This window comes from Acinetobacter sp. ACNIH3 (genome assembly GCF_002918965.1).
GTDB lineage: Bacteria > Pseudomonadota > Gammaproteobacteria > Pseudomonadales > Moraxellaceae > Acinetobacter > Acinetobacter schindleri.
The window spans coordinates 57,672-111,179 of sequence record NZ_PQLP01000007.1 but is presented as its reverse complement, the minus strand read 5'-3'; the positions used below and the strand labels follow the sequence as shown (position 1 = coordinate 111,179).

Sequence of the window (53,508 nt, the reverse complement as noted above, 5' to 3'; positions counted from 1 at the left end):
AATTGCTCAACCATCAAATAGAAAGTTGACCATGAGATGCCTGTGTATCGCTTGAACTGAGGATCAGAAAGCTTGTTTGAATCGATGTATTTCATCCGCAGATTATGCACGAATGCCAAGAAATCCGGAGTGCAAATATTAACCAAAAAGAAGATCGTTTTTTGATTTATGAAAGAGATCTAATGTTTAGATGAAATTTTGTACATGATGGAATAGTGATTTAACATCATCCATCTGCAACTGTTCACGCATTTTTAAAAACTGCTTTTCATCGATATCATAAATTTTAAGAGAAAGCAGTTTGTCTATATCTTCCTGTGCGAAACGGTATTTAATAATTTTAGCAGGTACACCACCGACCACGGCATAAGGTGGCACATCTTCAGTCACGACAGCCCCCGTTGCGACTACAGCACCTTCACCAAGCTTTACACCCGGCATAATCATGGCACGAGAGCCGATCCAGCAGCCATCACCAATGATCGTATCACCCGCAAGCTCAAAACCCCGTGTATCGAACGGAAACGCTGAAATCCAGTCGATACGGTGCAACTGGTTGCTACCCATCATAATCACGCATTCTGCGCCAAAACAGACGAAATTGCCGATATAAAGCTGATCAATCGGCTTCTCAGGCGTTGCAGGCTTATCATGTAAATAACGCACAACACAACGCTCAAAACCCTGATCCCAATAGGCTGAATAGTAGGAATAATTCCCTTTAATATGAATATTCGGGTTCTTCACGGTTTTTGAGATAAACTCGAACTCACACCAATGATTCACAGGCGAATTAATTAACTTTTCGGACATAGGGAGACAAGAACAATAAGGAATGGGTCATTATACCGAATTGCGCTGCAAGCTGAATCAACAATCTCGATCTAGTCCATGAAGAAAATTTTAAGGTAAATGCTGATCTAAGTGCTTTGAGGGATACGTGCAATGACTTTAATTTCAAAATCAAAACCAGCCAGCCAAGTCACGCCCACAGCCGTCCAGTTCGGATAAGGCTTTTGGGTAAAAATCTGGTTTTTAACTTTCATAATGCTTTCAAACTGCTGTTCAGGATCGGTATGAAAAGTGGTGACATCGATAATATCATCAAAAGTACAACCAGCCGCTGCCAATGTCGCAGCTAAATTTTGAAAAGCGCGTTCTACCTGTTTTTCAAAATCTGGTTCGGGAGAACCATCTTCACGGCTACCGACCTGACCTGAAACAAACAGTAAATCTTGCGATTTGATCGCAGCAGAATAACCATGTTGTTCATACAGGGCATGGCGGTCTTGGGGAAATATTGCAGTTCTAGTCATGGCTATTCTCTTTAAAAAAATTACTATGAAAATTTTTTCTTAAAGCGTCTGGCAGTTTCACATACGCTACGTATGTAAACATAATTGACATACGTAGCGTATGTCAATTAAAATTTTTGTAATGCTGAAGTGGGAATAGAAATGTCTGTTCGTGAATTAAAAATGGCCGAGACCCGTAAAAAACTGATTCAAGTGGCACGCCGTGCATTTGGGGAATATGGCTATGCAGAGACTTCAATGGATAAACTCACAGCAGAAGCAGGGCTGACCCGTGGTGCGCTATATCATCATTTTGGTGATAAAAAGGGCTTATTTGCTGCGGTGGTCGATCAGATTGATTCAGAAATGGCTTCATCTGCCCAGCAACATCTGGAGCAGCCTGATAATCTCTGGGAAGGATTGATGCTTGAAGGACGCACTTATATCGAACATGCCCTAAATGCTGAGTTTCAACGGATTGTGCTGCGCGATGGCCCGGCAATACTGGGTGATCCAGCACATTGGCCAAGTCAAAATAAATGCCTGCAATCAACACGTGAATGTGTAGAACAGTTACTGGCTGAAGGTCGATTAAAACCAGTCGATGCGCTTGCTGCTGCGGTCTTGTTAAATGGCGCAGCAATGAATGCAGCACTGTGGGTGGCATCCAGCGATGATCCTGCACAGGTTTTATCTGAGGCTTTACAGGCATTTGAAGCATTGGCTTCTGGCTTCTTAAAATAAAATCGATAGAAATTTTCAGGATCAATAAAAAACCCCTCAAGCGAGGGGTCTTACAGCCTAAAAATATCTAAATAAAAAATTAGATATATTCAACTTTGGAAATTTCGTATTCCACTTCACCTTGTGGTGTCACGATTTTCACTTCGTCGCCTTCGTTTTTACCTAAAAGTCCACGCGCGATCGGAGAGTTCACAGAGATCTTGTTGATCTTAAAGTCTGCTTCGTCATCACCCACAATTTTGTAAGTTTTTTGTTCTTCAGTGTCCAGATTTTCAATGGTCACTGTCACGCCAAATACAACACGACCGTTTTGTTCCAGTGCTTTAACATCAATCACCTGGCAAGCACCAAGTTTACCTTCGATGTCCTGAATACGACCTTCACAGAAGCCCTGTTGTTCACGTGCAGCATGATACTCTGCATTTTCCTTTAGATCTCCATGTTCACGTGCTTCAGCAATTGCGGCTGTAATACGCGGGCGATCAACAGTTTTTAGCTGATGTAATTCTTTTTCCAAGGCAAGTTTGCCTTCAGGAGTCATAGGATAACGTTGCATAGTTGTCCCTCAAAATTAGGTATGTAAGTAAAATACAAAGTGTATAAATGAAAAAAAGCCCGCCACCGAGAAGGTGGCGGGACTTCTCAGTAACGAATTAACCTACTGTTAAATCTTGCAAACGATATACATCCATCGGCAATTTAATCGCTAAAGCTTGGCATACTGCGTCCGCACCATTCAAGGTAGTTGTGTTATACACTTTACCTTGAAGCGCTGAACGACGGATCGAGAATGAATCTTCCTGCGCTTTTTTACCTTCAGTCGTATTGATTACAAGGTGGATTTCGCCGTTTTTGATACGGTCCACAATGTTTGGACGACCTTCAGTTACTTTGTTTACGCGTTCACATTCAAGACCAGCTTCGCTAATCACTTTAAATGTACCATCAGTTGCAAGAATCTTGAAGCCTAGGTCAATCAATTGTTTCGCAATACCTGCTGCACGAGGTTTATCTGAGTCACGTACAGAAATGAATGCGTGTTTCACTTCACCTTCTGTCGGAAGACCAGGTAGACGTTCGTTCGCACCTAGAACAGCTTTATAAAATGCTTCACCGAATGTTTTACCAACACCCATCACTTCGCCTGTAGATTTCATCTCAGGGCCAAGGATCGGGTCAACGCCAGGGAATTTGTTGAATGGGAATACTGCTTCTTTTACAGAGAAGTGTTCAGGGATAATCTCTGAAGTGAATCCTTGAGATTCTAGAGATTGACCCGCCATACAACGTGCAGCCACTTTCGCTAAAGATTCGCCGATACACTTAGAAACGAACGGCACAGTACGTGATGCACGTGGGTTCACTTCCAGGATGTAAACGTCTTCGCCTTTAACCGCAAACTGAACGTTCATTAGACCAATTACGCCAAGTTCTTTTGCCATTGCAATTGTTTGACGACGCATTTCGTCCTGAATCTCTTTAGACAGAGAATAAGGAGGAATCGAGCATGCTGAGTCACCTGAGTGAATACCTGCTTGTTCAATATGCTGCATGATGCCGCCAATCACAACGTCTTTACCGTCAGAGACACAGTCTACGTCAACTTCGATTGCATCATCCAGGAAACGGTCAAGCAGAACAGGCGCTTCGTTTGATGCTTGAACTGCATCACGTAGGTAGCGTTTAAGTTCTTCATCGTTATAAACGATTTCCATCGCACGGCCACCAAGGACGTAAGATGGACGTACCACAAGTGGATAGCCTACTTTAGACGCTTCAGCCATACCTTCTTCAGCAGATTTTACGATGCTGTTGTTTGGTTGACGAAGTTGCAGACGTTGAATCATTTGCTGGAAGCGTTCACGGTCTTCTGCGCGGTCAATCGCATCAGGAGATGTACCAATGATTGGCGCACCCGCTTCTTCTAAAGCACGAGCCAGTTTCAAAGGTGTTTGACCACCATACTGAACGATAATGCCTTTTGGCTTCTCGATACGTACGATTTCAAGCACATCTTCAAGTGTAATTGGTTCGAAGTACAAACGGTCAGATGTGTCGTAATCCGTAGAAACTGTTTCTGGGTTACAGTTCACTATGATGGTTTCATAGCCGTCTTCACGCATTGCAAGCGCCGCGTGTACACAGCAGTAATCGAATTCGATACCTTGACCGATACGGTTAGGACCGCCACCAATCACCATGATCTTGTCACGAGTCGATGGATTTGCTTCACATTCTTCATCGTAAGTTGAATACATGTAAGCTGTATCAGATTCGAATTCTGCAGCACATGTATCGACACGTTTGTAAACTGGCGTTACGCCCAGGTTCCAACGGTGTTTACGGAATTGTTTTTGTGAAATACCCATCAAGTTCGCAATGCGAAGATCTGATAAACCTTTACGTTTGAACCCACGGATATTGTCCGCATTCAAGTCACCAAAACCTAAAGTTTTGATCTGGTTTTCAGTTTTGATGATGTCTTCGATTTGGATCAAGAACCAACGGTCGATGTTCGTCGCAGCAAAGACTTCATCAAGCGTGAAGCCGTGACGGAATGCATCGCCCACGTACCAGATACGCTCAGGACCTGGAACTTTAAGCTCTTGTAAAATTTTCTCACGCGCGCCTTCAGTACCCGCTTCGATTTTTTCATCAAAGCCAGATGCACCGACTTCAAGACCACGAAGTGCTTTTTGCATAGACTCCTGGAAGTTACGACCAATGGCCATCACTTCACCCACAGATTTCATCTGTGTTGTCAAAGTTGCGTCAGCTTGCGGGAATTTCTCGAAGTTGAAACGGGGAATCTTGGTGACAACGTAGTCAATCGCAGGTTCGAAAGATGCTGGAGTCGTACCGCCAGTGATGTCATTTTTCAGTTCATCAAGGGTATAACCCACAGCCAGTTTCGCAGCGATTTTAGCAATCGGGAAACCAGTTGCTTTAGACGCAAGCGCAGATGAACGAGAAACACGCGGGTTCATCTCGATCACAACCATACGGCCGTCTTTCGGGTTAATACCGAACTGAACGTTAGAACCGCCTGTTTCTACACCAATTTCACGAAGTACAGCTAGAGAAGCGTTACGTAGTAACTGGAATTCTTTATCTGTAAGCGTTTGTGCAGGCGCAACAGTGATCGAGTCACCTGTGTGCACGCCCATTGGGTCGAAGTTTTCAATGGTACATACAATGATACAATTGTCGTTTTTGTCACGAACAACTTCCATTTCGTATTCTTTCCAGCCAATTAATGATTCATCGATCAATAACTGTTTGGTTGGAGAAAGATCGAAACCGCGTTCACAGATTTCAATGAATTCTTCTTTGTTGTATGCGATACCGCCGCCTGAACCACCCATGGTGAATGATGGACGGATAATCACAGGGAAGCCGAAGCGTGCTTGAATCTCTAAAGCTTCTTCCATTGATTCGGCAATGTCTGCTTTTGGACATTCAAGACCAATTTTACGCATTGCCTGGTCGAACAGTTTACGGTCTTCAGCTTTTTCAATTGCTTCTTTGGTCGCACCGATCAGTTCAACATTGAATTTTTCTAAAATGCCGTGCTCATCAAGGGCAAGGGCACAGTTCAATGCTGTTTGACCACCCATTGTAGGAAGAACTGCGTCTGGACGTTCTTTCTCAATGATTGCTGCAACAGTCTGCCAGGTAATCGGTTCGATATACGTTGCATCTGCCATTGCAGGGTCAGTCATAATGGTTGCCGGGTTAGAGTTCACCAAAATAACACGGTAGCCTTCTTCACGAAGCGCTTTACACGCTTGCGCGCCTGAATAGTCAAACTCACACGCCTGACCAATCACAATAGGACCAGCACCGATAATTAAGATGCTTTTAATGTCTGTACGTTTAGCCATGATGCTTCCTTAATTACTTCTTAGATGCTTCGATAAGTTCGATGAAATGATCGAACAATGGTGCGCAGTCATGTGGACCAGGGCTTGCTTCAGGGTGACCCTGGAAGCTGAACGCAGGTTTGTCTGTGCGATGAATACCTTGGTTAGTACCATCAAACAGTGAGCGATGAGTCACACGCAATACCGCAGGCAAGGTGCTTTCATCCACTGCGAAGCCGTGGTTTTGAGAAGTAATCATCACTGTACCAGTTTCAATGTTTTGTACAGGATGGTTGGCACCGTGATGGCCGTGAGGCATTTTCACAGTCTTGGCACCGCTTGCAAGCGCAAGAATCTGATGACCTAGGCAAATCCCGAATACAGGAATATTGCGGGCATCTTCTACAATTGTTTTTACAGCTTCAATTGCGTAGTCACATGCAGCTGGATCGCCAGGGCCGTTCGACAGGAACACGCCATCTGGATTCAGTGCAAGTACATCAGCAGCAGGAGTTTGCGCAGGCACAACGGTCAATTTACAACCGCGATCTGCAAGCATACGTAAGATGTTGGTTTTGACACCGTAATCGTATGCAACAACATGGAATTTAAATTCTGGTTGAGCGAAGCCTTTACCTAAAGTCCATGAACCTTCAGTCCATTCAAAACCTTCAGGATCACAGCATTCTTTTGCAAGGTCTAAACCATTCAGACCACCGAATGCGCGTGCTTTTTCAAGTGCTTCTTCTTCAGTGATGTTTTCGCCTGCAAGGATACAACCGTTTTGTGCACCTTTATCACGCAAAATTCGAGTTAATCGTCGCGTGTCGATGTCAGCAATAGCCACTACATTGTGCTGTTCTAGATATTCACCTAGTGATTGTTCAGCACGGAAGTTACTGTGTAATAAAGGAAGGTCACGGATAATTAAACCGTTTGCCCATACTTTATGAATACGACCTGATTCTGCGTCTTCTTCGTTGCAACCCGTATTACCGATATGTGGGTAAGTTAAAGTTACAAGCTGCTGTGCATAACTTGGATCAGTCAAAATTTCTTGATAGCCAGTCATGGCAGTGTTGAAAACGACTTCACCAGTCGTACAACCCGATGCGCCAATCGAAGTACCTTTAAAGATAGTTCCGTCGGCAAGGGCTAAAATTGCTGGGGTGCTCAAACCAAAGCTCCTGAAATTTAGGCTGTAAAAAAGCGAGTAGACGAAAAAAAAGGAAGGTTAATTTTTAAACCTACCCTCCTATGTCTGCTCGCTTGAACTTAACACGGCATTATACGCAGTAACACCTGCTAAGTCCAATAGCTTTGCCGCAAAAGTATGAGATAAATGGCTTGCTTTTTGCTTGAAAGTCTGTTTCATGATCAATGTTGAAAAATGTAACCATTTAATAATTGTCAGACAAATCAAGTCTTAAATTTTATCGAATTTACTAATATGAAAGCGTCAAAACATAACTAAAGGCAAAAGACATGGCTACCACAACTAAAACTACAACATCTAAAAAAAATCTGAATGTCGTTGTCACTGAAACTGCCGAGCAGCTTGAAAAAGCAGCAATAGAGGCGAAAGAGCAGGCAGTGGAAACGCTTGGCGAAAGCAAAGAAAATATTGAAGCTGAAGTAAAAAAACTGAGCAATACTGTGACTGATCAGCTGACCCAGTTTAAACAGGATTTACTACAGCGCATCGATACCCTGAAAGAGCAGTTGTTTGGCTCACAAAAAGAGTTGAATGAACTGACCAGCTTTATCAAAACCGAATTTAATGCGGTCATTGATGATCTATCGAAACTCGGTAAAGAATTAAAAGAAGATGTCACCCAGATTTCAACCAAGCATAAGGATCATCTGGCAGATACCCTAAAACGCTCTAAAGACAGTACGATTGAAGTTTTGAAAAAAGTTAAACCCGTCGTTGTAAAAGGAGAAACCGAAGAAAAAGAAACTGATCTAAAAAGTTAAACAAGCAACAAAACAAAAAAAGCAGCCGAAGGGGAGCATCTATGTTCTCCTTTCGTATTAGACGCAACACTGACTCATAAAACAAAAATAGGGGGTCATGATGCAACATCATCTTATAGCGGCAATATTGCTACTTGCCTTGATCATGGTTTTAAATCTTGAAACCTGGAAAAGCCGTCTAGCCTATCTTGCCATGGTAATACTGAGTTTTAGCTATTTCAGTGTTTTACAGGCCGCAGTTTCCATTATTGCGATTACTATGATTCTGATTTTTTACGCTGCTGTGACAGCAGTACAGAGAAATGCAAGACTACATCACTAATCTACTTACCCTGAACTTCAGGCAAAATAAAAAACGTGAGACCGATGAGCCTCACGTTTTTATATTTTTATCATTTGTGTATTACAGGAGAGTATTTACATCCTAGAACACATGTAACCAGTCACGCTTGTTATGAAAGTCTGCCTGTGGACTGCTGTGCTGCATGGCATAGTATTGATCGCCTTGTGAGGTTTTCAATACAGCAGACAAGCCAAGGAACAGATCAGTCCATTTTAGCTTGTTCAGGGCCATGAAGTCGGTTAGATCCAGGCTGACATTGAGTCCATAATGGGTACGCTTGAGCTGATTCAGGTCGATATCATAAGCCGCTTGTGGCGGCATTTCTTCCGGATAACGGTATTCTTCAAACTGATAGGCTTGCCAGGCCTGAGAAGGAGAGAGATTGATTTCGCGATAAAAATCCTCTTCCTTTACCCCAATAAAAATTTCAAAACACGTCTGTTCCCAGAGGAAGTCCTGACGGGGATGTGCTGCGACCAGTTCTGGCCAAAGCACATACTGGTTCGGATCACGTAGCCAAAAACCCACATTCAATGTGGAGGGACCTTGCTGTTCAATCGCGCCGACCAGCGAGATCGCCTGAAAACGACGATCGAATGCATTCAGTTCGTAACTAGCCATAGATCCTGAACTTAGTTAGACAAGTGCGCAAAGCGAACAAGGTTAGACAGTTTTTGGTTCTGTTTCGGCGCTTTTTTGTAAAGCAACGCGATTTTACCAATGGTTTGTACGATTTCAGCACCTGTTGCTTCAACAATCTCAGTAATGAGAACAGCACGTGCTTCACGATCTTCAGCCACAACTTTCACTTTAATCAGTTCGTGGTCGTTAAGCGCACGCTCAAGTTCTTCGATCACATTTTCAGTCAGGCCTTTGTCACCAAGCATTACCACCGGGTTTAATGCATGTCCGATTTGACGTAAACGTTTACGTTCCTGAATAGATAAAGACGCCATGAGAGATAACCTGATTTTTAAAACGGCTTAGTATAGCAAAAGCAAAAAACAAACGCTTTATATTCTCAGGAAATAATCGGTGCCATCACATAAAAAATCCAACCAACTGTCTTAGATTTAGATACAGATCAATACTGCAAATCATGTGTTTTTCACGTACAATTAATAATTGGAAGTTTTTTTTATTTAGAGAGTTATGGCAACACGCATTACCAACCAGAAGTTATCCAAAAGTAGTCGTGCGTGGATGAGAGAGCATCTCGATGACTTTTATGTGAAGAAAGCGCAAAAAGAAGGTTATCGGGCACGTGCAGCGTATAAACTTCTTGAGATTCAAGAAAAATACGGCATTATCAAACCAGGTATGACGGTTGTCGATCTGGGCGCAGCGCCAGGAAGCTGGTCGCAAATTGCTGGTAAACTGGTCGGTTCTAAAGGTCTGGTGATCGCATCGGATATCCTGGAAATGGATGCACTGCCAGATGTGACCTTCCTGCAAGGTGACTTTCGTGAGCAGGAAGTGTTCGATAAATTGTTAAATATTTTAGATGGACGTACGGTAGACGTTGTAATTTCCGATATGGCCCCCAATACATCAGGTAATAAGGCTGTAGATCAACCGCGTCAGATCTATCTCTGTGAACTGGCCCTTGACTTTGCCAACAAGGTTTTAGGTCCTAAAGGTCAGTTTATTGTTAAAGTCTTCCAGGGCACTGGCTTTGATGAATTCCGTAAGGAAGTTGTTAATAGTTTTGATGTTCTGAAAACGGTAAAACCTGCTGCATCGCGTGCTCGCTCGAAAGAAGTCTTTCTGGTGGGGCAGGGGCGCAAGAAGGCTTCTAAATAAAGTCTACTTGCCAACACGCTAAAAATTGTGCATTTTGTACGTTTTTAATAATTGCAAGTTGAACAAACTTGGAAATTCAGGTCACCCGCGAGGGCATGATCAAATTAGATTGGAAATGGGAATAAAGCTTTGAGCGATCTTTTTAAGAATGCCGTATTGTGGCTCGTGATACTGGGTGTGCTGGTGCTCATCTTCAGCAACGTCAGTGATCGCAATCAGCCGACAACAATGAACTATTCAGAGTTTGTTGCAGCGGTGAATGACGGCCAGATTAAGCAAGTGACAATAGATGGCGAAAGAATTCGTGGTGAGAAATCAAACGGTTCCGAGTTTGAAAGTATTCGTCCGGCAGTTCAGGATCCTGAACTGATGCCAAATCTCATCAAGAACAATGTGGTTGTTGAAGGTACTGCACCACAACGCCAAGGCTTGTTGATGCAGTTGCTGATTGCAAGTTTCCCTGTGCTCTTAATCATTTTGTTATTCATGTTCTTTATGCGCAACATGGGTGGCGGTGCAGGCGGCAAGAACGGCCCGATGAGCTTTGGTAAGTCGAAGGCGAAAATGCTGTCTGAAGACCAGATTAAAGTTACCTTTACTGATGTTGCGGGTTGTGATGAAGCAAAACAGGAAGTCGTGGAAATCGTTGACTTCCTGAAAGATCCTGCGAAATTCAAACGTTTGGGTGCAACTATTCCTAAGGGCGTCCTGATGGTGGGTCCTCCGGGTACGGGTAAAACCCTGCTTGCAAAAGCGATTGCAGGTGAAGCGAAAGTTCCATTTTTCAGTATTTCCGGTTCTGACTTCGTAGAAATGTTCGTGGGTGTCGGTGCATCTCGTGTACGTGACATGTTCGAACAGGCGAAACGCCATGCGCCATGTATCATCTTCATCGATGAGATTGATGCTGTCGGTCGTCACCGTGGTTCAGGTACAGGCGGTGGTCACGATGAACGTGAACAGACCCTCAACCAGATGCTGGTTGAAATGGACGGTTTCGAAGGCAATGAAGGGATTATCGTCATCGCGGCAACTAACCGTGCTGATGTACTGGATAAAGCCTTACTTCGTCCAGGTCGTTTTGACCGTCAAGTGATGGTTGGCTTGCCAGACATTAAAGGCCGTGAGCAAATCCTGAATGTTCACTTGAAGAAACTGCCGTCTACAACGGGTGTGGATGTGAAAGTCCTGGCTCGTGGTACTCCTGGTTTCTCTGGTGCGCAGTTGGCAAACCTTGTAAACGAAGCAGCATTATTCGCGGCACGTCGTAACAAGAATACTGTCGACATGCATGACTTTGAAGATGCTAAAGACAAGCTGTATATGGGTCCTGAACGTAAATCGATGGTACTTCGTGAAGAAGAGCGTCTTGCTACGGCTTACCATGAAGCAGGGCACGCAATTGTTGCAGAAATGCTGCCAGGTACTGATCCTGTGCATAAAGTAACGATCATGCCGCGTGGTTGGGCATTAGGTGTAACCTGGCAGTTGCCTGAGTTTGACCAGACCAGCCATTACAAAGATAAAATGCTGAATGATATTTCGATCTTGTTCGGTGGTCGTATTGCAGAAGAAGTCTTTATTAACCAGATGTCGACTGGTGCCTCAAATGACTTTGAACGTGCAACCAAAGTTGCGCGTGCGATGGTGACCAAATACGGTATGTCTGACAAGTTAGGCGTAATGGTCTATGAAGATGACTCGCAACAGTCATTTATGGGCAGCATTGGCAGTCGTACGATTTCTGAAGCGACTCAACAGCAGGTTGATGCTGAAGTACGCCGTATCATCGATGAGCAATATAAAGTGGCTCGTGATATTCTGGAAAATAACAAAGATATCGCGCATGCCATGGTGAAAGCGTTAATGGAATGGGAAACAATTGATCGCGAGCAAATCCGAGACATTATGGAAGGTCGTGAGCCTAAGCCACCTAAGGTCTATGTTTCAGATAATCCTGTAATTGATGTAACACCGAAGGATGGGCCGTTGACTCCTCCGCCATTACCAGCCAATTAAGCAGAAAATAAAAAAACCACCTTCGGGTGGTTTTTTTATGGCAATGATTTGGATTGTTTTGGCGTGATGCTATATTCAGCTATAAAAAACCAATGAGCAAAAATAAAAATGACAATACCTGTTTTGGAATCCCGTATTTATCAGTTACGTTTAGAAGCGCTGACTTGGAAGCATTTTACAGATTTAGAAGCAGCTTGTGCTGAAGGAGATTTGGGCGAAGTGCTTTATAATTCTGTACCTTACTTAAGCGAATTAAAACAATATGTACAGCAAGCTTTGGTTCAACAAGCTCAGGGTACAAGGATGGCTTTTGCTGTGATTGATTTAACAGCGGGTCGAGCGATTGGAACCACCAGTTATCATGATATCAAGCCTGAAATTCCACGTGTGGATATTGGTTATACCTGGTATGCACAGCGTTATCAGCGTACCTATGTGAATCGGGTCTGTAAATATCTTCTTTTAAGTCATGCCTTTGAAGAGCTTAATGCTCGGGTAGTAGGCTTTCGTACGGATCATCTGAATCTAAAAAGTCAAAAAGCCATTGAAGCTCTAGGAGCTAAACGGGATGGCATCATTCGATGTCATATGTTGCGTAAAGATGGTCAGACAGTGCGGGATAGCTATATCTATAGTATTTTAAGAAGTGAATGGGTAGAGGTAAAATCACAGTTACAATCTAAGCTTATGCAATGCTCAAATAAACCGCAGTTTGAAATTTAATTCTGGCTTGTTTCAGCTTTGCTTTATATCGCTATCCATACGACAATACGCTAGTTATTGGATTTAGGATGAAAACATGCAGCTGATGCCGTTATTACCACGCGTATGGACATTTGAACACTTAACACTGGATCTGTCCCAGCCGCATGTGATGGGAATTCTGAATGTTACACCGGATTCATTTAGTGATGGGGGCAAACATAATTCTCAAGATGCTGCAGTAGCGCGTGCATTAGAAATGATGGCAGAAGGTGCAACAGTTATTGATGTGGGTGGCGAGTCGACCCGTCCGGGTGCATCGGCGGTTGAAGTAAAAGAAGAAATTCGCCGTGTAGTGCCTGTGGTTGAAGAACTGGCCAAGCACAATGTCGTGATTTCAATTGATACTTCCCAGCCAGAAGTGATTAAGGCTGCAGTGAAAGCTGGAGCACATATCTGGAATGATGTTCGTGCACTGACACGACCGAATGCCTTGCTAACTGCTGCTGAGTTGGATATTCCGGTCATTATTATGCATATGCGTGGTGAACCTACTACGATGAATAATCTGGATCAGTATCAAGATGTCACGCTTGATGTCATTGCGGAATTAAAACAGCGCGTGCAGGATGCTTTAGATGCCGGGGTGAAAGCTGAGCACATTATGATTGATCCCGGTTTTGGATTTGCCAAAAATGCTGAACAGAACCTGAAACTACTGAATGAATTGTACAAACTAACTCAACTTGGTTATCCAATATTGTCGGCGTTGTCACGTAAACGCTTTATTGGACAGGTGCTGGATGGAGCAGAAGCCGTAGAACGCGCAGTGGGGTCAGTAGCAGCACACTTGCTAAGTATTCAACAAGGTGCCTGCATGGTACGTGTACATGATGTTAAAGCGACAGCAGATGCGATTAAGGTCTGGAAGGCAATGCAAGCCGCGGTTTAATTATTGGCTAGATTGCATGTTAGGCGGCGTGCTGTTTGGCTTTTAAGCGGCAATATGGTATATAGGGCACGCTTAATTTTTAGTTATAGTTTTAGAGTGCCTGTAATGTTTGCAGATTTACTTCTCCCAATGTTCGATGATGAATATTATCCCGATATTCTGGTTGCTGAAGTAAAGCAGCACATCGAACGTTTTGCCAAAAAGGTGACAAAATCTGGTTTATCTGAATACGAGATTTATCAGTTTGCCAATGCGACTGTGGCAGAAATCAATGAAATGAAACCGCAGTTCGAAGACCTGGATTCCTCTTTAGATGATACCGCAGCAGATTATATTACTGAAGCCATGATGATGGTGGTACAGGAACAGGGATACTTCGAAGTTGAAATGGAAGAGCTGGTCGCGACTCGTGAATGGTGAAAAAAGCCCTGTTTTTTACAGGGCTTTTTTTTAATGATCTAAAAATGCTTCTTTGAAATTTTTATAATGAATTTCATTTAGGAGTTTCTGTTCTTCCTGCATGCAGCGTTGATGTAATTCCAGATAATATTTTTTTAAATCCTTTTGCAGTGGCACAGGTTCTGGCTCTTTACTTTGCGACTGTTGATAAGACCAGTAAGCCAATTGACGGATGTGCTGCAAACGTACCAGCAGGGTGCTGCGGGTAGAACTTCTAAAGCCGGGCTCAATTAACACCGCTACAAAACTGCTGAAGGCAAGTAGACCCAGGCAAGGTAAAGCAATGAACGCTGAATGAAAATACTGGTAATTGATCAGTGACAGAACAACAATCAGGGTTTGAATATATAAACAGGATTGCAAGCGCTTTGCGTAGCGTACAGAACTGTACTTGGCCTGAAACTGGGCACGCCAGATATAAGGATAGAGCATACTAATAAGTACGATCGTACCTGCACTAATGGCCTGATTCTTTGAATCCATAAAGTCTGGATAAAAAGGCAGGGAAAAGCACAGACCACAAAATGCTGTAATCAGCATCAAAATCCCGATACGCAAATATAAATACGGATCAATGGTTTGATTCAAATATTTATAGCGGCTATAGCTAAGTCTGCAAAAGAATGCATCAGGATGGCGTAACTGTAATCTGGCTAGATCGAAAGAGCGGGGTGCGGACATGAGGAGGCACACTCTATTTATAAATTTCAGGCACAAAAAAACCAGCTCATTGCTGGGTTTCTGCATTTGCACCATTTTAAACTGAATCAAAATGGTGCCCGAGGCCAGACTCGAACTGGCACGCTTTGTGGGCGGGGGATTTTAAATCCCCTGTGTCTACCGATTTCACCACTCGGGCATGCGCGCCATCATAGATGAGCAGCGAGAACTTGGCAAGATGATTTCTTATTATTTGTTTTATTTTCAGGCAATTTAGCCATTAAAATTTAAAAGAAAGCAAAGCTGATGTTATTCAAAGCTTTAAATTTCAATAAATTAATCGATTTACAGCATTTCATCCAGATAACTGTCCACATCAATATGTTTAATGCTTTTACAGTACTGGTGTTCAGATTTGAATAACTGGCTATATAGGTCGGCATAGCGGTTTAGCTGACGCTTGAGTACTTCATATTCAGGACTTTGAGCCGAAGTCATATAGAGTTTTAATCGGGTTCTCAGGCTTTGTTTGTATGCCCAGAAACACACACGACGCAGTTGATGCAGCTGATAATATTCACTGTCCTGACTGTTTTGACGAAACAGATTTTCCTTATAAAAACGCACAAAGCCAAAACTGACACCAAAGAACAGGAGCGCCCACATCACAAACTGACTTTGTAAAAATTGAATATTCAGGGCAGACAGAATGACGATTACAGCAAGCTTGACAGGACTATGTCGTAATAGTTGATAAAGTGAATGCGAAGAATGTCGAATCTGTTTAATGACCAAAGGGACAATCACCATCAAGAATAAAAGAATTGCCAGAATGGCATAGGCTTGTGCCTGAAAGTTACTCAGCTCAGTAAAATTACTCAGGAAAATATCTTTCAGTACGAAACTGATTGGCACAAAAATCATGCTCGCCAATAGCCAAGGAATAAATTCACGACGGTCATCCAGTACACCTCTGGTCTTGATCTGACTATAAAACAGGTAATTGTGCTTAAAAGCCGCTGGATAGAGCCGCTGAAGTTGCTGAAGCAGCACATTGACTTGTTGGTTTTGCATGTATGAAGTCGGGCAGGAGATGGATGAGTAAGATTACTATAAAGTAAATTGCTGAATTTTTCCGAAAAATTGCAATGCGCAATTAAATCATCTCACTTGCAGCAGGATTTTGTCTTTTTGTCCGGGAATTATGCGAAAATAGCCTATTGTAAATATTATTTGTAAGGGCAGTTCATGACTGATCAATCTCCTGAGACTTTAAGCGACATCGAAATTCTGGACCTGTTACAGGCAATGAAAAACGATGAATTAGATACCGAAGCGAAAGAAGCTATTCGTCAGGGTGGTAAAGCGGGTCGTCAGGAAGCGCATAAACAGGCGCTGGTTAGATTGCATCAGTCATTTGAAGAAAAATTTGTTGAAGCAGTGTCTATCGCGCTTCATTTGAATGAAGCTCAGATCAAAAAGATTCGTTACAAGAAAGACCGTATCCGTATTTTAAAGGCGCGTGGTATTGATTACCTGGCGATTGATGGTGCGGAAACTGCATTTGTATTGGCACAGATCGCGCAGGCTATTGTGCGTGAAGATGCAATCGTGACGCATGACCTGCATAATATTTTCCCATTCTGGAAAGAAGGCTGGCCAATGGTGCAGTTCGATAATGCCTATAAAATTCTGGAAGATGATATTCGTATTCACTACCAGGCAGTATTAGATGCTTTACTTGAAAATTTCTAAACAGCGCTAAAAAAAGAGCATCCTTGGATGCTCTTTTTTATGGAAAAATCTTTACCCAAGTGTTGAATAGAGTGGGAAAATACCGAAGATGACAGCAGTCACCAACATCACTAAACAGGTAATTACTGCCCATTTAATGGTAAATTCTTGATGTTCACCAAAATTGATTCCCGCCAGTCCACATAATAAGTAAGTAGATGGTACCAAGGGTGAAAGTAAATGCACAGGTTGCCCAACAATTGAGGCACGTGCCATTTCTGCTGGAGTAATACCATAATGTCCGGCAGCTTCCGATAACACAGGTAAGACACCAAAATAGAACGCATCATTCGACATAAAGAAGGTTAATGGCATACTGATCACTGCGGTGATTGGTGCCAGATAAGGTCCCATACTTTCAGGAATAATCTCGACCAATTGCTTGGACATGGCATCAACCATGCCTGTACCTGACAGAATTCCTGTAAAAATACCTGCGGCGAAGATAATACCTACGACTGCCAAAGCACTTGCAGAGTGGTTACCCACCAAGCGCTTTTGCATATCCAAATCTGGATAATTCACAATTAAAGCAATACACAGTGCCACCATGAATAATATTGGAGCGGGTAGAATGCCCATCACCAGCGTAATCATCAAGCCGAGTGTAAGCAAAGCATTGAAGGTACGTAAATGATGGCGGTTGGCTTCAGGGACTTGCGAGATTTGAATATTGTCACCATGGCTAATATCCAGCTCAACAATACCAATGCGTTTACGCTCCATACGACCATACATAAAGCCCAAGAAATATAACCAGATAATGGCTACAAACATCGGGAACAGCATCGGTACAAAAACATCGTTTGGATCGACATGCAGTGCAGTTGCAGCACGTGCTGTTGGTCCACCCCAAGGGGTTAAGTTCATAATGCCACTGGCGAGCATCATTAAACATGCCATGATCAATGGGCTCATACCTATGCGTTTATATAAGGGTAGCATCGCAGCGACACAGATCATATAAGTGGTAGAACCATCGCCATCTAATGACACAATCAACGTTAAGGTAATCGTGCCTAAAGTCACTTTGAGGGGATCCCCTTTGACCTGTTTTAAAATCCATTTTACCGATGGGTCAAACAAGCCTGTATCAATCATGATGGCAAAATACAGAATCGCAAATAACAGCATGACACCCGTCGGGGCAAGTTTTTTGATCCCCTCCATCATCATGGGGCCTAATTCTGAAATATTAAATCCTGCTAGACTGTCGACAAAAAAGCTTAATGCGTAAGTAATGAGAGCAAAAAGAATAGGTATTAAAGTTAAAGCTACGAGCGCGCTCAAACGCTTGGACATGATTAAATACATAAAGCAAATAATCATGCCTAAGCCTAAAATAGTCAGCATGGATCAGTCCTTTGAGTGTGATAGTTTTATTTAATATTCAAGTGAACTTGATACTATTCAATTCAACCCATTTTTTAAATATTATTTAACAAATGGTATTTTTTATTCTATTTTTCTAATAAATAATATATATCCATAAAGTATGGTGAAATGCATGATAAGTATGGATCAGCATTTCTGATATGTAATAAAAAAAGCCTTACGTTCATGTAAGGCTTTAGAAAAAGAAATATTAATCAACTTATTCTTCAGAATCAGATGTTTCAGATTCTTTATGGTCTTGAAGTAAGCGGGTAACCAAAAGCTGATCAATTTTAAAGTGATCCACATCCACAACTTCAAACTTATAGCCGCCAAAAATTACAATATCAGCAGGGCGTGGAATCTTGCGCAGCTTGTACATCATAAAACCAGCCAGCGTTTCATAATTTTCTTCATCTGGCATTTCATCAATGCCTAAGGCATGTTTCATGTCTTCAATTGGCGTACTGCCTTCAATCAGCCATGAATCAGCATCACGTTTAAAGATCTGCTGATCTTCTTCCATTGGTGTTACCCAGTCACCCATTACGGTAATCATGATGTCAGACAGGGTAATCACACCCACGACCAGTGCATATTCGTTAATGACCACTGCAAACTTTTCTTTGCTCGAACGGAAGCGGTCCAGAAGTTCGGATAAGGTCAGAGTGTCCGGAATCATCAACACATTACGAATGGTAGATTCATTCAGCTGATTGATTTTCTGGTTGTTGAGAATACGGACCAGAATGTCTTTGGCATCGACATAGCCAATTACCTGGTCGATATTTTCATTACAGACCAGAAATTTGGAATAAGGATATTGCGCCAGCTTTTGACGAATACTGTCTTCAGCTTCAGTCAGGGTAAAGAACACCACATTTTCACGTGTGGTCATACTGGAAGGAACATTACGTTCTTCAAGTTCAAACACGTTTTCAATAAAGTGGTGTTCCTGCTTTTGTAGTACGCCAGCCTGAGCACCGGCATCCATCACCGCAGAAATATCTGCAAAGGTGATATTGTCATCCCGGATCGTATTGACTTTGAATAACCGGAACAACAGATTGGCAATGGCATTAATTATCCAAGCCAACGGCTTGCAGATTTTAATAAAAATTTGAATCGGGTTGATAACTGCGACTGAAATTTTTTCCGGTGCAATCATTGCCAGGCGTTTTGGCATCAGATCGGCAAACAGAATGAATAATGAAGTCACCAGAGTGAAAGATAAGGCAAAGCTGATGTTCTCGGTCCAAGGACCATCATATATATGCGAGACAAATTCGGCGATATAAGGACGGAAAGCCCCTTCACCCAGAATACCGCCGAGAATGGCGACAGCATTTAAGCCAATTTGGGAGGCAGCAAAGAAGTCTGCTGAGTTTTCCTGCAAATCCAGCACTTTCTGGGCACGGACGTCGCCTGATTCGGCCAAAATTTTAAGTTTGACCTTACGGGCACCTGCGAGTGCGATTTCAGTCAGTGATAAAAAACCAGCCCCCGCGATGAGTATTAAGATAATCACGATGTTTTGAAAGAGGCTCACGTAATCCACCTGTGGATTGATATTATCTTGGAATATTTTTAACACAAAAAAGGACTTGAGGTGTAAAAACAGATCTCAAGTCCTTACAGTATAAGCTTAAAAAATAATAATTTATGTGAAATTCATTTTAATAAGGTGAAAATTGCGAATTATTCTGCATAAATTCACGATTCTCCTCTTCAATCATCTGGCGCGCTACATACAGAATCAGCTGACGCAACCAGCGATGTGCCGGATGATGATGCAGTAATGGACACCATGCCATCTTCAGTTCAAATTCAGGAATATAGAAGGGTGGATCTTTAAGTAGCAAATTATGGTTCTTGGCTTGCAGGCGGGCAATACGGGTTGGTAGCGTTGCTACCAGATCTACATTTGACGCCAAAAGTCCCGGCATCTGATAGTGACGGGTAAATACTGAAATCTTACGTTTTTGCCCAATACGTTCCAGCGCCTGATCAATCCAGCCAAGTCCGGCCTGCTTTTCAGGATTAACCCCGAATCCCACGCCCATGCCGGTTTTAGATACCCAGATATGCTGTGCATCTAAATAGCTTTTCAGGTTCAGGTTACCAGCAGCAGGATGTTTATTATTTAACAGACAAGAAAAACTGTCACGCCACACCAGTACCTGATGGAAACTTTGCGGAATTTCATTAAACCGGTTAATCGCCAGGTCAACCTTACCTTGTTCCATGTCACGATAAGACACATCACTAGGTGTCAGAAAGTCCAGAACAACATTGGGTGCTTCAGAGCGTAAAGCTTTGACCAGGCGCGGTACCAGTGTCGCTTCAGCATAATCTGAAGTCATGATACGGAACACACGATTTGAGGTATAAGGGCGGAACTCGGTACGGGGTTCCAGAATCATGGACAGATCAGACAGGGCATCGCGAATACGTGGCTGCAGTTCGAGTGCACGTTCAGTCGGTGTCATCCCTTCAGAAGAACGGATCAGGAGGGGATCATTAAATAAATTGCGCAGACGACGCAAAATGTTACTCATGGCAGGCTGGGTCACGCCAAGTTGCTCAGCTGCACGTGTGACATTTTTTTCGCGAAGAAGTACATCAAGATAAATTAATAGATTGAGATCGACCCGCTCCAGATTCATAAAAAAAATACCGAAAATAAAATCATGAAATTATAGTGATTATGCCATAAGTACTGCGGCTTGTGTACGTGACCGATGAAAAAAAAGCCACCGAATTTATAACAGTTTTTATTCATTTTCAAACAAGGGGTGTACATAAATCGAGTCTGGATTCTGTCTGTCAAATTGGTCAATTACAGGATCAAACTGGATGCCTATTTTTAGTTAAAACAGGGCAAGTGAAAATGATTTCAAGACAAGAAATGAGTCAATGATTAATAGTAGATAAATTATGTGAAATATATAGTTTTGCATTAATCCAGTTTATCGGAAATATAAAGGAAGACTGGCAAAAAAGACCAAAAAAGTCAGGTCATCAAGCGAGTCAAGACTTAAGTCTAATGAATATTTTATATTCAAGAAGCTGAAATTTTAGACAAAAATAAATTTTAAAAATTTAAAAATAAACTATTAAATACAATAATTTATATAAAAGTAATCAATATATAATTAGACTTTCATCTACATATTTTTTAAATAAATAGTGATAATTCTTGCAGAATATTGGATTAATTTTTTTATTGCATCTAATCTCTATACATCGCAACGAGCTGACTAAAATCTAAACAAAGTTTTGAGGGTCTGATTTTAGAACAACGTTGCAGAAAAATCCTAATATTATTACAGGAATATATCATGACTACATATCAAACAGCGATTGATGCAATCCGCGAATTAAAAGCGAAATTCGGCAACACTTGGGCAGACATCAGTCCTGAAGATGCTGCGCGTATGCAACTTCAGAACCGTTTCAAAACAGGTTTAGACATTGCAAAATACACAGCAGCAATTATGCGTCGTGATATGGCTGCTTATGATGCTGACTCTAGCAAATACACTCAATCTCTGGGTTGCTGGCACGGTTTCATCGCACAACAAAAAATGATTGCGAACAAAAAATACTTCGGTACAACTGAACGTCGCTACATCTACCTTTCTGGTTGGATGGTTGCAGCACTTCGTTCAGAGTTCGGTCCACTTCCTGACCAATCTATGCACGAAAAAACTTCTGTTCCTGCATTGATTGAAGAAATCTACACATTCTTACGTCAAGCTGACGCGAAAGAATTGAACGACCTGTTCCGTTCACTTAAAAAAGCTCAAGAAGCTGGTGACACTGCTAAAGCTGCTGAAATCACTTCTCAAATCGACAACTTCCAAACTCACGTTGTGCCAATCATTGCGGACATCGACGCTGGTTTCGGTAACGAAGAAGCAACTTACTTACTAGCGAAGAAAATGATCGAAGCGGGTGCTTGTGCACTTCAAATCGAAAACCAGGTGTCTGACGCGAAACAATGTGGTCACCAAGCTGGTAAAGTAACTGTTCCACACGAAGACTTCATCGCGAAAATCCACGCGCTTCGCTATGCATTCCTGGAAATGGGTCTAGACGACGGTATCATCGTTGCACGTACTGACTCTGAAGGCGCTGACTTGACTCAAAAAATCCCAGTGGTTAAAGAGCCAGGTGACATCGCTTCTCAATACATCAGCTACTTAGATACAACTGAAATTGACATTTCAGAAGCGCAAGAAGACGAAATCCTGATCAAACGTGATGGCAAACTTCACCGTCCAAAACGTCTTGCTTCTGGTCTGTACCAGTTCCGCGAAGGCACTCAAATCGACCGCGTTGTACTTGACTGTGTAACTAGCCTTCAAAACGGTGCTGACCTTCTTTGGATCGAAACTGCGACTCCAAACGTAGCTGAAATCGCTCACATGGTTAACCGTGTTAAAGAAGTTGTTCCAAATGCGAAACTTGTTTACAACAACTCTCCATCGTTCAACTGGACTTTAAACTTCCGTCAACAAGCGTACGACCGTTGGGTTGCTGAAGGTAAAGACGTATCTGCATACGACCGCGCTAAACTAATGAGTGCTGAGTACGACAACACTGAATTGGCTGCTGAAGCTGACGAGAAAGTTCGTACATTCCAGGCAGATGCTTCTCGTGAAGCAGGTGTATTCCACCACTTGATCACTCTACCGACTTACCACACAGCTGCGCTTTCTACTCACGAGCTTGCTCAAGGTTACTTCGGTTCTGAAGGTATGTTGGCTTATGTTGCTGGCGTACAACGTAAAGAAATCCGTGGCGGTATCGCTTGTGTGAAACACCAAGCAATGGCGGGTTCTGACATCGGTGACGACCACAAAGAAATCTTCGCTGGTGACAACGCGCTTAAAGCGGGTGACGATGCGAAAAACACAATGAACCAATTCTCTGCATAAGCACTGAACTGATTCAAAGAAGACCCTGCGCAAGCAGGGTTTTTTTATACCTAAAATAAAATGAATAACCCTATAAATTGTTGAAACAGCTAGATGAAAGGAAAAATCTTCATATTTTCTTCATGATTTAATTTTATACATGTTTTTCTGTGATCAAGCCTTGTAATTTCAATGCCACTGCTTGAATATCCCTATAGCTGATTCAGTTGTCCAACTCATCCTAAAATTCATCAAATTCAAAGTGATTCAGACCTATGCTGTCTAAGTTTTTTATTCATCGACCTATTTTTGCAGGCGTGCTGGCCATCGTCGTGATGGCGATCGGATTATTTGCGGTCATGAATTTACCTGTGGAACGTTATCCAGATATTGCGCCACCGCGAGTGACCGTATCGGCAACCTATTCCGGCGCATCGGCAGAAACGGTGGAGGAGAGCGTGACCCAGGTACTGGAACAGCAGATTAAAGGCATTGATCACTTGCTGTATTTCAGTTCTAGCAGCGATTCCTCCGGGCGTAGCCGGATCAATATCAGCTTTGAAAACGGGACTGATCCAGACACGGCTCAGGTACAGGTACAAAATGCGATTAATGGGGTGCTGAACCGCTTGCCTGAAGATGTACAACGGCAGGGTGTGAATGTGTTCAAGTCGCTGGGCGATACGCATATGGTGATCAGCCTGTATGACGAATCCGGGCGCAGTGACAATATTGCCTTGTCGGACTACCTGATGACACATCTGGAACAGGACATTTCCCGGATTGAAGGCATTGGTGAGGTGGATGTTTTTGGCTCGCAATATGCCATGCGGATCTGGCTGAATCCACTCAAGCTGAAACAGTATAACCTGATGCCTAGCGATGTGCGTGCTGCGATTGAATCACAGAATACCCAGGTCGCAGCCGGTGCTGTGGGCGATCTGCCTACGGTCGAGGATCAGTATCTGAATGCCAAGGTAACTTCGGGCACGCGACTCAGAACAGTAGAAGAATTTGAAAATATCATTGTAAAGTCTGCCCGGGATGGCAGCTTTATCTATTTAAAAGATGTGGCACGTGTTGAACTCGGTGCAGAAAATTATCAATCCTATAGTACCAATAATGGTTATGCATCCGCAGGTCTGGCGATCTCGCTGGCTTCCGGTGCCAATGCCATCGCGACCTCAGAACGAATCAAGGCGGAAATTGCCCGTCTGTCTAATCAGTTGCCGGAAGGCTATAAGATTGCTTATCCACGGGATAACACGCCATTCGTTCAGGAATCCATTAAGGAAGTCCTTAAAACACTGGTTGAAGCCATCATCCTGGTGATTGTGGTGATGTTTATCTTCCTGCAAAACTGGCGCGCTACCCTGATTCCAGCAGTCACTGTACCAGTGGTTTTACTCGGTACTATGGCAATCCTGTATGCCCTTGGATTCAGCATCAATACCCTGACTTTATTTGCACTGGTTCTGGCAATCGGCCTGCTGGTGGATGATGCTATTGTCGTGGTGGAAAACGTTGAACGTCTAATGCATGAGAAGCAGTTGACCGCCAAGGAAGCAGCACTGGAATCCATGCAGGAAATCAGTGGGGCTCTGGTCGGTATTACTTTGGTATTGACGGCAGTATTTATTCCCATGGCGTTCTTTGGTGGTTCTACCGGGGTTATTTATCGTCAGTTTTCCATTACGCTGGTTGCTGCCATGTCATTGTCACTGATGGTGGCCCTGATTCTGACACCAGCCCTGTGTGCGCTGATTCTCAAACCAAATCCGAATCCGGCACGTTGGGCGCAATGGTTTAACCATAAACTGGAAAGTGTTAAGCAGCGTTATCTGAAACTTTCTAATGTCACCCTACAACATAAGGCCATCTGTTTAATTTTATTTGCCGGTTTGGTTGCTGTATTTGGTCTGTTCTATAAGGCTTTGCCAACCAGCTTCCTGCCAAGTGAAGATCAGGGAACGCTTAGCATTCAGGTGCGCCTGCAAGAAGGTGCGCCGCTAAAGAATACGGTGGCCACCGGAGAAAAGATTCGTGAATATTTCCTGGAACAGGAAAAAGACAATATCAATCTGGTGATGATGCGTTATGGCCGTAACTTCTCGGGTACCGGTCAGAACCTGGCAACCGGTTTTGTGGCACTGAAACACTGGGATGATCGTCCTGGCGAGGAAAATACTGCGCAAGCTATTCGTGAACGTGCCTTAAAACATTTCCGTGGTTTTAAGGATGCACAGGTCAATATTAATATGCCAGCTTCAGTCAGCGGTCTGGGACAAACCGATGGACTGGAATTCTGGATCCGGGATATAGAGGGAAATGTCCGCCAATATCTGGAACAGCAATTTAAAGAATTGGAAGAAAAAACCAAACAATATTCAACGTTTGAAAATCTGGGTAAGAGCTCCAATCCGGAGAAGGCTGAATTAAAGGTTAATATTGACCAGAAACAGGCCATGGCCAATGGTCTGACCCAATCCGCAATCAACAGTACACTTTCTGCTGCCTGGGGGGGTAACTATGTCAATGACTTCATCGACCGAGGCCGGATTAAACGGGTAATGATGCAGGGTGATGCAGAATTCCGTTCCAAACCTGAAGATCTGGCGATGTGGCATGTGCGCAATGACCAGAATCAGATGGTACCGTTCAGTAATTTTGCGACGGTAGACTGGAGCGGTGGTCCGGAAGTGGTAAATCGTTTTATGGGTTATACCGCTTTGCAGATGGAAGCTGATGTCACCAAAGATACCAGTACCGGTGAAGCAATGCGGGATGTAGAAGCATTAGTGGCCGATCAAAAAGGTATTGATGTGACCTGGAGTGGATTGTCCTTCGAAGAAAAACAATCCAGCAATCAGGCCATCTGGCTGTATGCGATTTCGATTGGCTTTATCTTCCTGTGTCTGGCTGCACTCTATGAAAGCTGGAGTATTCCAACTGCGGTAATGTCAGCAATTCCGCTGGGTATTGGTGGGAATATCATTTTCAGTTATTTCGCAGGCTTTCCAAATGATATCTATTTCCAGATAGCCTTACTGACCACGATTGGTTTGTCCTGTAAGAACGCCATTCTGATTGTGGAATTTGCTGCCTTGGCAGAGCAGCATGGCAAATCCGTTGTCGCGGCAGCGCTGGAAGGTGCAAGCTTGCGTCTACGTCCAATTTTAATGACGTCGTTGGCCTTTGGTGCCGGGATTCTGCCACTGGTTTTTGCCTTTGGTGCCGGGGCGGTCAGCCGTCAGGAAATCGGAGTCAGTGTTCTGGGTGGGGTAATCTTTGGAACTGTGTTGGTGCTGATCTTTATTCCATTTATGTATGTGATGATCCGTAGCCTGTTTCAGAAGAAAAAGCAGGCACTGAATTAAGATCATCTACCTTCAGCTATAAAGATCAATGAAGTAACACCATGCTTCACTCAGCTGAGGCATAGTGAATGAAACTAGAATATAAAAATATATGATAACAAGAGGGCAGCAGCGCGCAGATGGATCAGCAAGTTGAACAGGTACGGGAATTATTAAAATTGCATCAGACAGGTGCAGACCAGCAGCTGGCACAATTGAATATCGCCGATCAGGCAAGGCTATTAGCCGAGCTGAAACCAGCTGAACGGCAGCATCACTTTGAGCAGCTGCAACGCCCGGTAGAAGTCTTTGAATACTTGCCTCTGCATCAGCAGCTTCAGCTTACGGCATCATTATCTCTCGAAGAACTGGTGACCTTACTGGATGCAATGCATTCGGATGACTTTATTGACCTGTATAAACAGCTGCCTCTTTCGGTACAGCAGCAATTGCTGGGCAAGCTTTCAGCACAGTCATGTCAGGTACTAAAAGTACTCCATGCCTATCCGGAGGAAACTGCCGGTGCATTGATGAGTTCGGATTATTTGACGCTGCCTCCTGAACTCAGCATGAACGAGGCAATTGAAACGCTACGTGATATTGCTGGAAATCATGACACGCTGTATCTGATCTATATTGTAGATTCACAGCTACATCTGCTGGGGGTAATTTCATTACGTCAGATTATTCAGGCACTGCCTACCGCGACTATTGCCGAGGTTATGACGAAAGAAGTGATTTATGGCACGGTGGATGAAGATCAGGAAAAGATTGCACGCACGCTGGCCTATTACGACTTTATTGCCTTGCCGATTGTTGATACGTCCAAAAAACTGGTCGGGATTGTGACTTATGACGATGCCATGGATATTGCCGAGGCCGAGAGCACGGAGGATTTCCAAAAAGCAGGTGCGGTATCACCGCTAGATCAACACAGTATCAAAACTGTGCCGATTTTATCGCTGTATAAAAAGCGGGTATTCTGGCTGGTACTGCTGGTGTTTGGCAGTTTGCTATCCAGTTTTGGTATTGCCAAATATGAGGACATCATTGCGGAACATATCGTATTGGTATTTTTCCTGCCACTGCTGGTGGGAAGTGGCGGGAATGCAGGTTCTCAGTCTGCTACATTGATGGTCCGGGCATTGGCAACTGGCGATGTACAGTTTACAGACTGGTTCCGTCTGGTTGGACGGGAGTCTCTGGTGGCGCTGTGTCTTGGTCTAACTATGGCCTGTGCTGTTTCGATTCTGGGTTATATCCGGGGCGATCTGATGGTTGCTGTAGTACTTGCCATCAGTATGACCGGGATTGTTTTGCTTGGTTGTCTGATTGGCATGAGTCTGCCATTTATCTTGAATAGGCTGAAACTCGATCCTGCCAGTGCTTCAGCGCCCCTGGTGACATCGATCTGCGATGCCAGTGGGGTGGTGGTGTATTTGTTCGTGGCATCCAGACTTTTGTTTTAAGTTAATAAAATTACGCTATATTTTTAATATCTAATTAGGTTAGGCTGAATCATTACACAATGATAAACGGGTTGTTCCGATGATTGAGACAGACAACAGCAACTCACCAAAACTGACACAACAGGAAGTCATTCGCCTGGAACGGGATTTGGCCAAGTTTGCCAATATGATGGACTCCGTAGTCCGGATTCCGTTTACCAAGCAGGGTGTTGGTGCTGATGCTGCACTCAGTACCGTACCTGTGGCGGGAGATCTGGCTGGTTTTGCCTTGACCTGTTATGCCATTTATAAGGCACGTCAGATCGGCGTGCCACAGTCCAAACTGAATCCGGTCATTAAATTGGCAACCATGGATGCCGTGGTCGGTTTTATTCCCGTGGCTGGAACCATCTTCGATATTTTTATCCGTCCTAGCCGTAAGGCCTTGGATATCGTGCATGATCATATCCGTGAGGAATACCAGATCCACACGGATCGGCATGTGGTACATCCTTTTCTGCATGAAAAACTAGAACAGAAACAGCAGCAGTCTGCATTCTGGCGCAATCCAGTGGTTGCCTGGATCTGGATTCATATTCCGGATATTCTGGGTACCATTTTCCTGATTCTGTTTGTACTGGCAATTGGCTGGGGTGGGATGGCCCTGTACCAATGGATCAGTCAAACTGCTTAAACACAAAAGTATAGATAAAAGAAAAGCCTCTGTCAGGAGGCTTTTCGGTATAGCGTTGTGCTCAGTAGATTAAGGACAATCAAGCTGATGCAAAGCGGCTACACGTTGTTCAATCGTTGGATGTGTCTGGAACAATGCAGCCAAGCTGAAACCTTGTTCTTGACCTGCTGAAATTGCAAAGGCTTTCATTTCTTTCGGCATGGCATCTGGCATTTCAGATTCTGCCTGTAAGCGTAATAGCGCAGAAATCATGGCCTGTTTACCTGCTAAACGTGCACCGGCTTCATCGGCACGGTATTCACGATGACGTGAGAACCACATCACGATAGCGGATGCCAGGATACCAAATACGATATCAAGCACAATGGTAATCACGAAGAAAGCAATTCCTGGTGCTTCACCATCTTCACGGCCAAATACGTTACGGTCGATAAAATCACCAGCAACCCGGGCAAAGAACATGACGAAGGCGTTGACCACACCCTGAATCAGAGCAAGTGTTACCATGTCACCATTGGCAACATGACCAATTTCATGGGCAAGTACAGCACGTAACTCATCTTTGTTCATGCGTTCTAGCAAGCCTGTAGAAACAGACACCAGTGCATCGTTTTTGTTCCAGCCGGTCGCGAAAGCATTTGACTGGTAAGATGGGAAAATACCCACTTCTGGCATTTTAATACCAGCGCGCTGAGATAGCTGTGCTACTTCCTGTAATAACCATGCTTCTGCCTGGTTACGAGGAGCATTCGGATCAATCAGTTCAGTACCAGTAGTCTTCTTCGCCATCCATTTAGACATGAATAGTGAGATTAAAGAACCCACCATACCGAACACAAAACAGATCACTAGCAGGTTGCCTAGATTCAAGCCACCCGCGCCATGGTAACTACCGACACCGAAGAGTGACAAGATAATGCCAGCTACAACCAGTACCGCGAGGTTGGTTAGCAAAAACAAACCAATCCGCATCATTGAGAAATCCTCTTATTATAGAAAAATAATCTGATTAGCAAATTACAATCATTACCCTCAATATGAGGTGAAATGACTCAAATTTCAAGAAAAAAAATAGTAAATTACCCAGAATTTACCTCATCACCATGATCAACCAAAACTTAGGATGAATGATGAAGAGGAAGGGCTTAATCGTTGATATATATTCTGGCGGATGCAGTGGCATGTGCGGTGGCATAAGAACCGGCAGGCGCATCAGTGAAGCTGCCATCTGCATTGGCAATGATCTGACGCTGATAATTGCTGGCTTTAATGGTAGGCGCTGCCGACGTTTTATAATTGGCAGAGCTGGCCAGAATCTTGGCGGTTTCAACCGGTGCCGCAGCGGCGGTCAGATTAACACCACTGGAATATAGATTGTGATACCGGCTGGTCACACGGCGTACATAGTCTTGCGTCTCGCGGAAGGGCGGGATACCGCCATATTTGCTGACATTGCCTTCACCAGCGTTATAACCTGCCAGTGCTAAAGCGGTATTGCCATTAAAACGTTTCATTAGCCAGGCCAGATATTTGGCACCTGCCATAATATTCTGATGCGGATCATAAGCATTAGATACATTAAAGCGGCGTGCGGTAGCAGGCATGAGCTGCATTAGTCCCTGAGCACCGACTGGAGAACGGGCATGGACATTAAAGCCAGATTCAGTATGCATCACAGCCTTGATCAGACCTTCAGAAATACCGTGCTTTTGTGCAGCCTCACGGATAATTGAATCAAAGGCATTTTTGTTTTTGCTATAGCTCGGCAATACCGAAGCCTCACTTGAGCCCCAGTTGCTATAGCTATGAATGTTACTGTCCGGGTAATAGGTCTTTTTTTCTACTTTTAGATTACTGTAGCGACCTTTATTATTCGTCAGCAGGGTAACACCATTGCTATCTTTCATTTGATAGATCGTCTGACCTGCATGCGAAAAAGCAGCAGTTCCCATCAAAATATAAAGACAACTTAGTACAGAAGTCCCCTTAAACCACAAATTTTTATTCATTGTAAGTATATGTATTGAACATTTGTCCCCAAAACTTACTACAGAGTTTAACAAAATTTACTGTAATGAAAAGTGATGAGCGACGCATTTATAAACAAGTTTGTAAATGCAAGTCCCTAATGTTGAAGAACTAACCAAAAAAAATATTTATTTTTTTTTAATATGGCTTTCTTGACACACTTAAATAATTGATTCTAAATATAAAATAAATTGGTTAAAAAATGATCAATTTAAATAGAACCCTTATTTTTGGGGCCGATAAAGCTGTCAAGTCGTTTTAAATCCACAAAGTTATCCACAGGTTTTGTGGAAAACTGTGGAAAAGTTCAAAACATAAGCATCCTGGATAAAAAATGAACTGTTTCGTTCAATTTATCAATCTAAATAAAACATGAAGTTTAGAGTATTACTTCAATAACAGGAAAATAAATTCTTTTGATGCGAGAAGCACCCGAATCGGATAAAATTGCGCGGTATTTTTATTTATGGGTTATTCTCGTCTATGTACTCGCCAGTTGAATCCGAGCAAGGATTTAATTTCAAACCAGAATTGCCAACAAGCTCTGCCTATTACCGTTTGTTGAAAAAGCTTCGCCGTCAGGTCGGACACGCTATTCGTGACTTTAAAATGATCGAAGATGGCGACAAGGTCATGGTGTGTATTTCTGGTGGTAAAGACAGCTATACCTTGTTAGATATCATGCTGCAGTTCAAGCGTATCGCACCTATCAACTTTGATGTAGTTGCAGTAAACCTGGACCAGAAACAGCCGGGCTTCCCTGAAGATGTATTACCACGTTATCTTGAAGAAAATAACATTCCGTATTACATCCTGGAAAAAGACACTTACAGCATTACCAAGAAACTGACGCCTGAAGGCAAGACTTACTGTGCCGTATGTTCTCGTCTGCGCCGTGGCTCGCTGTATGGTTTCGCGCAAGAAATTGGTGCGACCAAAGTTGCGCTCGGTCATCACCGTGATGACATCTTGGCAACGTTCTTCCTGAACCTGTTCCATGGCGGCAGCTTAAAAGCGATGCCACCAAAACTGTTGTCTTCAGACAAGAAGAACATCCTGATCCGTCCACTGGCTTATGTGGAAGAGAAGGACATCATCAAATATGCCGAGATGCGTCAGTTCCCGATCATTCCATGTAACCTGTGTGGTTCTCAGGAAAACCTGCAACGTGCCATTATTAATGACATGCTGCGTGACTGGGATAAAGCTCATCCGAAACGTCTGCACAGCATTTTTGGTGCACTGCAAAATGTTTCACCGTCACAACTGGCTGACCGCGAACTGTTTGACTTCGAGGCACTCGATAGCCAACGTGAATTCGACTTTAAAGATTCTTGCTCAACTGAAGAAGCAGTAGAAGGCGAGAGTAAGCGAATTAATATGGTCAACCTCGGTTTTGCTGCGGATTAAGACCTTTTTGACGGGTATTCATTCAAGTTGAATGCCTGTCAAGCCTTATCAATCAAGGCTATGTACATAAAAACAGAAAGATAATGACAAAAATTGAACGCTGCGTACAAAATTCGTTAGCCATTCGACAAATGATCATGTTATAACAATCTGCAAGCGCAATAGCGTCAACAATGATGTTGTCTGGATAGACGACACACACGAACTAATAAATTGAGGAAAGATCATGCCTGCTTTTTTAACTGATGATTGGTTTTCAACTGTAGAAACTCTGACTGCTCAAGCAGGTGACCTAAACCTGGCGCCAGCGCTTGCGAATCTTGCAATCAACCTGGTGGTTGCGGACGCTACAGGTAATACTGAATTATCTTTAGATGGTGGAGCGATCAAAAAAGGTCTGTCTTCAAATGCGAAGACTACGCTGAACATGGATGCAGAAACTCTGCGTAAAGTATTCCTTGAGTTTGACATGGCTGCTGCAATGCAAGCATTCATGACCGGTAAGATCAAGGTTCAGGGGGATATGTCTCAGCTGATGGCGTTGCAAACTGCAAAACCAAGCCAAGAGCAAAAAGATCTGTTCAAGAAAGTGCTTGAGCAAACAACCTGATCAATCCTATCTGCATAAAAAAAGCTTACCCAAGGGTAAGCTTTTTTTATGGTTTGAATAAATCAGATATTCACAAGCTCTGAACTTTTAATCTGTTCCAGATAAGAACGGATACGGGTTACATATTGCAATGCCTGACGATAACGGCCATTGCTGGCTTTGTTATGCTCCAGATAGCTATACAGGTTTACCCAGTTATCCGGATCCTTCCCCTGGTTACGGATACTGTTCTGAATTTTCTGAACTGCACCTGGACCCATGTTATAGGCTACTAGGGCATACCAGTTACGGTCTGGCATAGGAATATGCTCAAAGCGTGACAGCATCTTGTCATAGTATTTTGCACCGCCCTCAATACTTTGAACAGGATCGGTACGGTTATTTACACCCATTGCCTTTGCGGTTGAGCTTGTCAGCATCATCAGACCACGGACACCGGTCGGGGACACGGAGTTTGGCTTGAGATAAGATTCCTGGTAGCCGATCGCGGCGAGCAGATGCCAGTCCAGGCCGTATTGCTGTGCAGATCGCTGGAAGCTGGCCTTGTAAATGGGGAGGCGCTGGCTAAGATCCTGATGGATATTATCCCTGAAATGCTCCTCGACTACATTCTGATTGTAAAAGGAAGCGAGCTGATTGATTGCGCCGCTTTGCTTGCTGTTACATACGAAATTACTTGCAGTCTGGCTCAATGGATCATTGGCTGATTTGAAAACCCAGTTCAGGTTGGCATTCAGGCCTTTAGACGACAGGGAACTGCCATCACCACAAGTTGCAGAGAATGACGTCAGTTTACGCGCTTCAATGCTGCTGATACTGCTTGTAGTCATTGCCATGTTGGCTTTGCCTTGAGCAACCATTTTCAATGCAGTGGCATCATCGCTCACTGTTTTGAAATCCAGTTTTACATTCATGTTTTTGGCATAGTTACGAACCAAATCATAACCAAAACCATGCAGGTGACCACCTTCTTCAAACACTGTGGTCGGGCTCTTCACAGCAACAACAGTAAGCTTATTGCTGTTGACGACACTATCAAACTGGTGTGCCGGTGTTTTACTTGCATTGATGGCGTGGAATGGAACAAGCGCAGTGCTCAATACAAGAATTTTTACAGGGAGAGAGGAAAATAAAGATCTTAGGCAAAGCCTCGACCCAGAAGATGAACTACTGTGCATGTTGTCTCCGCTACAAGTAATTTATGCCCTCGAAAGTTTTAGGCAAAAGACACCACAGAACTTTCTTAAAGTTGATAAATTCAATTAGGGTTGGGCAGTCATGACGTCATTCAAAATGACTTGGGATTAAACGGCAATGTGTAGAAAAACTACACAGATTAAAAAATAAACAAAGTTAATCAGATGTGCGCATGGTAATGATCAAAAAATAGATTGTCAAATTTTGTACGCAAAAATGTTTAAAAATGTAATTTAAGTATTTAAAATCATTAGAAAATTTTTTTAGTATTATGTTTGCTTGTTAAAATAGCCAATAAAATAGGGCAGTTAGCAAAGAAAACGATGTCATGAGTGGTGTAAGAAAACGATGAAATCCAATTTGATTACCCGTGGTGGGCATGACAAATTAGTGGCAGAACTTAAATATCTGTGGCATGAAGAACGACCGGAAATCACTAAAAAAGTGAACTGGGCCGCCAGCCTCGGCGACCGTTCTGAAAACGCTGACTACCAGTACAACAAGCAGCTGTTACGCAAGATCGACCGTCGTGTCCGTTATTTGGGCAAACGTCTGGAAGAGCTACGGATCATTGACTTTTCACCTGAGCAGGAAGGGAAGGTTTACTTTGGTGCTTGGGTCGAAATTGAAAATGAAGCCGGAGAACAAAAGACTTTACGCATAGTGGGAGTTGATGAAATTTATGACCACCATCCACAGCATATTTCGATTGATTCGCCAATGGCACGTGCGCTGCTCGGCAAGCAGGTTGATGATGAAGCAGAAGTAATAACACCCTCCGGTAAGAAAGTCTGGTTCATCAATACCATCCGCTATGAAAAGCCTGAAAATTCAGCAAATTGACCGAATTGATTTTATTTTGTGCATTTGATAGCTAAATTTTTGAAAAATATTTGCCAAGCCGGATTTTTATTTATATGATGGCGCCCATGGAAGCGTGGCAGAGCGGTTTAATGCACCGGTCTTGAAAACCGACGAGGGCTTATACCCCTCCGTGAGTTCGAATCTCACCGCTTCCGCCAGATTTGCAAAACCCCAGTCGAAAGATTGGGGTTTTTTTATGGGACTTCAGATTTAGTCTGAATGGGTTCTTGCTGTAGTTCTTCTTTCATCCAGTTTACAAATCTGGCAATGAGCGTGGAATGTTCATTATGAGCATGAATCAGGTGATAGGCCCGGCGTCGTTCCAGTTTCTGATCAGAAATTTTCACCAGTTCTCCACTGGCGAGTTCTGTTTCAATCAGCATCTGTGGAATCAAGGCCATTCCCATATCATGTTTGGCTGCAACGGCCAGCATAGAAAATAATTCATGCCGCTGTCCGCCTAAAGGATTTGGATGTTTTACCTGATGCAATTCGAACCAGTCCTGCCAGATTGTGGGGCGGGTCGTCTGTTGTAAAAGCGGTAACTGTAATAGCTGTTCAGCACTCAGTATTAAATGTGGTGTATCAGCTGTTACCTTCATTTTTAAATGTGTTTTGATGAGACTGGGTGAACAGACAGCAACCACATCTTCATGCATCAGGAAATGGCTGGTAATCCCGGGCCACTGTGCGACCTGTTCTGGTGTACCTGCATAAATGGCAGCATCGAAGATAGTTTCATGAAACAGGAAGGGGCGTGTGCTGGTTTCCAGATGTACAGTAATTTCCGGATGACGCTGCTGGAAACGATGTAGCTTAGGTAATAGCCACCGGGTTGCAAAAGTAGGAACAACCCCCAGTTTCAGCGTACCGCCTTGACCTTTATGTTCTATGACATCCAGCGTAGCTTGTTCCAGACTTATTAATAAAGGTTTGATACTTTCATAATATTGCTGTCCTGCTGCGGTCAGTTCCACGCCATGACGCGTACGGCTAAACAATTGTACCTCGAGTAATTCTTCCAGATGCTGGATCTGACGTGAGATCGCACTCTGAGTCAGAAAGAGCTCCTGTGCAGCATGGGTATAACTGGAATGGCGTGCTGCAGATTCGAAGCACATGAGGCTTTGGGTAGAAGGGATTTTTCGGCGCATAATTTCCTCCCTGAAAATATCGTCCTATCACAAAATGACATATTAAACGTAAACCTATATACAACTTTGGTCTACAGCATTGAGTTAATCAGGCTTACAAATTTGTTGATTGAAAGGCTCATATCTCAGTTATGCAATTAACGCATATCTACATGCTAAATGCTCGTTTGAAAGCTGTTTCATTCCTGCCTAGGATCAAGTCAGAAGATTGAGAACAATAGACAGCTAAGCAGAGGATGCGATGAATCAAATGGTTAATACAAAAAAAGCCCAGAAAAACTATTTTGACTGGCAAGACCCATTTTTACTGGAGCAGCAACTGACAGAAGAAGAGCGCATGATTATGCAATCTGCACGCGCTTATTGTCAGGGTAAACTTCAACCACGTGTATTGGAACAATTCCGTCATGAACAGACTGATCCGAATATTTTCCGTGAGATGGGTGAGCTCGGCTTGCTAGGACCGACGATTCCTGAACAGTATGGTGGTGCCGGGTTGAACTATGTCAGCTATGGCCTGATTGCACGTGAAGTTGAACGTGTCGATTCAGGTTACCGTTCTATGGCCAGCGTACAAAGCTCGCTGGTGATGGTGCCAATCAATGAATTTGGCTCTGAAGAACAGAAACAGAAGTATTTACCAAAACTGGCAACTGGTGAATATATCGGCTGTTTCGGCCTGACTGAACCAGATCATGGTTCAGATCCGGGTAGCATGATTACCCGTGCTAAGAAAGTTGATGGTGGTTACCGCTTAACTGGCGCAAAAATGTGGATTACCAATAGTCCGATTGCCGATGTATTTGTGGTCTGGGCGAAAGAAGTCTCTGCTGAAGGTAATGTTGGGGATATCCGTGGCTTTATTCTGGAAAAAGGCTGGGAAGGTTTATCTGCACCAGCGATTCACGGCAAAGTGGGTCTGCGTGCTTCGATCACCGGTGAAATCGTGATGGATAATGTATTTGTTCCAGAAGAAAATGCCTTTCCGGAAATTCGTGGCTTACGTGGACCATTTACCTGTCTGAACAGTGCACGTTATGGCATTGCCTGGGGTGCGATGGGCGCAGCTGAATTCTGCTGGCATACGGCGCATCAATACACCATGGACCGTAAACAGTTTGGTCGCCCATTGGCAGCCAACCAGCTAATTCAGAAAAAACTGGCGGATATGCAAACTGAAATCGCGCTTGGCTTACAGGTTGCTTTACGTTTTGGCCGTATGAAAGATGAAGGGATTGCTTCGGTAGAAGGAACTTCACTGATCAAACGAAATAACTGTGGTAAAGCCCTGGATATTGCTCGTGTTGCGCGTGACATGATGGGCGGTAACGGCATCTCTGATGAATTTGGTGTGGCACGTCATCTGGTCAACCTGGAAGTGGTGAATACCTATGAAGGTACCCATGACGTACATGCCTTGATTCTCGGTCGTGCCCAAACAGGTATCGCAGCTTTTTCTAATTAATTTATTTTCTAAATTCGGGATGCTCAGGGTTGAGCATCCTTAGGGCTTTTGTCCCTAAAAACCGGTCAATAACTTAAATAAAGGATTCATCGTGAAGCTTTCTTGTCATTCTCAGTATTAATAAGCAGAAGTTCATAAGATGTAAGCAGAAAAAGAATAAAGAACGCTGCTGTAAACCTGAAGACAGAGGAATGTCGATGACTCATTTGGGAAAATGAGGTAATACATGAACAACGAAAATCAAAATAGTCTCCATCAGGACGCCGTTGCCTTGGGTATAAAGCTACCGAATAATGTCGGCACAGCTCATCGCATTCATGCCCATACCTGGAAACTGGCATTTATCTTCGCATTCGTCTCGCTCGTGATTGACGGTGTAGACATCATGCTGCTGTCATTTAGCTTGACCAGTCTCAAAGCAGAATTTGGCCTGACTTCGTTTCAGGCCGGAATGCTGGGGAGTGCCTCTTTGGCCGGAATGGCACTTGGCGGGATTACCGGTGGATGGGCCTGCGACAAGTTTGGACGGGTAAAAACCATCGCTTGGTCAGTCGTGTTTTTCTCAATTATGACCTGTATCTTGGGTTTCACTCAAAGCTATGAGCAATTCATGGTACTTCGCTTTATTGGTGCATTCGGCCTGGGTTCACTGTACATGGCCTGTAATACCTTGATGGCAGAATATGTACCGACCAAATACCGCACTACAGTATTGGGTACCTTACAGACGGGTCAAACTGTCGGTTATATCGTGGCGACTTTGATGGCAGGTGCGATTATTCCAGACTATGGCTGGCGCATGCTGTTCTACGTGACAATCATTCCCGCCGCTTTTGCATTGCTATTTATGCGTTTTGTGCCAGAGCCAGCATCCTGGCAGGAAGCGAAAATCGAGCAGGCGAAACGTAAAGCGCTGAAACTGGAAAATCCAGAAACAACAGTTACTGCTCAACAACCATCAGAAAGCATTTATAAGCGTATCTTTGGTCATCACTCGCATCGCCGTATGTTCCTGTTATGGATGACAACTGCCGCATTTCTGCAGTTCGGTTATTACGGTGTCAATAACTGGATGCCGACCTATTTGGAAACCGAACTCAATATGAATTTCAAAGCCTTGACTGGCTATATGGTCGGTGCTTATACCGCCATGATTCTGGGCAAAATTATTGCCGGTTATGCAGCGGATAAATTTGGACGTCGTATTACCTTTGTATTTGGTACGGTCAGTACAGCGGCTTTCCTGCCAATCATCATTTTCTATAACACCCCAACCAATATTGCCTACTTATTGATTACTTTCGGTTTCCTTTACGGAATTCCATACGGTGTCAATGCAACTTATATGGCTGAAACCTTTTCAACTGATGTACGCGGTACAGCCATTGGTGGGGCCTATAACATGGGCCGTCTAGGTGCTGCGATTGCACCGGCAACTATCGGTTTTATCGCCGCAGGTGGTTCATTCACCATGGCATTTATCGTGATGGGAACTGCGTACTTTATTGCCGGGGTGATTCCAGGACTGTTTATTCGTGAGCGTCAATATGATCCACAACAGTCTAGCCTGGTGAAGCCGGCTGAAGCAGAACATGGCGATTCAGTTGGATCGGTGACTGCGAAGAAACCAACTCGTCCAGCGACTGCAAGTCAGTAATCATCAACATTATAAAGGCTGGGTTTCCTAGCCAATGAAAAAAGGATTGAGCATGAGTGCATTAAAAGGAATACGCGTACTGGATTTAAGCCGAGTGCTGGCAGGACCATGGTGTGGACAAATTCTGGCAGATCTGGGTGCTGAAGTGATTAAGATCGAGCGTCCAGGTGTAGGGGATGATACCCGCATGTGGGGACCGCCGTGGATGAAAACGCCATCTGGTGAAAATACCCGTGAGGCAGGCTATTTTCAGTGTGCCAATCGCAATAAATATTCGGTCACTGTCGATATTGCCTCTGAACCAGGACAGGAACTCATCCGGGATATTGCCAAAACTGCCGATGTGGTGATTGAAAACTATAAAGTGGGTGCATTAGCGCGCTATGGGCTGGATTATGAAAGCTTAAAGGCCATTAATCCGAAGCTGGTGTATTGTTCGATTACTGGCTTTGGTCAGAACGGGCCTCGTGCCGAAGAGCCGGGTTATGACTTTATTATTCAAGGTATGTCAGGTCTGATGAGCATTACCGGTGAAGCAGATGATGTCCCGGGTGGTGGAGCACAGAAGGTCGGTGTAGCGGTTGTGGATATTCAAACCGGGCTGTATGCGACCATTGCCATTCAGGCTGCGCTGTTGGCTCGTCATCATACAGGTAAAGGTCAATATATTGATATGTCTTTGCTGGATGTACAGGTAGCTGCTTTGGCCAATCAGGGGATGAACTATCTAACTTCAGGCACGGCACCAAAACGAATGGGAAATCATCATCCCAATATTGTGCCTTATCAAACCTTTAAAGCCAAAGATAAGGAATTTATTATCGCCTGTGGCAATGATAAGCAATTCCGGGATTTATGCATGGCAATTGAGTTATCTGAACTTTTGCAGGATGAAAAATTCCAGCGCAATCAGGATCGGGTGATACATCGTGATGAACTGATTCCCTTATTATCAGAATATTTTCTTGCAAAGAATGCCAAAGACTGGGTTGATGCCATTCACGCGGTCAAAGTCCCCGTCGGTGTGATTAACTCGATTGAAGATGCTTTGAATGAGCCCCAAGTTGCTGCACGGGAAATGCTGGTGGATTTACCACATCCTTTAAACGCCCAGTTTAAAATGATTGGTTCACCGATCAAGCTGTCGGATACACCTGTACAATATCGTCATGCACCGCCAAAACTGGGACAACATACCCAGCAGATTCTGTCCCAGTTCCGTAGTCCCGAAGAAATTGCCGCGCTCAATGCGCAGGGTATTATTGATCATGTTGTATCTGCGGCTTCCTAAACTATTAATATTTTTTTCTACTTAAACCGAAGCCAGTCTTCGGTTTTTTTAATCACTTAAGAAAATAGAAGGCCACATAACTGAATGGTCATCAGCAGCATCACGCGTTAAGATAACGGCATTGTGTTGTTGGAAGGCATTATGAAAATTGTCGCAGACGAAAATCTGGCATTTACCGATTATTTCTTTGCAGAATTTGCCGAGATTCAGCATTGTGCAGGCCGTACACTGACTGCGGCAGATGTGCAGGATGCAGATGTCCTACTGGTGCGTTCAGTGACCAAAGTCAATTCACAGCTACTGGAAGGCAGCTCGGTCAGGTTTGTTGGTAGTGCCACGATTGGTACGGATCATCTGGATATTGCTGCACTTGAACAGCAGGGAATTGCCTGGAGCAATGCCGCCGGTTGTAATGCCCAAGCCGTAGCTGAGTACGTGATTACTGCCTTATTAAAACTTCGTCCAGCACTCCTGGATGCTGGCCCCGATTTTACCTTGGGAATTATTGGGCTAGGCAACGTGGGTACGCGACTGGCTTATATGGCAGCCCTGCTAGGCTGGCGTGTGATCGGTTGTGATCCTTTTGTACAACGAGACCATATTGAACAGGTTGATCTGCAAAGCTTATTGGCGCAATCTGATGCGATCAGTATTCATGTTCCTTTGACCAAACAGGGTGAGCATCCGACTTATCATATGATCAATGCAGATGCCTTTGCCCAAATGAAGCCTGAAACTATCCTGATCAATTCAGCGCGTGGACCAGTCGTTGAAGAAGCAGCATTAATCGCTGATATCAGGGCAACTCAGCGTCAGGTGGTACTGGATGTATTTGAACATGAACCGGTGATTTCAGCTGAAGTGCTGGATCTGGTCAGCTTGGTAACGCCACATATTGCCGGTTATAGTCTGGAAGGTAAGGCGCGTGGTACACAAATGATTTATGAGGCTTTCTGTCGTCATTTTGGCTATGAAATTAATAAGCAGTTTGAAAGCCAGTTACCAGAATGTGTGCCATATTTTGCAGGGCGGGACTTAAAAGCAGCTCTCAAACAGCACCTGGGTGAAATCTATGATATCCAACGTGACGATGCCAATCTGCGTGCTTGCTTAAAAGACGCTAAAGTCGATCAACAGGCTTTTGACCATTTACGTAAGACCTATCCGTTACGTCGTGAATGGGCGGCACATGGAGGACCGAAAGCATGACGATTGCTTATCAACCGAGCTGTGATGTAAATGCGATGCGCGCACGTGCTCATTTATATGCACAGCTGCGTCAGTTCTTTGCGGAACGTGATGTGCTGGAAGTAGAAACCCCGATTTTGTCTCAAGCGGGTGTGACCGATGTGCATCTGGCATCTGTGCAAGCACAACGTCATGTACTGGGTAAGCTCAATACCCATTATCTGCAAACTTCTCCTGAATTTGCGATGAAACGCCTGCTGGCAAGTGGTAGTGGCCCGATTTACCAGATCTGCAAAGTGTTTCGTGATGATGAGCATGGGCGTAAACATAACAGCGAATTCACCATGCTGGAATGGTATCGTCCGGGCTTTAGCCTGAAAGACCTGATGTTTGAAGTTTCAGATCTGTTGAATGTAGTATTAAAAGCCCGTTTTGGCGAAGTTCGTCCAACAGTACTGAGCTATAAGCATGCCTTTATGGATCGACTGGATCTGAATCCCTTAAAGGCAACTTTAAAAGAGTTAAAAGACTGCTGCCGTCGCGTTGGTTTAAATCTGGATCTGGGGCAGGATCGTCTGGCTTATATTGACCTGTTGTTCTCGCATATGGTGGAACCGAGCTTGGGATTTGACACAGCGGTATTTCTGACCGATTTCCCGCCTGAACTTGCTTCATTAGCAAAAACCAAACTCGATGAAGATGGTGAACTGGTTGCAGCACGTTTCGAACTTTATATAGAAGGTCTGGAACTGGCGAATGCCTATGATGAGCTGATTGATGCGGAAGTGTTACGCTCACGCTTTGAAGCAGATAATGCAGAGCGTAGCTCACTCGGTTTACATGTCATGCCGATTGATGAGTATCTGTTGGCTGCTTTACCGAATATGCCGGAATGTTCCGGGATCGCACTTGGGGTGGATCGTCTGTTGATGATCGCCACCAATCAGATGAAGCTTGAAAAGGTAATTACTTTCCCGGCAGATATTTCCTGATCCTCTTCCTGATCTAATCAGCCTGTTATCTGAGCAGGCTGATTAAGCCAGATATTTCCGAAAAATCGATACTGTAAGCATCAAAAACCAGATTCTTATAAAAAGCATGTGCAGTTAAACGTTCCTCACGATTGCCGCTATTTACTTGTATCAATTTTAAAAGACGTTGTTTAGCTAACTCTTCAATCGCTGCAATGAGCCTTTTCCCACACCTTGCCCGCGATGAGCCTGATCAACTACAAAAGACTGAATTCGCAAATATCCCCCATCAAATTTCCAAGTGTCTTTCTGAATTAAACCTGTATAGCCTATGACCTGTTATTCATGTTCAACGACCAGCGTCAAATCATTCGAATCCTGATGAATGCGTTGCCAGCGCTGCTGAATATTTTCTACTGTGGTGGAATAGCCAAGTTGTGTAGTAAGTGCATGGATTGCATGCAAGTCCTGTTCAAGTTGCAAAGGACGAATCAGAGAATTCATAAGTTTTTATCAGACAGAAGCGAAAGAGAGATAACCCGATTCTAGGTGGAAGATGAGGTCAATGAATTCTAATAATTTTGAATATGAATATAAGTGCGCAGAATAAAAGTATTTTAGATATCAATATATACAAAGAAGAAAGCTCCCGAAGGAGCTTTGTTAAATTAAGGCAGTATGGCGTTCTTTCAGCTCGGCTAAGGCATGGATACGACGTTCAATCAGCATCTCGCCAATATCAGGACCTTGAATATCTGCGGGTAAATCCTGAGCCTTGATACCACGAACCACTTGCATGGCTTCCCGCACATATTGCGCTTGTGGATAGGCACGGTCTTCCAGACCTAAACGGCCACGAGAATCACATTCACAGGCTTGCACAAAAGCTTCTACACGTTCCGGGCGACGTAATACATCCAGACGCTGCAATAACCGCCATAAAGTACCTGGTTTCAGATTAAGTGCCTGATGGCATTTTAAATGTTCTTTACAGACTGCAATTGCCAGTTGTTTGGTATAAGTTGGTACTTTGAAACGCTCGCATAATTCAGTTACGGGCTGTACACCACGCTCTTCGTGCATGATATGACGTGGCAATTCCTCGGTAGGCGTTAAGGCTTTACCTAAGTCATGCACCAGAACAGCAAAACGTACATCCAAATCATAGTTCTGGCGACAAGCCTGTTGTAGCGACATCATGGTGTGAATGCCGCAGTCAATTTCCGGATGATATTCCGGACGTTGCGGGACGCCGAACAGGGCATCAATTTCTGGGAACAGTACTTTTAATGCACCACAGCTGCGTAATACTTCAAAATAAATATCCGCATGTGATTCCATCAGGGCACGGGATGTTTCTTTCCAGACCCGTTCAGGCGTTAGCGTATTTAATTCACCTGATTCAGTAAGTTGACGCATTAAATCGAGTGTTTCCGTGGCAACATGGAAGCCCATTGCATGATAACGCGCAGCAAAGCGCGCGACACGTAATACACGGAGAGGATCTTCAATAAAAGCATCAGAAACATGACGTAAAACGCGGTCAGCAAGATCCTGTTGACCATTATAGGGATCATGCACATGACCGGCTTCATCCATGGCCATGGCATTGATGGTCAGGTCGCGACGGATCAAGTCCTGTTCAAGCGTTACGCTGGTATCGGTATGGAATTCAAAACCATGATAACCAGTGCCGGATTTACGTTCGGTACGTGCTAATGCATATTCTTCTTTTGTTTCAGGATGCAAAAATACAGGAAAATCCTTCCCAACCGGTTGATAGCCCAGATTGAGCATTTGATTGGGGCTTGCACCCACTACTACATAATCTTTTTCGTGATAGGGGTGTCCGAGCAAATGATCTCGAACTGCGCCGCCTACTAAATAAACTTGCATGAAAAAACCTCTATTCTTAGAAGCATCATGCTACAGAATAGAGGTTTTCTCAAGTCAAGAAACTCGGCGTTCGCCGCGTTTGCTTACAGGGCGTCTTGTTCCGCTTGTTGGATTTCTGCAACAGTCAAAGCAGTCATATTCACGACGCGGCGTGTAGTCGCTGTCGGCGTTAAAATATGAACTGGTTTCGCTGCACCCAGCAGAATCGGGCCAATGGTCACATTGTTACCAGAAGTTGCTTTTAACAGGTTAAACGAAATGTTAGCTGCATCCAGGTTTGGCATGATCAACAGGTTCGCAGCACCTTTGAAGCGTGAGTTCGGATAAGCAAACTGGCGGATATTTTCATCCAGTGCCGCATCACCATGCATTTCACCTTCAACTTCCAGTTCAGGCGCAATCTCAGACAGAATGTCGTAGACCTTACGCATTTTCTGTGCACTGGCATCGTTCTGGTCAGAACCGAAGCTAGAGTGAGACAATAGCGCAATACGTGGTGTCATACCGAAACGACGTACTTCTTCAGCAGCAAGAATGGTCATCTCAGCAAGCTGTTCAGCAGTTGGATTACGGTTGATATAGGTATCTGCAATAAACAGGTTACGCTCTTCAAGCATTAAGGCATTCAAAGTAAAGAAGGTATTGTGACCGTCTTTTTTACCAATGATATTGCTGACGAAGTCCAAGTGGATGTCGTAGCTTGAGTACGTACCACATAACATACCGTCTGCAAGGCCGTGTTTGACAAGCATAGATGCGATAAGTGTTGAGCGACGACGAGCTTCACGTTGTGCGTACTCTGGTGTTACCCCTTTACGCTGCATAATGCTATAGTAGTCATCGGCAAATTTTTCGTAATCTGGATTCTTTTCTTGGTCAACGATGGTGATGTTTACCCCGTTTTCTAAGCGTAAGCCCAATTTTTTGATATTTGCTTCAATTACTGCTGTACGGCCCACCAAAATTGGCTTCGCCATGCCTTCATCCACTGCAATTTGTACAGCACGAAGTACACGAAGATCTTCACCTTCCGCATATGCAATACGCTTAGGATCTGATTTTGCTTGAGCAAAAATCGGTTTCATCATAAATGCTGAGTTATAAACAAACTCAGACAAACGTTGATGATATACAGAGAAGTCTTGAATTGGACGTGTTGCTACGCCAGAATCCATCGCTGCTCTAGCAACTGCTGGCGCAATCTCTAAAATCAAACGTTGATCCAGTGGGCGAGGAATTAAGTAATCACGACCAAATGATGCTGATTTTTCACCATAAGATGCAGCATCTGCTTCGACATGTGCCATACGCGCAATCGCGTGTACACAAGCAATCTTCATTTCTTCGTTAATGGTGGTTGCACCAACGTCGAGTGCGCCACGGAAGATGTATGGGAAGCAAAGAGCGTTATTCACCTGGTTCGGATAGTCTGAACGGCCAGTTGCCATGATCACGTCTGAACGTGCTTCATGGGCATGTTCTGGCAAAATTTCCGGATCCGGGTTAGCCAAGGCAAAGATGATTGGATCTTTGGCCATTTTCTTGACCATGTCTTGAGTCAGAATGCCTGCAGCAGACAGACCCAAGAACATATCTGCGCCGTCCATTACGTCAGCAAGCTGAGTACCTTCGATGTCTTGTACATACGCTTTTTTCGATTCATCTAAGCCTTCACGTTTTGTAGTCAATAAACCACGTGAGTCCGCAACGATGATATTCTCTTTCTTCGCGCCTAGTGCACAAAGAAGGTTCAAGCAAGACAATGCAGCAGCGCCTGCACCAGATGCTACGATCTTGATTTCTTCAATTTTTTTACCATTGATAATTAAAGCATTGAGTAATGCTGAACCTACAATGATTGATGTACCGTGTTGGTCATCGTGGAACACCGGAATGTTCATGCGTTCACGAAGTTTCTGTTCAATATAGAAACATTCTGGTGCTTTAATATCTTCGAGGTTAATACCACCAAAAGTCGGTTCTAATGCTGCAACGATGTCGACAATTTTGTCTGGATCATTTTCTGCGATTTCGATATCGAATACGTCGACGCCAGCAAATTTCTTGAACAGGACGCCTTTACCTTCCATAACCGGTTTAGATGCTAAAGGACCAATGTTACCCAGGCCAAGAACCGCTGTACCATTACTTACTACCGCAACAAGGTTACCACGTGCTGTATACAGTGCTGCTTTAGATGGGTCTTTTTCAATTTCCAAACATGGCGCTGCAACACCTGGAGAGTAAGCTAGTGCTAAATCATGTTGGTTAACGAGTTGTTTGCTTGGGGTGACGCTGATTTTGCCGGGGGTAGGAAATTCGTGGTAGTACAGTGCCTGTTGTTTTAAAGATTGTTCGTCCATTAGTCTCTCGATCTATCAATAATTACCCAATTGCAGGTAACATAACCGCGGAATACAGGAGAATATATCACTAGTTGTGCGCTTAGCCCAGCCAAACGCACCCGTTTTTTGAAGAAATAATTGGTCTTAGGTCTGGATTTATACCTGATAGGTATAAGTCTCAGGTGTCATATTTTGTTCAAGAAATTCGGTCGCTTGCTGTTCAGGAAGCGGCTTGGAAAACAGATAGCCCTGTGCAATATCACAACCGAGTTGACGCAGGAAATCTAGCTGCTGCTCTGTCTCAATACCTTCAGCTACTACTTTCATTCCCATGGCTTTGCCCATTGCAACCATTGCACTGACAATAGCATCCTGTTTGGATTCACCAATTTTGGATACAAAACTGCGGTCAATCTTTAAAATATCGATTGGGAACTCTGCCAGATAAGACAGGGACGAATAGCCCGTACCAAAGTCATCCAGGGAAATGTTGATATCACGTTCCTTGATCTGATTCAGCACATTCATTACAGTTTCAGAATTTTCTACCAATGAAGATTCGGTAATTTCCAGTTCCAGATTCGAACCAGAAATACAGTTCAGTTTGATCGCTTCATCCAGATCATCCAGTAACTGGCCGCGGCGGAGTTGCTGCGCCACAATATTCACTGAAATACAGATATTATGGAAACCCTGGTCATTCCATTTACGGATCTGCTTTGCCGTTTGCTGTATCACCAGTTGACCGATTTCCGAAATCATACTGGTCTGTTCTGCCAATGGAATAAACATCCCCGGTGGAATAATGCCTTTCTCCGGATGATTCCAGCGGATTAAGGCTTCAAAACCGTAGATCTTCTGGTCATTAAGATTGATCTTCGGCTGATAATAGACGATCAGTTCACCATTCTGGATGGCTTTACGCAGATCGCGTTCAATGAAAATTCCTTGTTCCAGCAGGGCAGTATTTTCACTTGAATAAAAGTGAATGGTATTCCCACCGAGATTCTTAGCTTCACTTAGTGCCTGTTCGGCACAGTTATTGAGATAATCCAGTTGACGGCCATGATCAGGATAAAAAGCTACCCCCATTGAAAGCGTAATTTCATAGTCCTGACCAAAGATATTGAATGGCTGACTAAAGGCTTTCGCAATATGCTCACAATGTTCCTGCACGGAAGGGCGAATATGCGAGATTTCATACAAAATGGCAAAGTCATCGCCATTCAAATGCGCAACAAACATGGCTTCAGCATTGGTTAAGCGTAAGCGCTGTGCCACCTGACGTAATAACTCATCACCACCGTTGTTGCTCAGATATTCATTCAGCGGACGGAAACGGTCGATATTGATTCGAATCACCGCCATCTGCTTGATGGAATCTTTTTGTGTCACCAGGTACTGGTGCAGCTGATAGTTATAATAGAAACGATTTGGTAAGTCGGTCAGGGTGTCATAATTTTCCAGATAAGACAGACGCTGTTCCTGAAGCTTACGTTCAGTCAGGTCTGACACAATCCCGATATAGTGGGTGATACGGCCTTCATCATCCATAATGGCATTGATATGCAGCCATAGTGGCATCTCTTTGCCGGACAAGAATTTTTCATTAAGTTCGCCATCAAAAGAACCAATCTTCATGACCTGCTTGATGATATTGGCATGTACACTGCGCTGCTGAGATTTGGTATTTACCGTAATATCAAACAGGTGCTTGCCCAGAATTTGCTGACGTTCAAAACCAGAAAGTTGCTCGAAAAAAGGATTAACTTCGATATAGCTCAGCTCTTGATTAAGTATAAAGATACCTTCAGCCGCTTGCTCTAATACGCTGGCTGCAAGTTTTAATCCTTCCTGAGAATTACGTTCCTGCTGAATATCACGGCGAATACCGACCATGCGTACGGGTTTATTGGTTTTTGGATCACGGCTGATGACACGCCCGATATCATGAACCCAGCCCCATACCCCTTGGGTATTCTGGATGCGGTAGGTGGCTTCATAGCGCTCTACCTGACTGCGTAAGTGTTGTTTCATCATATCTTTGAAATGACGAAGATCATCCGGATGGATCAGATGATGCAGTTGTGCCTGATGCTGACCGGAACTGCGCTGGATTTTTTCTTGTGTATGCGTAGTTAGGGTAATGGTTCGATCTTTAATGTTCCAGTCCCACGGGCGGATGCCCGCAATTTCATGCGCAAGTTCCAGGTTCTGATGCTGGTCCTGTAAGGTAAGATTTATCTGCTCGATATCATAAGTACGTTCCCGTACTTTCTGTTCCAGCAGCTGATTATTGAGCTGTAACTGAAGTTCGATATTTTTGGATTTATTCACTTCAGTTTGTAACTGTTTACACAGTTCATCGGTCCAGGTAACTTGCTGTTCAGCATTTGTTACTAACAGATTATTCTCTGCATATAGACGTGAAGTACGTTGATGAATACGGTAAGTACTATTGGCACACAGCAAAATTACAATGACAGAAAAGTTCAATGCCAGACTGAAAAACGGATTAAGTGAAGAGGATTCCGTAATCTGCAGAAAGAAGAATGGGACCAGGGACGGCAAGAATATCAGGCAGAAATAACTCAGTTTTTGCGTGAGATAGGTGAGGCCAAAAGCTTGAGTCACCATAATCAGCAAGCCAGTCAGGGTCAGTGCTTCAATCAGTTCAAAAGATGGATTTACACGCGGCAAATAAACATACAGGGTAAAAATCCCGGTTGAAATACAGATGCCTACCAGTAGACACTGGATTTGTAGCCAGCGGTGAGCAGTTTCCAGTTTAAACTCATTCGGTTTAAAGTAGACAGTACTGATCAGCCAGCACATGCAGACCACCATCTCGGTAAGAATAAACCAAAGATTCAGGTAATAGTCTGCCGGATGATAATGTAACTGGTAAATACAGAAGATATAAAGACATACCAGCAGGATACTAATTAAAAAGTATCGACTGTGACGAATCGTATTCACGATTTGTGCACTGTTTAGCTGCTGCTGAATATAATCATCCTGATTATGAATCATGATTAAGATGCCTTTAATCTACGTAAGGGTGGTACTGCATTGTTTTTATTAAGCCCCTTAAATAAGTAACTTTTATCATTTAATAGGTCATTCATTTTTATCTTATTAAGACTAAAGTGCCAATATATAAAAATCAATCAAAAGCCCCACAAATTTTTACAAATGCGATAAAGTAAAATTGATCATTGAGAGAAATTAAAATTTGTAGTTCAAAATAGATAAAGCTACGACAGGCGCAGTTTCGGTACGCAGAACACGTTCACCAATACACCAGTTCACAAATCCCTGAGTATTGGCAGCAGAGATTTCAGCCTCACTGAGTCCGCCCTCTGGGCCAATGAGTAATGCCAAGTCTGGCGTTGCATTGTAAAGAACATCCACTTCATCTTTATTTGGAGCCAACACGAGCTTGGTTTGAGGAAGTTTACTTTGCAACCAGTTTTCCAGTGACATCGGAGGGAGAATTTTTGGAACAATATTCAAACCACATTGTTCGCAGGCTGCCGTAGCAATAGCTTGCCAGTGATCGAGCTTTTTTTGGTCACGATCGTACTTGAGGCGCATTTCGCAGCGTTCAGAGGTTAAAAGCTGAATTTCTGAGACACCAAGTTCAACCGCTTTTTGAATGGCATAATCCATACGGTCGCCTTTACTCATGACCTGCCCAAGTAAAGCTGTGAATTTTGGCATGCGGTTGCTTGGGTTAAAGCTATTGACTTGTACAGTAGCTGACTTTTTGGCAACCTCTACAAGTTCAACTTCATATTCACCACCTTGCCCATTAAATAGGGTGGCTTTTTCACCGACTTGAGCACGTAATACCTTCACCCAATGATGAAAAACGGTTTCAGTTAACTCAACCGTGGAATCAACATTTAAGTCTGCTTCAATAAAAAAACGTGGCATTTAAGGATTACTCTCAAGTGGAACAAAACAAGACGGTATTTTTTTATGCCCTCTCTGTATTTCTCCCAAAAGGATAAATTAAGGAGGGAAAATACCGCCTCAAAACTTATGCAAGACCTAAGTCTTTTACAAGTTGACGTGTAGGGTCAGTGGTGTTCATGGTGTAGAAGTGCAGGCTTGGTGCACCGCCAGCAATCAGGCGTTCGCAAAGTTTAACGATCACTTCATGACCAAATGCTTTGATGGATGCAGTATCGTCACCATAAGTTGCCAATTGCTTGCGAATCCAGCGTGGAATCTCTGCACCTGTACCATCGGCAAAGCGGATTAAATTGCTGGCATTGGTAATTGGCATAATGCCCGGTGCGACAGGAATATTCACACCTTCTTTTTGGATACGTTCTACAAAGTAGAAGTACGCATCTGGATTAAAGAAGAACTGTGTAAGTGCAGCATTGGCACCAGCATGAGCTTTTTCACAGAAACGTTTGATATCAGCGTCAAAGTTGTCTGCTTGTGGATGCATTTCAGGGTAGGCTGCCACTTCAATATGGAAATGATCACCTGAATGTTCACGGATAAAACGAACCAAATCTTGCGCGTATGGTAGTTCACCTAAACCGACTTGACCTGATGGTAAATCACCACGCAGTGCCACAATACGGTTGATACCCTGAGATTTATATAAATCCAGTAATTCTGCAATACGTTCCTTGCTATCACCAATACATGAAAGGTGAGGGGCAACCGGTGTACCTTTGCCATTGAAGTCATTAATGGTCGATAAGGTACGTTCACGAGTTGAACCACCCGCACCATAGGTCACCGAGAAAAATTCTGGATTTAAAAGCTGAAGCTCTTGGTGTACGATCTTGAGTTTTTCCGCACCAGCATCAGTTTTGGTTGGGAAGAACTCAAAAGAAATAGGAATCTGTTTCGACATGTTTAAATCCTTTTTATAAATACTTATTAATATTTTTCACCTCTCCTGAATCCTCTCTTGCGCTCAGTTTAAAAGCAGTGCTTGAAACTGGCTCAGAAGAGGACTTACCCTCGTAAATATCCACATTGTAATGAATATTCCCTCTCTTGCGCTGAGCTTCAAAGCAGTGCTTGAAGCACGCTCAGGAGAGGGTTAGGGAGAGGGATTAATCAATTAATATTTATAAGCGTCAGACTTAAACGGACCTTCAACAGCTACGCCAAGGTAATCCGCTTGTTCTTGCGTTAACTGCGTTAACACACCACCAAAGCCTGCAACCATGGCTGCCGCAACTTCTTCATCTAATTTCTTAGGAAGAAGTTCAACGCGAATCGCTGCTTGTTTTTGATCTTCAGGTAGATCAGCAAATTTCTCAGCGAATAAATGCATTTGACCCAAGACTTGGTTAGCAAATGAACCATCCATCACACGTGAAGGGTGACCTGTTGCATTACCAAGGTTCACCAGACGACCTTCAGAAAGAAGGATCAGGTAATCATTTTCGTTTTCTGAACGATATACTTGGTGTACTTGAGGCTTCACTTCAACCCACTTGTAACCACGTAGGTAGTTGGTGTCGATTTCAGTGTCGAAGTGACCGATGTTACACACCACTGCACCAGCTTTTAATGTATCTAACATTGCAGCGTCACAAACGTGGTAGTTACCTGTTGTGGTTACGATCAGATCAGTATTTAAAAGAAGGTCAGCGTTTACGTCTTCTTTTTTACCAGTTTGCACGCCATTTTTGTATGGAGAAACAACTTCGTAACCATCCATACATGCTTGCATTGCACAGATTGGATCGATTTCAGAAACGCGTACGATCATGCCTTCTTGACGAAGCGATTGTGCAGAACCTTTACCTACGTCACCGTAACCAATGACAAGTGCACGACGGCCAGATAAAAGCATATCTGTTGCACGTTTGATCGCATCATTTAGCGAGTGACGGCAACCGTATTTGTTGTCGTTCTTAGATTTAGTTACTGAATCATTTACGTTGATTGCAGGAACTTTAAGTGAACCGTCTTTCCACATTTCAAGCAGACGTTGAACACCTGTTGTGGTTTCTTCAGTAATACCGTGAATTTTTGCAAGAACTTCTGGGTATTTTTCATGAACAAGTGCAGTTAAGTCACCGCCATCATCCAGAATCATGTTGGCATCCCAAGGTGTACCGTTTACATTGATTTGTTGTTCAAGACACCACATGTATTCTTCTTCAGTTTCGCCTTTCCAAGCAAATACTGGAACACCAGACGCAGCAATGGCAGCAGCAGCGTGGTCTTGAGTTGAGAAGATGTTACAAGATGTCCAACGGACTTCAGCGCCCAGTTCTACCAAAGTTTCGATAAGAACAGCTGTTTGGATTGTCATGTGGATACAACCCAAAATTTTAGCGCCAGCAAGTGGTTTAGCAGCAGAGTAACGCTTACGCAAACCCATTAGGGCTGGCATTTCAGCTTCTGCAAGTTTGATTTCTTTACGGCCGTAGTCAGCCAGTGAAATATCGGCAACTTTATAATCTGTAAATGAAGCATTAACCGCGTTCATCACGATCTCCTTATAAAAAACAATAATTGATCATTCAGTTCGCGGATGCCGTTGTTGGTCTGTCTAGAAAAAGATGGACCGATCGTCGAGCCTGGCGCTTTTACATTTCGTACCTGTAAAACGTCGCAGCATCCCTCGACTAGCGGGGTATTGTACTTGGAAATTAATTTGGTTCCAATCTGAAATTGTTTAATATCTGACTAATAAGAAAATTTGCAAAATATTTTGAAAAATAAATATTCTTTTAAAAGCTTAAATCAGATTCAATTCTCATAAAAAAGCCCATCATCCGATGGGCTTTTTCTTTATTCTATTTCCTGCTCAGCTTCATCTGCTTTTTGTGTCCAGTAATCTGCCTGTATGTCATCAGAGACCACACCAAGACCATTGGCATAGATAAAGGCAAGGTCACGCATGGCCTGAACTTCACCCCATTCAGCTGCCTGTTTCACTAGTGCAATGGATTTTTCGACATTTTTTTCAACCACATCACCACGACGGTAAAAACCGGCAAGTTCCAATGTTGCTGCTGGATGCTTTTCGAAATTG

At 43.6% G+C, this 53,508-nt stretch carries 46 protein-coding genes and 2 tRNA genes (1 of these 48 cut by a window edge); 22 read left to right on the top strand and 26 right to left on the bottom strand.

Annotation, left to right across the window (positions count from 1 at the left end; all coding sequences use genetic code 11):
* Positions 1–186 precede the first annotated feature (186 nt).
* A complete protein-coding gene (locus C3420_RS05535; protein ID WP_103799942.1) occupies positions 187–813 on the bottom strand; it encodes a CatB-related O-acetyltransferase in 627 nt (208 codons plus the stop codon).
* A 107-nt stretch (positions 814–920) separates the two neighbouring features.
* The gene (locus tag C3420_RS05530; protein WP_008305088.1) at positions 921–1,316 is read right to left on the bottom strand and encodes a RidA family protein; all 396 of its coding nucleotides are present in this window, start codon (positions 1,314–1,316) and stop codon (positions 921–923) included.
* 141 nt (positions 1,317–1,457) lie between these two features.
* On the opposite strand from C3420_RS05530, the gene C3420_RS05525 reads away from it, so the two are divergent.
* The gene (locus tag C3420_RS05525) at positions 1,458–2,039 is read left to right on the top strand and encodes a TetR/AcrR family transcriptional regulator (RefSeq protein ID WP_008305090.1); all 582 of its coding nucleotides are present in this window, start codon (positions 1,458–1,460) and stop codon (positions 2,037–2,039) included.
* Positions 2,040–2,118: 79 nt separating this feature from the next.
* Here C3420_RS05525 and greA read toward each other — a convergent pair whose 3' ends face one another.
* The 3 genes from greA to carA all read right to left on the bottom strand — a co-directional run bounded on the left by greA (position 2,119) and on the right by carA (position 7,079).
* Positions 2,119–2,595: a transcription elongation factor GreA gene (gene greA, locus C3420_RS05520; protein ID WP_005222895.1), complete on the bottom strand. Its 477-nt coding sequence runs from the start codon at positions 2,593–2,595 to the stop codon at positions 2,119–2,121.
* Between the two features lie 97 nt (positions 2,596–2,692).
* A complete protein-coding gene (gene carB, locus C3420_RS05515) occupies positions 2,693–5,923 on the bottom strand; it encodes a carbamoyl-phosphate synthase large subunit (RefSeq protein WP_008305092.1) in 3,231 nt (1,076 codons plus the stop codon).
* Positions 5,924–5,936: 13 nt separating this feature from the next.
* A complete protein-coding gene (gene carA, locus C3420_RS05510) occupies positions 5,937–7,079 on the bottom strand; it encodes a glutamine-hydrolyzing carbamoyl-phosphate synthase small subunit (protein WP_004814933.1) in 1,143 nt (380 codons plus the stop codon).
* A gap of 308 nt (positions 7,080–7,387) precedes the next feature.
* Between carA and C3420_RS05505 the strand changes: the two genes are divergently transcribed.
* Together C3420_RS05505 and C3420_RS05500 are read left to right on the top strand one after the other, a co-directional pair.
* Entirely contained in the window at positions 7,388–7,879 is a 492-nt protein-coding gene (locus C3420_RS05505; protein WP_004814935.1) for a hypothetical protein, read from the top strand.
* 100 nt (positions 7,880–7,979) lie between these two features.
* Positions 7,980–8,201, top strand: a complete 222-nt coding sequence (locus C3420_RS05500; RefSeq protein ID WP_004892004.1) for a hypothetical protein — start codon at positions 7,980–7,982, stop codon at positions 8,199–8,201.
* A 102-nt stretch (positions 8,202–8,303) separates the two neighbouring features.
* Here C3420_RS05500 and C3420_RS05495 read toward each other — a convergent pair whose 3' ends face one another.
* Together C3420_RS05495 and yhbY are read right to left on the bottom strand one after the other, a co-directional pair.
* Positions 8,304–8,843 (bottom strand): DOMON-like domain-containing protein, encoded by a 540-nt coding sequence (locus tag C3420_RS05495; protein ID WP_008305680.1) that lies wholly within the window; start codon positions 8,841–8,843, stop codon positions 8,304–8,306.
* Between the two features lie 11 nt (positions 8,844–8,854).
* Positions 8,855–9,178, bottom strand: coding sequence for a ribosome assembly RNA-binding protein YhbY (yhbY, locus tag C3420_RS05490; protein ID WP_004814942.1), 324 nt, complete (start codon positions 9,176–9,178; stop codon positions 8,855–8,857).
* Positions 9,179–9,374: 196 nt separating this feature from the next.
* Between yhbY and rlmE the strand changes: the two genes are divergently transcribed.
* From rlmE to C3420_RS05465, 5 genes are all read left to right on the top strand, one after another.
* Positions 9,375–10,025 (top strand): 23S rRNA (uridine(2552)-2'-O)-methyltransferase RlmE, encoded by a 651-nt coding sequence (rlmE, locus tag C3420_RS05485; protein WP_048882412.1) that lies wholly within the window; start codon positions 9,375–9,377, stop codon positions 10,023–10,025.
* A 129-nt stretch (positions 10,026–10,154) separates the two neighbouring features.
* On the top strand, positions 10,155–12,044 hold the full coding sequence (ftsH, locus tag C3420_RS05480; RefSeq protein ID WP_103799941.1) for an ATP-dependent zinc metalloprotease FtsH: 1,890 nt from the start codon (positions 10,155–10,157) through the stop codon (positions 12,042–12,044).
* 108 nt (positions 12,045–12,152) lie between these two features.
* Positions 12,153–12,767 (top strand): GNAT family N-acetyltransferase, encoded by a 615-nt coding sequence (locus C3420_RS05475; RefSeq protein WP_103799940.1) that lies wholly within the window; start codon positions 12,153–12,155, stop codon positions 12,765–12,767.
* 76 nt (positions 12,768–12,843) lie between these two features.
* A complete protein-coding gene (gene folP, locus C3420_RS05470; RefSeq protein WP_004814950.1) occupies positions 12,844–13,698 on the top strand; it encodes a dihydropteroate synthase in 855 nt (284 codons plus the stop codon).
* 105 nt (positions 13,699–13,803) lie between these two features.
* The gene (locus C3420_RS05465) at positions 13,804–14,118 is read left to right on the top strand and encodes a DUF5713 family protein (protein WP_103799939.1); all 315 of its coding nucleotides are present in this window, start codon (positions 13,804–13,806) and stop codon (positions 14,116–14,118) included.
* A gap of 30 nt (positions 14,119–14,148) precedes the next feature.
* On the opposite strand, the gene C3420_RS05460 is transcribed toward C3420_RS05465, so the two are convergent.
* The 3 genes from C3420_RS05460 to C3420_RS05450 form a co-directional block, all read right to left on the bottom strand.
* Positions 14,149–14,838 carry a hypothetical protein gene (locus tag C3420_RS05460; protein ID WP_071320252.1) on the bottom strand — a complete coding sequence of 230 codons (690 nt, stop codon included), beginning with the start codon at positions 14,836–14,838 and terminating at the stop codon, positions 14,149–14,151.
* 92 nt (positions 14,839–14,930) lie between these two features.
* Positions 14,931–15,016 (bottom strand) — tRNA-Leu (locus C3420_RS05455).
* A 146-nt stretch (positions 15,017–15,162) separates the two neighbouring features.
* Positions 15,163–15,891 (bottom strand): hypothetical protein, encoded by a 729-nt coding sequence (locus tag C3420_RS05450; RefSeq protein ID WP_004814955.1) that lies wholly within the window; start codon positions 15,889–15,891, stop codon positions 15,163–15,165.
* A 174-nt stretch (positions 15,892–16,065) separates the two neighbouring features.
* Here C3420_RS05450 and C3420_RS05445 point away from each other — a divergent pair, with 174 nt between their 5' ends.
* Positions 16,066–16,572 carry a hypothetical protein gene (locus tag C3420_RS05445; RefSeq protein ID WP_004814957.1) on the top strand — a complete coding sequence of 169 codons (507 nt, stop codon included), beginning with the start codon at positions 16,066–16,068 and terminating at the stop codon, positions 16,570–16,572.
* Between the two features lie 51 nt (positions 16,573–16,623).
* Here the strand turns inward: C3420_RS05445 and C3420_RS05440 are convergent, their stop codons facing one another.
* From C3420_RS05440 to C3420_RS05430, 3 genes are all read right to left on the bottom strand, one after another.
* Positions 16,624–17,964, bottom strand: a complete 1,341-nt coding sequence (locus tag C3420_RS05440) for a CitMHS family transporter (RefSeq protein ID WP_076753941.1) — start codon at positions 17,962–17,964, stop codon at positions 16,624–16,626.
* A 241-nt stretch (positions 17,965–18,205) separates the two neighbouring features.
* Positions 18,206–19,534, bottom strand: coding sequence for a hemolysin family protein (locus C3420_RS05435; RefSeq protein ID WP_103799944.1), 1,329 nt, complete (start codon positions 19,532–19,534; stop codon positions 18,206–18,208).
* A gap of 127 nt (positions 19,535–19,661) precedes the next feature.
* Complete coding sequence (locus C3420_RS05430; RefSeq protein WP_004814962.1) at positions 19,662–20,651, bottom strand: LysR family transcriptional regulator; 990 nt, start codon at positions 20,649–20,651, stop codon at positions 19,662–19,664.
* A gap of 675 nt (positions 20,652–21,326) precedes the next feature.
* Between C3420_RS05430 and C3420_RS05425 the strand changes: the two genes are divergently transcribed.
* From C3420_RS05425 to C3420_RS05410, 4 genes are all read left to right on the top strand, one after another.
* The gene (locus C3420_RS05425) at positions 21,327–22,928 is read left to right on the top strand and encodes an isocitrate lyase (RefSeq protein WP_004814964.1); all 1,602 of its coding nucleotides are present in this window, start codon (positions 21,327–21,329) and stop codon (positions 22,926–22,928) included.
* A gap of 254 nt (positions 22,929–23,182) precedes the next feature.
* The gene (locus tag C3420_RS05420; RefSeq protein WP_103799938.1) at positions 23,183–26,284 is read left to right on the top strand and encodes a multidrug efflux RND transporter permease subunit; all 3,102 of its coding nucleotides are present in this window, start codon (positions 23,183–23,185) and stop codon (positions 26,282–26,284) included.
* Positions 26,285–26,403: 119 nt separating this feature from the next.
* Positions 26,404–27,732, top strand: a complete 1,329-nt coding sequence (mgtE, locus tag C3420_RS05415) for a magnesium transporter (RefSeq protein WP_103799937.1) — start codon at positions 26,404–26,406, stop codon at positions 27,730–27,732.
* A 79-nt stretch (positions 27,733–27,811) separates the two neighbouring features.
* Positions 27,812–28,405: a DUF4112 domain-containing protein gene (locus C3420_RS05410; RefSeq protein ID WP_004892045.1), complete on the top strand. Its 594-nt coding sequence runs from the start codon at positions 27,812–27,814 to the stop codon at positions 28,403–28,405.
* 69 nt (positions 28,406–28,474) lie between these two features.
* On the opposite strand, the gene htpX is transcribed toward C3420_RS05410, so the two are convergent.
* Both htpX and C3420_RS05400 read right to left on the bottom strand, forming a co-directional pair.
* On the bottom strand, positions 28,475–29,380 hold the full coding sequence (gene htpX / locus C3420_RS05405) for a protease HtpX (protein WP_004814968.1): 906 nt from the start codon (positions 29,378–29,380) through the stop codon (positions 28,475–28,477).
* A 170-nt stretch (positions 29,381–29,550) separates the two neighbouring features.
* Entirely contained in the window at positions 29,551–30,357 is an 807-nt protein-coding gene (locus C3420_RS05400; RefSeq protein ID WP_008305700.1) for a lytic transglycosylase domain-containing protein, read from the bottom strand.
* Positions 30,358–30,916: 559 nt separating this feature from the next.
* Here C3420_RS05400 and ttcA point away from each other — a divergent pair.
* A complete protein-coding gene (gene ttcA, locus C3420_RS05395) occupies positions 30,917–31,843 on the top strand; it encodes a tRNA 2-thiocytidine(32) synthetase TtcA (RefSeq protein WP_004814970.1) in 927 nt (308 codons plus the stop codon).
* 226 nt (positions 31,844–32,069) lie between these two features.
* The gene (locus tag C3420_RS05390) at positions 32,070–32,453 is read left to right on the top strand and encodes an SCP2 sterol-binding domain-containing protein (protein ID WP_004814972.1); all 384 of its coding nucleotides are present in this window, start codon (positions 32,070–32,072) and stop codon (positions 32,451–32,453) included.
* A gap of 62 nt (positions 32,454–32,515) precedes the next feature.
* Here C3420_RS05390 and C3420_RS05385 read toward each other — a convergent pair whose 3' ends face one another.
* Positions 32,516–33,631 (bottom strand): transglycosylase SLT domain-containing protein, encoded by a 1,116-nt coding sequence (locus tag C3420_RS05385; protein WP_071320241.1) that lies wholly within the window; start codon positions 33,629–33,631, stop codon positions 32,516–32,518.
* Positions 33,632–33,998: 367 nt separating this feature from the next.
* Here C3420_RS05385 and greB point away from each other — a divergent pair, with 367 nt between their 5' ends.
* Positions 33,999–34,493: a transcription elongation factor GreB gene (gene greB / locus C3420_RS05375; RefSeq protein ID WP_004814978.1), complete on the top strand. Its 495-nt coding sequence runs from the start codon at positions 33,999–34,001 to the stop codon at positions 34,491–34,493.
* Positions 34,494–34,581: 88 nt separating this feature from the next.
* Positions 34,582–34,672: transfer RNA gene (locus tag C3420_RS05370), tRNA-Ser, on the top strand.
* Positions 34,673–34,708: 36 nt separating this feature from the next.
* On the opposite strand, the gene C3420_RS05365 is transcribed toward C3420_RS05370, so the two are convergent.
* Complete coding sequence (locus C3420_RS05365) at positions 34,709–35,668, bottom strand: LysR substrate-binding domain-containing protein (RefSeq protein ID WP_103799936.1); 960 nt, start codon at positions 35,666–35,668, stop codon at positions 34,709–34,711.
* 241 nt (positions 35,669–35,909) lie between these two features.
* Between C3420_RS05365 and C3420_RS05360 the strand changes: the two genes are divergently transcribed.
* The 5 genes from C3420_RS05360 to epmA all read left to right on the top strand — a co-directional run bounded on the left by C3420_RS05360 (position 35,910) and on the right by epmA (position 42,261).
* Entirely contained in the window at positions 35,910–37,133 is a 1,224-nt protein-coding gene (locus C3420_RS05360; RefSeq protein ID WP_004814982.1) for an acyl-CoA dehydrogenase, read from the top strand.
* A 226-nt stretch (positions 37,134–37,359) separates the two neighbouring features.
* Positions 37,360–38,790, top strand: a complete 1,431-nt coding sequence (locus C3420_RS05355) for an MFS transporter (RefSeq protein WP_103799935.1) — start codon at positions 37,360–37,362, stop codon at positions 38,788–38,790.
* Between the two features lie 52 nt (positions 38,791–38,842).
* Positions 38,843–40,081, top strand: coding sequence for a CaiB/BaiF CoA transferase family protein (locus tag C3420_RS05350; RefSeq protein WP_103799934.1), 1,239 nt, complete (start codon positions 38,843–38,845; stop codon positions 40,079–40,081).
* 141 nt (positions 40,082–40,222) lie between these two features.
* Positions 40,223–41,290: a 4-phosphoerythronate dehydrogenase gene (locus tag C3420_RS05345; RefSeq protein WP_103799933.1), complete on the top strand. Its 1,068-nt coding sequence runs from the start codon at positions 40,223–40,225 to the stop codon at positions 41,288–41,290.
* Positions 41,287–42,261, top strand: coding sequence for an EF-P lysine aminoacylase EpmA (gene epmA, locus C3420_RS05340; protein WP_008302346.1), 975 nt, complete (start codon positions 41,287–41,289; stop codon positions 42,259–42,261). Before C3420_RS05345 ends, epmA begins: the two co-directional genes overlap by 4 nt.
* 174 nt (positions 42,262–42,435) lie before the next feature.
* On the opposite strand, the gene C3420_RS17830 is transcribed toward epmA, so the two are convergent.
* The 9 genes from C3420_RS17830 to C3420_RS05300 form a co-directional block, all read right to left on the bottom strand.
* On the bottom strand, positions 42,436–42,519 hold the full coding sequence (locus C3420_RS17830) for a hypothetical protein (protein WP_262478311.1): 84 nt from the start codon (positions 42,517–42,519) through the stop codon (positions 42,436–42,438).
* 60 nt (positions 42,520–42,579) lie between these two features.
* Entirely contained in the window at positions 42,580–42,744 is a 165-nt protein-coding gene (locus C3420_RS17565) for a hypothetical protein (RefSeq protein WP_227499321.1), read from the bottom strand.
* Positions 42,745–42,903: 159 nt separating this feature from the next.
* Positions 42,904–44,136, bottom strand: a complete 1,233-nt coding sequence (locus tag C3420_RS05330; RefSeq protein WP_008302349.1) for a multifunctional CCA addition/repair protein — start codon at positions 44,134–44,136, stop codon at positions 42,904–42,906.
* An 83-nt stretch (positions 44,137–44,219) separates the two neighbouring features.
* A complete protein-coding gene (locus C3420_RS05325) occupies positions 44,220–46,499 on the bottom strand; it encodes an NADP-dependent malic enzyme (protein ID WP_008302352.1) in 2,280 nt (759 codons plus the stop codon).
* A 138-nt stretch (positions 46,500–46,637) separates the two neighbouring features.
* A complete protein-coding gene (locus C3420_RS05320) occupies positions 46,638–49,514 on the bottom strand; it encodes a putative bifunctional diguanylate cyclase/phosphodiesterase (protein WP_103799932.1) in 2,877 nt (958 codons plus the stop codon).
* 195 nt (positions 49,515–49,709) lie between these two features.
* Positions 49,710–50,420, bottom strand: coding sequence for a 16S rRNA (uracil(1498)-N(3))-methyltransferase (locus C3420_RS05315; protein ID WP_103799931.1), 711 nt, complete (start codon positions 50,418–50,420; stop codon positions 49,710–49,712).
* Between the two features lie 106 nt (positions 50,421–50,526).
* Positions 50,527–51,363 carry a methylenetetrahydrofolate reductase [NAD(P)H] gene (metF, locus tag C3420_RS05310; protein WP_076753909.1) on the bottom strand — a complete coding sequence of 279 codons (837 nt, stop codon included), beginning with the start codon at positions 51,361–51,363 and terminating at the stop codon, positions 50,527–50,529.
* Positions 51,364–51,576: 213 nt separating this feature from the next.
* Positions 51,577–52,959: an adenosylhomocysteinase gene (gene ahcY / locus C3420_RS05305; RefSeq protein WP_004814998.1), complete on the bottom strand. Its 1,383-nt coding sequence runs from the start codon at positions 52,957–52,959 to the stop codon at positions 51,577–51,579.
* A gap of 305 nt (positions 52,960–53,264) precedes the next feature.
* A protein-coding gene (locus C3420_RS05300) for a tetratricopeptide repeat protein (RefSeq protein ID WP_103799930.1) crosses the window boundary here: on the bottom strand, positions 53,265–53,508 show its end. Its footprint extends 281 nt past the window's final position; only the last 244 of its 525 coding nucleotides appear in the window; the start codon falls outside the window, past its right edge; its stop codon occupies positions 53,265–53,267.

Bases quoted from the DNA above. Each gene is read 5' to 3' on its own strand.
- rlmE (WP_048882412.1), top strand. From the start codon at position 9,375: ATGGCAACACGCATTACCAACCAGAAGTTATCCAAAAGTAGTCGTGCG.
- C3420_RS05465 (WP_103799939.1), top strand. From the start codon at position 13,804: ATGTTTGCAGATTTACTTCTCCCAATGTTCGATGATGAATATTATCCC.
- C3420_RS05400 (WP_008305700.1), bottom strand. From the start codon at position 30,357: ATGGGAACTGCTGCTTTTTCGCATGCAGGTCAGACGATCTATCAAATG.
- C3420_RS05495 (WP_008305680.1), bottom strand. From the start codon at position 8,843: ATGGCTAGTTACGAACTGAATGCATTCGATCGTCGTTTTCAGGCGATC.
- C3420_RS05330 (WP_008302349.1), bottom strand. From the start codon at position 44,136: ATGCAAGTTTATTTAGTAGGCGGCGCAGTTCGAGATCATTTGCTCGGA.
- C3420_RS05385 (WP_071320241.1), bottom strand. From the start codon at position 33,631: ATGCACAGTAGTTCATCTTCTGGGTCGAGGCTTTGCCTAAGATCTTTA.
- C3420_RS05525 (WP_008305090.1), top strand. From the start codon at position 1,458: ATGTCTGTTCGTGAATTAAAAATGGCCGAGACCCGTAAAAAACTGATT.
- C3420_RS05430 (WP_004814962.1), bottom strand. From the start codon at position 20,651: ATGAATCTGGAGCGGGTCGATCTCAATCTATTAATTTATCTTGATGTA.
- C3420_RS05440 (WP_076753941.1), bottom strand. From the start codon at position 17,964: ATGCTGACTATTTTAGGCTTAGGCATGATTATTTGCTTTATGTATTTA.
- yhbY (WP_004814942.1), bottom strand. From the start codon at position 9,178: ATGGCGTCTTTATCTATTCAGGAACGTAAACGTTTACGTCAAATCGGA.
- C3420_RS05390 (WP_004814972.1), top strand. From the start codon at position 32,070: ATGCCTGCTTTTTTAACTGATGATTGGTTTTCAACTGTAGAAACTCTG.
- C3420_RS05475 (WP_103799940.1), top strand. From the start codon at position 12,153: ATGACAATACCTGTTTTGGAATCCCGTATTTATCAGTTACGTTTAGAA.
- carB (WP_008305092.1), bottom strand. From the start codon at position 5,923: ATGGCTAAACGTACAGACATTAAAAGCATCTTAATTATCGGTGCTGGT.
- C3420_RS05500 (WP_004892004.1), top strand. From the start codon at position 7,980: ATGCAACATCATCTTATAGCGGCAATATTGCTACTTGCCTTGATCATG.
- C3420_RS17565 (WP_227499321.1), bottom strand. From the start codon at position 42,744: ATGAATTCTCTGATTCGTCCTTTGCAACTTGAACAGGACTTGCATGCA.
- C3420_RS05505 (WP_004814935.1), top strand. From the start codon at position 7,388: ATGGCTACCACAACTAAAACTACAACATCTAAAAAAAATCTGAATGTC.
- ttcA (WP_004814970.1), top strand. From the start codon at position 30,917: ATGTACTCGCCAGTTGAATCCGAGCAAGGATTTAATTTCAAACCAGAA.
- C3420_RS05365 (WP_103799936.1), bottom strand. From the start codon at position 35,668: ATGCGCCGAAAAATCCCTTCTACCCAAAGCCTCATGTGCTTCGAATCT.
- C3420_RS05460 (WP_071320252.1), bottom strand. From the start codon at position 14,838: ATGTCCGCACCCCGCTCTTTCGATCTAGCCAGATTACAGTTACGCCAT.
- metF (WP_076753909.1), bottom strand. From the start codon at position 51,363: ATGTCGAAACAGATTCCTATTTCTTTTGAGTTCTTCCCAACCAAAACT.
- C3420_RS05535 (WP_103799942.1), bottom strand. From the start codon at position 813: ATGTCCGAAAAGTTAATTAATTCGCCTGTGAATCATTGGTGTGAGTTC.
- C3420_RS05450 (WP_004814955.1), bottom strand. From the start codon at position 15,891: ATGCAAAACCAACAAGTCAATGTGCTGCTTCAGCAACTTCAGCGGCTC.
- C3420_RS05445 (WP_004814957.1), top strand. From the start codon at position 16,066: ATGACTGATCAATCTCCTGAGACTTTAAGCGACATCGAAATTCTGGAC.
- C3420_RS05360 (WP_004814982.1), top strand. From the start codon at position 35,910: ATGAATCAAATGGTTAATACAAAAAAAGCCCAGAAAAACTATTTTGAC.
- C3420_RS05530 (WP_008305088.1), bottom strand. From the start codon at position 1,316: ATGACTAGAACTGCAATATTTCCCCAAGACCGCCATGCCCTGTATGAA.
- epmA (WP_008302346.1), top strand. From the start codon at position 41,287: ATGACGATTGCTTATCAACCGAGCTGTGATGTAAATGCGATGCGCGCA.
- greB (WP_004814978.1), top strand. From the start codon at position 33,999: ATGAAATCCAATTTGATTACCCGTGGTGGGCATGACAAATTAGTGGCA.
- C3420_RS05350 (WP_103799934.1), top strand. From the start codon at position 38,843: ATGAGTGCATTAAAAGGAATACGCGTACTGGATTTAAGCCGAGTGCTG.
- C3420_RS05420 (WP_103799938.1), top strand. From the start codon at position 23,183: ATGCTGTCTAAGTTTTTTATTCATCGACCTATTTTTGCAGGCGTGCTG.
- C3420_RS05345 (WP_103799933.1), top strand. From the start codon at position 40,223: ATGAAAATTGTCGCAGACGAAAATCTGGCATTTACCGATTATTTCTTT.
- C3420_RS05425 (WP_004814964.1), top strand. From the start codon at position 21,327: ATGACTACATATCAAACAGCGATTGATGCAATCCGCGAATTAAAAGCG.
- greA (WP_005222895.1), bottom strand. From the start codon at position 2,595: ATGCAACGTTATCCTATGACTCCTGAAGGCAAACTTGCCTTGGAAAAA.
- C3420_RS05355 (WP_103799935.1), top strand. From the start codon at position 37,360: ATGAACAACGAAAATCAAAATAGTCTCCATCAGGACGCCGTTGCCTTG.
- ahcY (WP_004814998.1), bottom strand. From the start codon at position 52,959: ATGAACGCGGTTAATGCTTCATTTACAGATTATAAAGTTGCCGATATT.
- C3420_RS05325 (WP_008302352.1), bottom strand. From the start codon at position 46,499: ATGGACGAACAATCTTTAAAACAACAGGCACTGTACTACCACGAATTT.
- C3420_RS05410 (WP_004892045.1), top strand. From the start codon at position 27,812: ATGATTGAGACAGACAACAGCAACTCACCAAAACTGACACAACAGGAA.
- folP (WP_004814950.1), top strand. From the start codon at position 12,844: ATGCAGCTGATGCCGTTATTACCACGCGTATGGACATTTGAACACTTA.
- C3420_RS05315 (WP_103799931.1), bottom strand. From the start codon at position 50,420: ATGCCACGTTTTTTTATTGAAGCAGACTTAAATGTTGATTCCACGGTT.
- mgtE (WP_103799937.1), top strand. From the start codon at position 26,404: ATGGATCAGCAAGTTGAACAGGTACGGGAATTATTAAAATTGCATCAG.
- C3420_RS05320 (WP_103799932.1), bottom strand. From the start codon at position 49,514: ATGATTCATAATCAGGATGATTATATTCAGCAGCAGCTAAACAGTGCA.
- htpX (WP_004814968.1), bottom strand. From the start codon at position 29,380: ATGATGCGGATTGGTTTGTTTTTGCTAACCAACCTCGCGGTACTGGTT.